General features: G+C 64.9%; 49 protein-coding genes and 1 other RNA gene (1 of these 50 only partly in view). 27 read left to right on the top strand and 23 right to left on the bottom strand.

Features of this window, described 5'->3' with window-relative positions; translation table 11 throughout:
• Window positions 1–131, top strand: partial view of a response regulator gene (locus OH705_RS00250; protein ID WP_023632115.1) — the end only. It extends 1,195 nt beyond the left edge of the window; the window shows 131 of its 1,326 coding nt (coding positions 1,196–1,326); its start codon lies off the left edge, out of view; its stop codon occupies window positions 129–131.
• 43 nt (window positions 132–174) lie between these two features.
• Here OH705_RS00250 and OH705_RS00245 read toward each other — a convergent pair whose 3' ends face one another.
• Both OH705_RS00245 and desA read right to left on the bottom strand, forming a co-directional pair.
• Window positions 175–1,164 (bottom strand): GGDEF domain-containing protein, encoded by a 990-nt coding sequence (locus tag OH705_RS00245; RefSeq protein WP_023632116.1) that lies wholly within the window; start codon window positions 1,162–1,164, stop codon window positions 175–177.
• Between the two features lie 140 nt (window positions 1,165–1,304).
• Window positions 1,305–2,489, bottom strand: coding sequence for a delta-9 fatty acid desaturase DesA (gene desA, locus OH705_RS00240; protein ID WP_023632117.1), 1,185 nt, complete (start codon window positions 2,487–2,489; stop codon window positions 1,305–1,307).
• Window positions 2,490–2,639: 150 nt separating this feature from the next.
• Here desA and dibA point away from each other — a divergent pair, with 150 nt between their 5' ends.
• Entirely contained in the window at window positions 2,640–4,535 is a 1,896-nt protein-coding gene (gene dibA, locus OH705_RS00235) for a phosphodiesterase DibA (RefSeq protein ID WP_031316111.1), read from the top strand.
• Between the two features lie 30 nt (window positions 4,536–4,565).
• Here the strand turns inward: dibA and OH705_RS00230 are convergent, their stop codons facing one another.
• The 7 genes from OH705_RS00230 to OH705_RS00200 all read right to left on the bottom strand — a co-directional run bounded on the left by OH705_RS00230 (window position 4,566) and on the right by OH705_RS00200 (window position 12,231).
• Complete coding sequence (locus OH705_RS00230) at window positions 4,566–5,210, bottom strand: methionine ABC transporter permease (RefSeq protein WP_023632119.1); 645 nt, start codon at window positions 5,208–5,210, stop codon at window positions 4,566–4,568.
• A complete protein-coding gene (locus OH705_RS00225; RefSeq protein WP_267300498.1) occupies window positions 5,200–6,309 on the bottom strand; it encodes a methionine ABC transporter ATP-binding protein in 1,110 nt (369 codons plus the stop codon). The genes OH705_RS00230 and OH705_RS00225 overlap by 11 nt, the downstream gene beginning before the upstream one ends.
• Window position 6,310: 1 nt before the next feature.
• The gene (locus OH705_RS00220) at window positions 6,311–7,111 is read right to left on the bottom strand and encodes a MetQ/NlpA family ABC transporter substrate-binding protein (RefSeq protein WP_267300496.1); all 801 of its coding nucleotides are present in this window, start codon (window positions 7,109–7,111) and stop codon (window positions 6,311–6,313) included.
• Window positions 7,104–8,495 (bottom strand): LLM class flavin-dependent oxidoreductase, encoded by a 1,392-nt coding sequence (locus OH705_RS00215; RefSeq protein ID WP_267300495.1) that lies wholly within the window; start codon window positions 8,493–8,495, stop codon window positions 7,104–7,106. The genes OH705_RS00220 and OH705_RS00215 overlap by 8 nt, the downstream gene beginning before the upstream one ends.
• Window positions 8,495–9,676: an SfnB family sulfur acquisition oxidoreductase gene (locus OH705_RS00210; protein ID WP_263159796.1), complete on the bottom strand. Its 1,182-nt coding sequence runs from the start codon at window positions 9,674–9,676 to the stop codon at window positions 8,495–8,497. Before OH705_RS00210 ends, OH705_RS00215 begins: the two co-directional genes overlap by 1 nt.
• A gap of 82 nt (window positions 9,677–9,758) precedes the next feature.
• Window positions 9,759–11,000 carry an SfnB family sulfur acquisition oxidoreductase gene (locus tag OH705_RS00205; RefSeq protein WP_267300492.1) on the bottom strand — a complete coding sequence of 414 codons (1,242 nt, stop codon included), beginning with the start codon at window positions 10,998–11,000 and terminating at the stop codon, window positions 9,759–9,761.
• Between the two features lie 250 nt (window positions 11,001–11,250).
• On the bottom strand, window positions 11,251–12,231 hold the full coding sequence (locus OH705_RS00200; protein ID WP_038707029.1) for an NADPH:quinone oxidoreductase family protein: 981 nt from the start codon (window positions 12,229–12,231) through the stop codon (window positions 11,251–11,253).
• Between the two features lie 157 nt (window positions 12,232–12,388).
• Between OH705_RS00200 and OH705_RS00195 the strand changes: the two genes are divergently transcribed.
• A complete protein-coding gene (locus tag OH705_RS00195) occupies window positions 12,389–12,790 on the top strand; it encodes a flagellar basal body-associated protein FliL (protein ID WP_094010940.1) in 402 nt (133 codons plus the stop codon).
• On the opposite strand, the gene OH705_RS00190 is transcribed toward OH705_RS00195, so the two are convergent.
• The 4 genes from OH705_RS00190 to OH705_RS00175 all read right to left on the bottom strand — a co-directional run bounded on the left by OH705_RS00190 (window position 12,791) and on the right by OH705_RS00175 (window position 18,124).
• Window positions 12,791–13,900: an ABC transporter permease gene (locus tag OH705_RS00190; RefSeq protein WP_038707028.1), complete on the bottom strand. Its 1,110-nt coding sequence runs from the start codon at window positions 13,898–13,900 to the stop codon at window positions 12,791–12,793.
• Window position 13,901: 1 nt separating this feature from the next.
• Window positions 13,902–16,625 carry a ribosome-associated ATPase/putative transporter RbbA gene (gene rbbA, locus OH705_RS00185; protein ID WP_267300488.1) on the bottom strand — a complete coding sequence of 908 codons (2,724 nt, stop codon included), beginning with the start codon at window positions 16,623–16,625 and terminating at the stop codon, window positions 13,902–13,904.
• Window positions 16,622–17,581, bottom strand: coding sequence for an HlyD family secretion protein (locus OH705_RS00180; RefSeq protein WP_110604137.1), 960 nt, complete (start codon window positions 17,579–17,581; stop codon window positions 16,622–16,624). The genes rbbA and OH705_RS00180 overlap by 4 nt, the downstream gene beginning before the upstream one ends.
• Before the next feature lie 93 nt (window positions 17,582–17,674).
• Window positions 17,675–18,124 (bottom strand): EVE domain-containing protein, encoded by a 450-nt coding sequence (locus OH705_RS00175; protein WP_023631740.1) that lies wholly within the window; start codon window positions 18,122–18,124, stop codon window positions 17,675–17,677.
• 177 nt (window positions 18,125–18,301) lie between these two features.
• On the opposite strand from OH705_RS00175, the gene OH705_RS00170 reads away from it, so the two are divergent.
• The gene (locus tag OH705_RS00170) at window positions 18,302–18,457 is read left to right on the top strand and encodes a hypothetical protein (RefSeq protein WP_011536298.1); all 156 of its coding nucleotides are present in this window, start codon (window positions 18,302–18,304) and stop codon (window positions 18,455–18,457) included.
• 8 nt (window positions 18,458–18,465) lie between these two features.
• Here OH705_RS00170 and OH705_RS00165 read toward each other — a convergent pair whose 3' ends face one another.
• The 4 genes from OH705_RS00165 to OH705_RS00150 form a co-directional block, all read right to left on the bottom strand.
• Window positions 18,466–19,074 (bottom strand): 5-formyltetrahydrofolate cyclo-ligase, encoded by a 609-nt coding sequence (locus OH705_RS00165; RefSeq protein ID WP_038707025.1) that lies wholly within the window; start codon window positions 19,072–19,074, stop codon window positions 18,466–18,468.
• Between the two features lie 61 nt (window positions 19,075–19,135).
• A non-coding RNA gene (gene ssrS / locus OH705_RS00160) (6S RNA) lies at window positions 19,136–19,315 on the bottom strand.
• A gap of 17 nt (window positions 19,316–19,332) precedes the next feature.
• On the bottom strand, window positions 19,333–19,650 hold the full coding sequence (locus tag OH705_RS00155; protein WP_023631617.1) for a cell division protein ZapA: 318 nt from the start codon (window positions 19,648–19,650) through the stop codon (window positions 19,333–19,335).
• Window positions 19,647–19,856 carry a TIGR02449 family protein gene (locus OH705_RS00150; protein ID WP_023631616.1) on the bottom strand — a complete coding sequence of 70 codons (210 nt, stop codon included), beginning with the start codon at window positions 19,854–19,856 and terminating at the stop codon, window positions 19,647–19,649. Before OH705_RS00150 ends, OH705_RS00155 begins: the two co-directional genes overlap by 4 nt.
• A 146-nt stretch (window positions 19,857–20,002) precedes the next feature.
• Here OH705_RS00150 and OH705_RS00145 point away from each other — a divergent pair, with 146 nt between their 5' ends.
• The 10 genes from OH705_RS00145 to gcvP all read left to right on the top strand — a co-directional run bounded on the left by OH705_RS00145 (window position 20,003) and on the right by gcvP (window position 32,353).
• Window positions 20,003–20,557, top strand: a complete 555-nt coding sequence (locus OH705_RS00145; RefSeq protein WP_038707024.1) for a YecA family protein — start codon at window positions 20,003–20,005, stop codon at window positions 20,555–20,557.
• A 21-nt stretch (window positions 20,558–20,578) separates the two neighbouring features.
• Window positions 20,579–21,913 (top strand): Xaa-Pro aminopeptidase, encoded by a 1,335-nt coding sequence (gene pepP / locus OH705_RS00140; protein WP_267300483.1) that lies wholly within the window; start codon window positions 20,579–20,581, stop codon window positions 21,911–21,913.
• On the top strand, window positions 21,910–23,109 hold the full coding sequence (gene ubiH, locus OH705_RS00135) for a 2-octaprenyl-6-methoxyphenyl hydroxylase (protein ID WP_038707023.1): 1,200 nt from the start codon (window positions 21,910–21,912) through the stop codon (window positions 23,107–23,109). Before pepP ends, ubiH begins: the two co-directional genes overlap by 4 nt.
• On the top strand, window positions 23,106–23,588 hold the full coding sequence (locus OH705_RS00130) for a DUF4442 domain-containing protein (protein ID WP_023633020.1): 483 nt from the start codon (window positions 23,106–23,108) through the stop codon (window positions 23,586–23,588). The genes ubiH and OH705_RS00130 overlap by 4 nt, the downstream gene beginning before the upstream one ends.
• A 9-nt stretch (window positions 23,589–23,597) precedes the next feature.
• Entirely contained in the window at window positions 23,598–24,815 is a 1,218-nt protein-coding gene (locus tag OH705_RS00125; RefSeq protein WP_177182900.1) for a 2-octaprenyl-3-methyl-6-methoxy-1,4-benzoquinol hydroxylase, read from the top strand.
• Between the two features lie 116 nt (window positions 24,816–24,931).
• A complete protein-coding gene (locus tag OH705_RS00120; RefSeq protein WP_046853729.1) occupies window positions 24,932–25,933 on the top strand; it encodes an extracellular solute-binding protein in 1,002 nt (333 codons plus the stop codon).
• A 114-nt stretch (window positions 25,934–26,047) separates the two neighbouring features.
• A complete protein-coding gene (locus OH705_RS00115) occupies window positions 26,048–27,670 on the top strand; it encodes an ABC transporter permease (RefSeq protein ID WP_267300482.1) in 1,623 nt (540 codons plus the stop codon).
• Window positions 27,671–27,793: 123 nt separating this feature from the next.
• Window positions 27,794–28,876 (top strand): glycine cleavage system aminomethyltransferase GcvT, encoded by a 1,083-nt coding sequence (gcvT, locus tag OH705_RS00110; RefSeq protein WP_267300481.1) that lies wholly within the window; start codon window positions 27,794–27,796, stop codon window positions 28,874–28,876.
• Between the two features lie 48 nt (window positions 28,877–28,924).
• Complete coding sequence (gene gcvH / locus OH705_RS00105) at window positions 28,925–29,308, top strand: glycine cleavage system protein GcvH (protein WP_267300480.1); 384 nt, start codon at window positions 28,925–28,927, stop codon at window positions 29,306–29,308.
• Between the two features lie 171 nt (window positions 29,309–29,479).
• Complete coding sequence (gene gcvP, locus OH705_RS00100) at window positions 29,480–32,353, top strand: aminomethyl-transferring glycine dehydrogenase (protein ID WP_267300479.1); 2,874 nt, start codon at window positions 29,480–29,482, stop codon at window positions 32,351–32,353.
• Window positions 32,354–32,411: 58 nt separating this feature from the next.
• On the opposite strand, the gene OH705_RS00095 is transcribed toward gcvP, so the two are convergent.
• From OH705_RS00095 to OH705_RS00085, 3 genes are all read right to left on the bottom strand, one after another.
• The gene (locus OH705_RS00095) at window positions 32,412–32,726 is read right to left on the bottom strand and encodes a DUF2388 domain-containing protein (protein ID WP_023631628.1); all 315 of its coding nucleotides are present in this window, start codon (window positions 32,724–32,726) and stop codon (window positions 32,412–32,414) included.
• A gap of 92 nt (window positions 32,727–32,818) precedes the next feature.
• Complete coding sequence (locus tag OH705_RS00090; protein WP_267300474.1) at window positions 32,819–34,477, bottom strand: GspE/PulE family protein; 1,659 nt, start codon at window positions 34,475–34,477, stop codon at window positions 32,819–32,821.
• 97 nt (window positions 34,478–34,574) lie between these two features.
• Window positions 34,575–34,901 carry a hypothetical protein gene (locus OH705_RS00085; protein WP_094010951.1) on the bottom strand — a complete coding sequence of 109 codons (327 nt, stop codon included), beginning with the start codon at window positions 34,899–34,901 and terminating at the stop codon, window positions 34,575–34,577.
• A 125-nt stretch (window positions 34,902–35,026) separates the two neighbouring features.
• Between OH705_RS00085 and OH705_RS00080 the strand changes: the two genes are divergently transcribed.
• Window positions 35,027–35,497, top strand: a complete 471-nt coding sequence (locus OH705_RS00080) for an Lrp/AsnC family transcriptional regulator (protein WP_023631494.1) — start codon at window positions 35,027–35,029, stop codon at window positions 35,495–35,497.
• 53 nt (window positions 35,498–35,550) lie between these two features.
• On the opposite strand, the gene OH705_RS00075 is transcribed toward OH705_RS00080, so the two are convergent.
• Entirely contained in the window at window positions 35,551–36,930 is a 1,380-nt protein-coding gene (locus tag OH705_RS00075; RefSeq protein WP_267300469.1) for an inorganic triphosphatase, read from the bottom strand.
• Window positions 36,931–37,068: 138 nt separating this feature from the next.
• Between OH705_RS00075 and argE the strand changes: the two genes are divergently transcribed.
• Entirely contained in the window at window positions 37,069–38,214 is a 1,146-nt protein-coding gene (gene argE, locus OH705_RS00070) for an acetylornithine deacetylase (protein ID WP_267300468.1), read from the top strand.
• A gap of 108 nt (window positions 38,215–38,322) precedes the next feature.
• Window positions 38,323–39,621, top strand: coding sequence for an amino-acid N-acetyltransferase (gene argA / locus OH705_RS00065; RefSeq protein ID WP_038707016.1), 1,299 nt, complete (start codon window positions 38,323–38,325; stop codon window positions 39,619–39,621).
• 45 nt (window positions 39,622–39,666) lie between these two features.
• On the opposite strand, the gene OH705_RS00060 is transcribed toward argA, so the two are convergent.
• Entirely contained in the window at window positions 39,667–41,043 is a 1,377-nt protein-coding gene (locus OH705_RS00060; protein WP_038707015.1) for a glutamine synthetase family protein, read from the bottom strand.
• A 667-nt stretch (window positions 41,044–41,710) separates the two neighbouring features.
• On the opposite strand from OH705_RS00060, the gene OH705_RS00055 reads away from it, so the two are divergent.
• From OH705_RS00055 to OH705_RS00025, 7 genes are all read left to right on the top strand, one after another.
• A complete protein-coding gene (locus OH705_RS00055; protein ID WP_038707014.1) occupies window positions 41,711–43,069 on the top strand; it encodes a glutamine synthetase family protein in 1,359 nt (452 codons plus the stop codon).
• 48 nt (window positions 43,070–43,117) lie between these two features.
• Window positions 43,118–44,479, top strand: coding sequence for an aspartate aminotransferase family protein (locus tag OH705_RS00050; protein ID WP_094010952.1), 1,362 nt, complete (start codon window positions 43,118–43,120; stop codon window positions 44,477–44,479).
• 169 nt (window positions 44,480–44,648) lie between these two features.
• A complete protein-coding gene (locus tag OH705_RS00045) occupies window positions 44,649–45,746 on the top strand; it encodes a polyamine ABC transporter substrate-binding protein (RefSeq protein ID WP_267300465.1) in 1,098 nt (365 codons plus the stop codon).
• A gap of 161 nt (window positions 45,747–45,907) precedes the next feature.
• A complete protein-coding gene (locus tag OH705_RS00040) occupies window positions 45,908–47,002 on the top strand; it encodes a polyamine ABC transporter substrate-binding protein (RefSeq protein ID WP_023630469.1) in 1,095 nt (364 codons plus the stop codon).
• 57 nt (window positions 47,003–47,059) lie between these two features.
• Window positions 47,060–48,202, top strand: a complete 1,143-nt coding sequence (gene potA, locus OH705_RS00035; protein WP_023630468.1) for a polyamine ABC transporter ATP-binding protein — start codon at window positions 47,060–47,062, stop codon at window positions 48,200–48,202.
• A complete protein-coding gene (locus tag OH705_RS00030) occupies window positions 48,199–49,119 on the top strand; it encodes an ABC transporter permease subunit (protein WP_023630467.1) in 921 nt (306 codons plus the stop codon). Before potA ends, OH705_RS00030 begins: the two co-directional genes overlap by 4 nt.
• Entirely contained in the window at window positions 49,116–50,009 is an 894-nt protein-coding gene (locus OH705_RS00025) for an ABC transporter permease subunit (RefSeq protein WP_038707013.1), read from the top strand. Before OH705_RS00030 ends, OH705_RS00025 begins: the two co-directional genes overlap by 4 nt.
• Before the next feature lie 63 nt (window positions 50,010–50,072).
• On the opposite strand, the gene OH705_RS00020 is transcribed toward OH705_RS00025, so the two are convergent.
• A complete protein-coding gene (locus OH705_RS00020; RefSeq protein WP_038707012.1) occupies window positions 50,073–51,239 on the bottom strand; it encodes an AAA family ATPase in 1,167 nt (388 codons plus the stop codon).
• Between the two features lie 139 nt (window positions 51,240–51,378).
• Between OH705_RS00020 and OH705_RS00015 the strand changes: the two genes are divergently transcribed.
• The 3 genes from OH705_RS00015 to OH705_RS00005 are packed head-to-tail and all read left to right on the top strand — an operon-like array spanning window position 51,379 to window position 56,581.
• On the top strand, window positions 51,379–52,467 hold the full coding sequence (locus OH705_RS00015) for an efflux RND transporter periplasmic adaptor subunit (RefSeq protein ID WP_110604143.1): 1,089 nt from the start codon (window positions 51,379–51,381) through the stop codon (window positions 52,465–52,467).
• Window positions 52,464–53,531, top strand: coding sequence for an efflux RND transporter periplasmic adaptor subunit (locus tag OH705_RS00010; RefSeq protein WP_267300462.1), 1,068 nt, complete (start codon window positions 52,464–52,466; stop codon window positions 53,529–53,531). Before OH705_RS00015 ends, OH705_RS00010 begins: the two co-directional genes overlap by 4 nt.
• On the top strand, window positions 53,528–56,581 hold the full coding sequence (locus tag OH705_RS00005) for an efflux RND transporter permease subunit (RefSeq protein ID WP_094010958.1): 3,054 nt from the start codon (window positions 53,528–53,530) through the stop codon (window positions 56,579–56,581). The genes OH705_RS00010 and OH705_RS00005 overlap by 4 nt, the downstream gene beginning before the upstream one ends.
• The last annotated feature ends 122 nt before the right edge of the window (window positions 56,582–56,703 follow it).

The raw sequence follows: 56,703 nt of genomic DNA, 5'->3' as shown, positions 1-56,703 counted from the left end.
GCAAGGTGGATCAGGAAGCGCTGGCGCGGGAGGAGGCTGAGCGTCTGGTGGCGGAAACTGCCGAAAGCGGACCGGAGGTCGCTCCCATTGCCCCGGCTAGCGGAGGCGATGGCGAGGAAAAGCCGCTCTGAGAGGGCAGGAAACCCAGCATCTTCCAGGTTTCACAGGCAGGGATCATCCGCGAACGATCTGATTCTTGCCCTGGCGCTTGGCTCGGTACATCGCCGCATCGGCGCGGGCGAACAGGCTGTCCAGAGTCTCGTCTTCGTCTGTCAATCCGGTGAGCCCTTGGCTGATGGTCACGCCATAGGTCTGGTCGTCATGGCTGAAACTCAATCGCTGGATTTCCCGCTGCAGCCGCTCGGCAATCTGTTCGGCCACCTGAGCGGTGCAGCCGGGGAACACGGCGGCGAATTCCTCTCCCCCTATGCGCCCGAACTGATCGCCCCGGCGTAGCACGGCCTTGCCGCTGTCGGCGATGCGCTGTAGCACGTGGTCGCCTTCCTGATGACCATAGCTGTCGTTGATGTGCTTGAAATCATCGATGTCCAGCAGCAGGAAGGCCATCGGCGTGCCGTCCGCGCGGGCGCTGTCGAAGGCCTGCTGGGCGCACTCGAAGAAATGCCTGCGGTTGCTGCTCTGGGTGAGCACGTCGGTGGTGGCCAGCCGCTGCAACTCACCTTCGAGCTGCTTCTTCTCGGTGATGTCCTCGGCTATGCCGACGATGATCACCCGCTGGTCGCCCTCGCGCTGCTGGTTGATATAGCACTTGTCGCTAAGCCAGCGCACCTCGCCGGCGGCGTTGAGGATGCGGTACTCGCGGTCCTCGACGGTGCCCTTGACCAGCACCTGGGCCAGGCTGCGCTCGGCGTACTCCAGGTCATCCGGGTAGATGGCGTCGCGCCATTCGTTGTAGTCGGCCAGCACCAGGCTGGCCGGGCGACCGAAGATGCGTTCGTAGGCGGGGCTGACGTAGAGCACCTGGCGGGTTTCCCAGTCGAAGGCCCAGAGGACGGCGTTGACACTGTCGAGCAGCGAGCTGTACAGCTGCTCGCGCTCGCTTAGACGGGCCACTTCGCCTTGAGCGTGCAACAGGGCGAGCAGGGTTTGAGCAGCTTCGGGGCGCGGGGTGCCGGTAGAGGTGGGTGGGAGATCTTTGGCCATGAGCACGGAACGGTTCTCGACGATGGGCGTGCGGCCACGGTCCGGCCCGCCACGCGGGCGATATGCCGGATTTGAGTCGATTGCAGGGGGGTAAGTTCCGGTCGGCACGCCCCATTGCGGGGCATGCCGATCAACGGTGCTCAGGCGCCGTTGGGGCGCAGCGAGTAAGTCTTGAGCTGGGCGGCGAAGTCACGCAGCGACTGGATGCCACTGGCCTCGGCCTCGTGTACCCAATCCTTCATGGCGGCGAGCATGTCGTGGCCGTTGGCGCTGGTGCGCGCCCAGATCTGCTGCAGCGCCAGGCGCTTTTCGTAGATGGTCTTGAGTGCCTGGCTGTGGGCCAGCAGCGACTCGATGCGTACGTGGTGGCGATCCTGCAGCAGGCTGGTTTCCCGCGAGAGCAGGCGCTTGGCACGGCGGAAGCGGCGGCGTACCGAAGTATCGACCTTGTCCAGCTCCTGCTTGACCAGTGGCCCGATCACCAGCTTGCGGTACTGGGCCATGATCTGGAAGCGGTTGTTGAGGATGGCCATGGCAGTGTCCATGTCCAGCGATGCCTTGCCCTCCACTCGGTGGGCAATGGGCGCCACGCGTTGCACCTTGGCCAGGCGCAGCATGCTCAGCAGGCGGATCCACATCCAGCCCATGTCGAATTCCCAGCGGCGGACCGAGAGCTTCGCCGAGTTGGGATAGGTGTGGTGGTTATTGTGCAGCTCCTCGCCGCCAATGATGATGCCCCACGGCACCAGGTTGGTGGCGGCGTCGCGGCATTCGAAGTTGCGATAGCCCACGGCATGGCCCAGGCCGTTGACCACGCCGGCGGCCCAGAACGGGATCCACATCATCTGGATCGCCCAGATGGTGATGCCGATGGTGCCGAACAGCAGCAGGTCGATGACTGCCATCAGCGCGATGCCGCCGAGCTTGTAGCGGGTGTAGAGGTTGCGCTCGATCCAGTCGTCCGGGCAGTTCTTGCCATATATGCGCAGCGTCTCCTCGTTGCGCGCTTCTTCCCGGTACAGCTCGGCGCCCTTGCGCAGCACGGTGCCCAGGCCCTTGTGTACAGGGCTGTGCGGGTCGTCGGGGGTTTCGCACTTGGCGTGGTGCTTGCGGTGGATGGCGGTCCACTCGCGGGTGTTCTGCGCCGTGGTAAGCCACAGCCAGAAACGGAAGAAATGCTTGAGGCCCGCGTTCAGCTCCAGGGCGCGGTGGGCCGAGTAGCGGTGCAGGTAGATGGTGACGCTGACGATGGTCACATGGGTCATCAGCAAGGTGACGGCGACCAGTTGCCAGGCCGACAGGTCGAGCAGACCGTAATACCACATAACGGGAAATACCCTCGGAAAACAGGCGGAACAACGCAGGCATTATCCTTTGATGGGGAAATAAAACCAGTCGCGCTTTTGGATAGGAAGTCACAGGGTGTTTCAGCCCCTATAATGCCCCTTCTTTTACCATGGGCTCATCCACCCGACATGTCTGTTTCCGTTCGCGACGCCTTGCGCATGGCCGGGCTTTACGTGTTGCTTTCGATTCTCTGGCTGGCGCTGTCCGAGCTGGTCCTGCACGGCATGACCGAGGACCCGCTGGCCCTGGCCGTGGGGCGGCAGATCAATGTCGTGCTCTGGGTCTTGCTCAGTGCCGCGCTGATCTTCGTTTCCCGCGCGCGCCTGCTCGATTTCATCGGCATCGGCGCCCGCCTGCGCAGCGAGGACCGCGAACGCCTGCGCATGGCCGCGGCGGTGTTCGACAGCACCCTGGAAGGGGTGCTGGTGACCGATCGCAACGGCCTGATCGTGCACGTCAACCGGGCGTTCATGCGTATCACCGGCTACCAGCAGGAAGAAGTCATCGGTCAGCGTCCGAGCAAGTTCAAGTCCGGGCGGCATGGCGCGCCGTTCTACCAGCAGATCTATGCCGCGCTGGCGGAGCAGGGCGAATGGAGCGGAGAAATCTGGAACCGCCGTAAAAGCGGGGAGATCTACCCCCAATGGCAGACGATCTGTGCCATTCGTGACGACAGTGGTGAACTCAGCCATTACGTCGCGGTGTTCAGCGACATCAGCGTGATCAAGCACACCGAGCAAGAGCTGGCCTACCTTGTCCATCACGACCCGCTGACCGGCCTGCCCAACCGCCTGCTGTTCAATGATCGCGCCATGCAGGCGATGGCCGCGGCGCAGGCCAACAAGCGTGGCTGCGCCTTGCTGCTGCTCGACCTCGACCACTTCCAGAGCATCAACGATGGCCTCGGCCACACCATTGGCGACCAACTGCTCAAGCTGGTTGGCGAACGCCTGCGGGAGGTGCTGGGCAACGGCGTGACCCTGGCGCGCCTGGGGGGCGACGAGTTCGGCGTGCTGGCCGAGAGCTGCCAGCAGGTCGGCCAGGCCGGCAAGTTGGCGCAATCGATCATCGAACGCTTGAAAGAACCGTTCTGCTTCGAGGGTAACCGCCTGTTCATCAGTGCCAGCATCGGCATCAGCCTGTTCCCCAACGATGCCCTGAGCGCCGAGCAACTGCTGCGCAACGCCGATTCGGCGCTGTTCAAGGCCAAGAGCAATGGCCGCGCCTGCTACGCGCTTTACACCGAGGAGCTTACCGCCCATGCCCAGCAGCGGGTCGAGACCGCCGGTGAATTGCGCCGGGCGCTCGAGCAGCAGGAACTGCGGGTGTTCTTCCAGCCGGTGCACGACCTGTTCACCGCGCGGATGATCGGCGTCGAGGCGCTGGTGCGCTGGCAACACCCTGTGCGTGGCCTGGTTCCTCCCGGGGAGTTCATTCCCATCGCCGAGCGTACCGGGATGATTGCCGAAATCGACGCCTGGGTGTTGTGCCAGGCGTGCCGGCAGATGATGCGGTGGCAGGCCGAAGGGCGGCAGCTGGCGTTCGTGGCGGTGAATATCTCCAGTCGCCTGTTCAGCCAGCGTGACCTGTACCGACAGGTGGCCAATGCGCTGCACGATACCGGGCTGGATCCGTCGCTGCTCGAGCTCGAAGTGACAGAGAGCGCGGTGATGGAAGACCCCGAGGTCGCCCTGGAACAGCTGCATCGACTGCGCGAGCTGGGCGTGACCTTGGCCATCGACGATTTCGGCACGGGTTACTCGTCATTGCTGCGACTCAAGCGCATGCCCGTGCAGAAGCTGAAGATCGACCAAGGTTTCGTCGCGGGTTTGCCCCATGACGAAGATGACATCGCCATCGTGCGGGTGATCATCGCACTGGCGCGGAGCATGGGCATGCAGGTGCACGCCGAAGGCGTCGAGCAGGCTGAGCAGGCGCGGTTCCTGCTGGAGCAGCAATGCCAGCTGGGGCAGGGGTACTGGTTCGGGCGGCCGGTGCCGGCGGCGGAGCTGCACTGGGGCTGACAGCATCGCGGGGCAAGCCCCGCGATAGGCTCAACGCTTGTTCAAACCTTTGGCCAAACGGTCCCCGCCCAGCTGGATCACCGCCACCAGCGCCACCAGCATCACGATCACGGTCAGCATGATCTGGCTGTCGAAGCGCTGGTAGCCGTAGCGATAGGCGATATCCCCCAGGCCTCCGGCACCGATCGCCCCGGCCATGGCCGAAGAGTTGATCAGCGTCACCAGGGTGATGGTGAAGCCGCCGACGATCCCCGGCAGCGCCTCGGGCAGCAGCACGTGCCAGACGATGTGCCAGCGTCGGCAGCCCATGGCCTGTGCCGCTTCGATCAGGCCGTGGTCCACCTCGCGCAGGCTGACCTCGGCGATGCGCGCGAAGAACGGCGTGGCGGCGATGGTCAGCGGCACCACGGCGGCCCACACGCCATAGGTGGTGCCGACCACCAGGCGGGTGAAGGGGATCAGCGCGACCATCAGGATCAGGAACGGGATCGAGCGGAACAGGTTGACGATGGCGCCCAGCACCCGGTTCAGCGCGGCGGCCTCGAAGATTCCGCCCTTGTCGCTGGTGACCAGCAGCACTGCCATCGGTACCCCGACGACCAGCGCGACCAGCGAGGACACGCCGACCATCAGCAGGGTGTCGAGCAAGCCTTGCAGCAGGCGATCAATCCACATGGCCAAGTACCTCCACATCTACGGCCCAGCGGCGGGCGCGTTCGAGCAACTGGTGGGTGTCCAGCGGCGAGCCGCGCACGGCCAGGATCAGTTGCCCCAAGGCATGCTCGCCGATGGTCTCGACGCCGCCCTGGAGCAGCCGCACGCGTCCGCCCAGATCGCTGAACAGGGCGCTCAGTTCCGGCTCGCCCACCAGGTCGAGCTTGAGCACCACGGCCGCGTCGCGGCTGACCGGCTGGGCACGCAGGCTGGCTTGCAAGGCGGCCGGCAGCTTGGTCTGCAGCGGTGCGAGCAGGGTGCGGGTGACGTCGTGGCGCGGTGTGCCGAACACTTGCCAGACCTCGCCCTGTTCGACGATTTCGCCCCGTTCGAGCACCACCACGCGCTGGCAGATATCGCGGATCACCGCCATCTCGTGGGTGATCAGCACCACGGTCAGGCCCAGGCGTTGGTTGATGTCGCGCAGCAGCTCGAGGATCGAGGCAGTGGTTTCCGGGTCCAGCGCGGAGGTGGCTTCGTCGCACAGCAGGATCTCGGGGTCATGCACCAGCGCCCGGGCGATGCCGATGCGCTGCTTCTGCCCGCCCGACAGTTGCGCGGGGTAGACATGGTGCTTTTCCGCCAGGCCGACGAGTTCCAGCAGCTCTCGGACCTTGCGCTGGCGTTCGGCCTTGGCCACGCCGGCCACCTTCAACGGTAGCTCGACGTTCTCCCACACGGTCTTGGCCGACATCAGGTTGAAGTGCTGGAAGATCATGCCGATGCGCCGGCGCAAGGCGACCAGGCGGTCCTCGTCGAACGGCGCGATATCCACCTGGTCGATCAGCACCCGGCCCTGGCTGGGCTGTTCCAGGCGGTTGATGGTGCGCAGCAGCGAAGACTTGCCGGCACCGCTGCGGCCGATGATGCCGAATATTTCGCCGCGGCGGATGTTCAGGTCGATGCCCTGCAACGCCGGCTGGACCTGGCCCGGATAGGTCTTGCCCAGGCCGATGAAGCGGATGTGCGCCTGGTTTACTTCAGGGCGCAGGGCCGTTTCCTCGGCCTTGAACGGTTCGGCGGGCGGGATGGGCGCCCTCAGGGCGCTGGCCTGGGCCATGTCAGCCTTCCCAGCCGGCCTGGTAGAGCTTGCCGTGGGCCTTGTCGAGGGCGGCGCGCACGACCGGCGAGTGTTGGTAGATATCGACGAACTTGGCCAGGCGCGGGTCGTTTTTCTCCTGTGGGCGGATAACGAACTGGATCACGTACTCTTTGTTCTCCAGGCCGTCGAACAGCAGCGCCGAGGTGGCATCAAAGGTGTTGGCCAGGCGGATGTACGCCGGGTAGCCCTGCACCAGGTCGGCGTCGTCATAGGCGCGCACCAGCTGCACCGCTTCTACCTGGAGAATTTTGATCTTCTTCGGGTTGGCGATGATGTCGTCCTCGGTGGCCTTGTAGCCCACGCCCTGCTTGAGGGTGATCAGGCCGGCCTTGGCCAGCAGTTGCAGGCCACGGCCGCTGTTGATCGGGTCGTTGGCGATGGCCACGCTGGCGCCTACGGGCAGCTCGGCAAAGCTTTTGTACTTTTTCGAATACAGCCCAACGTTGTTGATGATCCCCGGTGCATAGGGGACCAGGTTGAAACCGGCGGCGGCCTTGGCGTTTTCCAGGAAGGGGATGTGCTGGAAGTAGTTCACGTCGATGTCGCCGCTGTTGAGGCTGACATTCGGCGCGATCCAGTCGCTGAATTCGATCAGCTTCACTTCCAGACCTTGTTTTTGGGCTTCTGCCACCGCAGCTTCCAACGGGATGGCGAAGGCGGCGGTGGTGCCGATCTTCAGTGGCTGCGCGGCGAAGGCGGCGGCGGACAGGCCGAAACCCAGGGCAATGGCCGCGACGGGCCGGAACAGTTTTTCAAGCATGGTGCAGGGCTCCAGTCGGGGCAGGGGTGGGGGTGTTGCGGTAGGAGGATCCGGGATGGTCGGCGGGCAAGTGCGGATGGTCGCTGGCGAACAGCTTCTCGCGCAGGGTGCCTTCGGCGTAGCCAGTCTTGTAGCGGCCACGGCGTTGCAGTTCGGGTACTACCAGGTCGATGAAGGCCTCGAAGCTTTCCGGGGTGACGGTGCGGGTCAGGTTGAAGCCGTCCAGGCCGGTGTCGTCGAGCCAGCCGATCAGTTGCTCGGCCACCTGCCCGGGGTCGCCGACCAGGGTCACGTAGCGGCCGCCCAAGGCGTGCTGCTCCAGCAGGCGGCGGCGGGTCCAGGCGCTGTCCTGCAATTGGCGGGTGGCGGACTGGATGGCATTGCCCTTGGCGAAACCGATGGGTTCGTCCAGTTCGTAGCGTGAGAAATCGATACCGGTGGAGCTGGCGAAATGCGCAACACCTGCCTCGGCGCTGGCGTAATGCAGGTACTCGGCGTGCAGGGCGTGGGCTTGGTCTTCTGTTGCGGCAACGATTACGGTGATGCCCATGAATACCTTGACCGCCTGCGGGTCGCGACCAGCGGCTTGCGCAGCTGCGCGCACCTTGTCGACCTGGGCGCGGGTGGCGGCCTTTTCCTGGCCGCTGATGAACACGCACTCGGCATGGTTGCCGGCAAAGGCCAAACCGCGCGCCGAACTGCCGGCCTGGAACAGTACCGGTGTGCGCTGTGGCGAAGGCTCGCACAGGTGATAGCCTTCGACCTTGTAGAACTCGCCATGGTGCTCGACCTTGCGCACCCTGTCCGGTCGCGCATACACGCGCTGCGCGCGGTTGGCGACCACGGCATCGTCGGCCCAACTGCCTTCGAGCAGCTTGTACAGCACCTGCAGGTACTCGTCGGCCTGGTCGTAGCGGCGATCGTGCTCGGGTTGCTGTTCCAGCCCCATGGCCCGGGCTGCACTGTCGAGGTAGCCGGTGACGATGTTCCAGCCGACCCGGCCGTTGCTCAGGTGATCGAGAGTGGAGAGGCGCCGGGCGAACAGGTAAGGCGCTTCATAGGTCAGGTTGGCGGTGAGGCCAAAGCCCAGATGCCTGGTAACAGCGGCCATGGCCGAGACCAGCAGCAGCGGGTCGTTGACCGGCAGCTGGATCGACTCCTTCAGCGTCACGTCCAGCGACTGGCCATAGACATCGTAGGTGCCGACGATATCGGCGATGAACAGCCCGTCGAACAGCCCCCGCTCCAGCAGGCGGGCGAGGTCGGTCCAGTAGTCGAGGGTCTTGTACTGGGTCGAAGTGTCCCGCGGGTGGGTCCACAAACCGTGGTTGATGTGCCCGATGCAGTTCATGTTGAAGGCATTGAGCAGGATCTGCTTGGCCATCAGATGGTCCCTCGGCGCGGCGGTTTCTCGTCGTTGAGGTAGTAGTTGCCGATGGCGTGGTACTTCCAGCGTACCGGGTCGTGCAGGGTGTGCACCCGGGCGTTGCGCCAGTGGCGGTCGAGGTTGTGCTCGGCCAGGGTGGCCTGGCTGCCGGCCAGCTCGAACAGGGTGGTGCCGGCGGCCAGGGAGATCTCGGTGCTGATCGCCCGGGCCTCGGCGACGGCAATCGAGGCGGCGGCCAGGGTCTCGGCGTTGCTGTCGGCCTGGGCGATGTCGAGGATTTCACCCGCGCGTTCGAGCAGGGCCTCGGTGGCATGCAGGCGGATTGCCAGATGACCGAAGCTCTTCAAGGTGAGCGGGTCGTCGCTGGCCTTGTCGAGGCCGGAGTCGATCCAAGGTCGGCTGCGGGTACGCACGAAGTGCAGGGCGTCCTCGTAGGCGGCGCGGGCGATACCGGTGTCGATCGCGGCATGGAGGATCTGCGCCAGCGGGCCGACCGTGGTCGGGCGCTCGAAGGCGCTCTGGAACGGCACCACGTCTTCGGCGCGGACCGGCACATGGTTGAACACTACCGAGCCGCTGCCGGTGGTGCGCTGGCCAAAGCCACTCCAGTCATCAATCACCTCGATGCCCTGGCTGTCGGCGGGCACGAAGGCCAGGTGCGATACGCCCTGCTCGTCGATCACCAGGGTCGGGATGCGCTGGGCGTAGATCGCGCCGGTGCAGTAGAACTTGCGGCCATCGATGCGGTAATGGTCGCCGTCGCGGCTCAGGCGGGTGGTGCGCTCGTGGGCGTTCTTCGTGCCGAGCTCGGCCAGCGCGTTGCCGAAGCGCCGGCCAGCGAGGACTTCGGCGTAGAGGCGTTGCTGTTGTTCGGGGCCGCCGTTCACCCGCAGCACTTCCAGGGCGTAGAAGTGGTTCTGCGGGATCTGCCCGAGCGAGGCGTCGGCCTGGGCGATGCGGGCGATGACCTTGGCCAGGGTGGCGCTGGACACGCCGGCGCCGCCAAAGGCCTTGGGCACGCTGATGCCCCACAGGCCGGACTGCACGAAACGTTCGAGTTCGGCATGGGGCAGACGGCGCTCGCGGTCGCGCAGGGCGCTGTCTTCGCGCAGGTAGTGGGCGAGTTCGTCGGCGACGGCCAGGGCCTGGGCGTCGGTGGTTATGATGGATGCAGTCATTGTGCTCTCCAGGTCCCATCGCGGAGCACGCCCGCCCTCACGCGAACGCATGGGAGCGGGCTTGCCCCGGGACGGGCCGATATCAGATCCAGGAATGGCGGGCAGGCAGGGTGCCGTTGAGGTGGTAGGCGCCGACGGCGTGGTACTTCCAGCGCACCGGGTCGTGCAGGGTGTGGACCCGGGCGTTGCGCCAGTGCCGGTCGAGGTTGAACTCGGCCAGGCTGGCGCGGCTGCCGGCCAGCTCGAACAGTTTCTCGCTGGCCTGCAGCGAGATCTCGGTGGTGAGCACCTTGGCTTCGGCCACGGCAATCGAGGCACGGGCCGCGGCGGCGGCATCGATCACGCCGGCGTTCACTTCGTCGAGCACCCTGGCGGCCTTGCGCAGCAGGGCCTCGGCGGCGTGCAGTTCGAGCTTCAGGCGGCCGATATCGGCGATCACATAGGGATCGTCGCTGTTGCGTTCGACCTTGGCCTCGATCCAGGGCCGGGACTTCTCCCGCACGAACTGGATCGTGTCCTCGATGGCCGCTTCGGCGATGCCGGCGTCGATGGCCGCCTGGATCAGCTGCGAGGCGGCGCCCTGGATGCTGGGCTCTTCACGCAGGCGCCAGTTGTCCAGCACCAGGTCGGCGTCCACCGGCACCTGGTCGAGCAGCACGGTGCCGCTGGCGGTGGTGCGCTGGCCGAAGCCGGACCAGTCATCGACGATGCGCAGCCCCGGGCTGCCGCGACGGACAAAGGCCAGGCGTTGCCGGCCGTCATCGTCCAGGGCTTTTACCGCTACCCAGTGGGCGTACAGGGCACCGGTGGAATAGAACTTCTCGCCACTGATGCGATAGCCGTCGCCCTCGCGGGTAATGCGCGCCTTGAGTGTCAGGGTGTCCTTGGTCCCGCGCTCGGGGCCGGCATTGCCGATGCGCCAGCCGTCGAGCACGGTGCGGAAGATCGCTTCCTGCTGCGCCTGGGTGGCGGTAAGGCGCACCAGTTGCAGGATGCCGAACTGGTTCTGCGGAATCTGCCCCAGCGCCGGGTCGGCGGCACTGATCAGGCGGAACACTTCGGCGATGGTTTGGAACGACACCTCGGGACCGCCGAAGGCCTTGGGCACGCTGATGCTGCCCAGGCCGCTGCGGGTGAACTGTTCGATCTCGGCCCATGGCAGCTTGCGCTGCTGGTCACGTTTGGCGGCCTGCTGGCGGGCCACCTCGGCCAGTTCGCGGGCGGCCTGCAGGGCCTCTTCGTCGTTGCGCAGCACCTTGGCCGGCAGCAGCAGCGGCGAGCTGTCGTGATCGCTGTGGAATCGGGTAGTTGGTTGGCTGGACATCAGTACCGCTCCTTGGCTGCACTCAATGCCCTGGCGTTATGCACTGGGGTGATTGTGATCCTGACCATTCCTAACCTCACAAAGTTGAAAGCGTCGCCTCAGCTGATGGCGACAGACGTTTGCTGGTCCGGTGGTCCGGTCGATATACCCTATTCGTTTAGAAAAAGTTTATGAACTACCATTTAGGAATATGAATAGAAGAACTGTGGGGTCGGCCCTATCACCGTAAGCCAGTGACAGGGCAGAAAGGTCAGCGCTGAACCGTTACCACCAGCTTGCCCGCTGCCTGGCGTTGCGCCAGACGTTCGATCGCGGTGCCGCCCTCGGCCAGCGCGTAGGTCTGCGATACCAGCGGTTTCAGCTTGCCCTCGGCATGCCAGGCGAACAGTTGGCGGAAGTTGGCGGCGTTGTCCTCCGGCTGGCGCTGGGCAAAGGCGCCCCAGAACACCCCGACCACCGCCGCGCCCTTGAGCAGCGCCAGGTTCACCGGCAACTGCGGGATCGTCCCACTGGCGAACCCCACCACCAGCAACCGGCCGTTCCACGCCAGCCCCCGTACAGCCTGGTCGAACAACTCGCCACCGACCGGATCGTAGATCACATCCACGCCCTGGCCGCCGGTCAGGCGCTTGATCTCGTCCTTGAGGCTGGCCTGGCTGTAGTCGACCAGCTCGTCGGCCCCGGCCGCCTTGGCGATCGCCAGCTTCTCGGCACTGCTGGCCGCCGCAATCACCCGTGCCCCGAGGGCCTTGCCGATTTCCACCGCTGCCAGGCCGACGCCACCTGAGGCACCGAGCACCAGCAGGGTTTCACCGGCCTTGAGTTGGCCGCGTTGGGTGAGGGCGTGCATCGAGGTGCCGTAGGTCATGCCGAACGCGGCGGCAGTGGTGAAGTCCATGCCCGCCGGGATCGGCAGCACGTTGTAGAACGGCACCGCCACTTGCTCGGCGAAAGCGCCCCAGCCGGTCAGGGCCATGACCCGGTCGCCGACCTTGAACGCACCGGCCTTCTCGCCGACCGCGGCCACCACGCCGGCAGCTTCCGCCCCCGGCGAGAACGGCAACGGTGGCTTGAACTGGTACTTGCCCTCGATGATCAGGGTGTCGGGGAAGTTGACCCCTGCGGCGTGCACGTCGAGGAGTATCTCGTTCTTCTTTGGCACGGGGCTGGCGACCTCTTCCAGGACCAGGTCCCGCGCCGGGCCCAGGGCTTTGCACAACAAGGCTTTCATCAGGGCTATTCCTTTGCGTGTGGTGGCCGATAAGTGTAGGAGGGCCACCCCTAGGGTCAACGAGCATGGTCGGCCCTGATGAGCTGGCATAAGCCCGGGCTTGGGTTTGGCCGGCGCGCTGGGTAAGCTGGCGGCAACTGTATTGAGGAGCGAATTCGTGAAAGCGTGGATCTTGATGGTGCTGGCCCTGATGCTGCCGGTGGTGGCCATGGCCGAGGAAAAGGAAGGCGAGCCCAAGGTCGCCTATATCAACCTCAGCCCGCCCTTCGTTGGCAACTACGCCCTCGACGGCGGCCCCAAGCTGCGCGTGTACAAGGCCGACGTCGCCCTGCGCGTGACCGGGGATGCCGCCGCCACGGCGGTCAAGCACCACGAACCGCTGATCCGCAACCAGCTGGTGGCGCTGTTCACCCAGCAGGGCGTGGACAACATGAGCAACGTCGAAGCCAAGGAAAAGCTGCGCCAGGAAGCCTTGAAACAGGTGCAGCAGGTGATGGAGTCCGAAGAGGGCAAGCCGATCGTCGAGGACCTGCTGTTCAACAACCTGATCGTGCAGTGATCAGGCGGCGAGGCTGCGGCGAAAGCGCGCCAGGGCCACCCCGAAGAACACCAGGCCGATCGCGGCCAGCGCCGCGACGTCCGGCCACACCACGCTCAGCCCGGCGTCGCGGAACAGGATCGCCGCGCCGAGGCTGACGAAGTGGGTCGAGGGCGAGCCCTGCATGACCCACTGCAGCCACTGCGGCATGCTGTCCAGCGGTGTGCTGCCCCCCGACAGCAGCAGCATCGGGATGATCACCGGGATCGCCAGCAGGCCGAACTGCGGTGTCGAGCGCGCCAGGGTGGCGAGGAAGATGCCCAGTGCCGTGCTGGCGAACAGGTACAGCGCAGTCACCCCCAGGAACAACCCCATCGAGCCCGCCAGCGGCACGCCCAGGGCGCCCTTGACCACCACTTCCAGCGATATCCAGGTACAGGCCACCACCACCAGGGCGTTGCTGGCGATTTTCGCCAGCATGATTTCCAGTGCCGTCAGCGGCAGCACCAGCAGGTGGTCGAGGGTGCCGTGCTCGCGTTCGCGCAGCAATGCGGTACCGGTTAGGATGATGGCCAGGATGGTGATGTTGTTGACGATCTGGATCACCGCCAGGAACCAGCCGCCTTCGAGGTTGGGGTTGAACAGCGCCTTGGGATTGAGCAGTGCCGGGCTGCTGGTGCTGCGGCCTGCGTATTCGAGCAGCTCGCGTTCGAAGATCCGCCCGATGTAGCCCGCGCCCATGAAGGCCTGGCTCATGGCCGTGGCATCGACGTTGACCTGCAGCTCCGGTGAGCGCCCGGCCAGCAGGTCGGCCTGGAAATTTACCGGCACGTTGATCACGAAGGTGTACTGGCCGCTGTCCATGGCCTGATCCAGGCGATCGGCCGGCAGTGCCACGGCGGGCTGGAATTCGGGCGGTTGCAGCGACTCGGCGAGCTTGCGCGAGATGGCGCCGTGGTCTTCGTCGACCACTGCGACACTGGCGTTGTGCACGCCTATTACCGAACCTGCGGCAGGCATGTAGATCGCCACGCTGAACGCGTACAGCAGGAACAGCAGCAACACGCTGTCATGGCGCAGGCTGGTGAGTTCCTTCAGGCCCAGGCGCAAGGTGTGGGAGAGCCGGCTCATTTCAGGCCTCCTGCTTTTTCAGCATGATCAGGCTCAGCCCGGTGAAGGCGGCGAAGAAGCCCAGCAGCGCCAGGCACTGCGGCCACAGCTCGTGCAGGCCCAGGGCCTTGGTGAAGGTGCCGACGGCGATGTCGAGGAAGTAGCCGGCAGGGAACAGCTGGCCCATCAGCGCCGCCGCGCCCTCCAGCGACGAGCGCGGCACGATCAGCCCGGAGAACTGGATGGTTGGCAGGCTGGTGATGATCAGGGTGCCGAGGATCGCGGCGATCTGCGTGCGGGTGAACGCCGAGATCAGCAGGCCCAGGCTGGTGGTCGCCAGCAGGTAGGCCAGGCCGCCGCAGGCCAGGGCCAGCGGGCTGCCCTTGAGCGGCACGCCGAACAGCCAGCGGTTCATCGCCACCAGCAGCGCCAGGTTGACCAGGCTCACCGCGAGGTACGGCGCCTGCTTGCCGAGCAGGAACTCCAGGCGGGTCAGGGGCGTTGCGTAGAAGTTGGTGATCGAGCCCAGCTCCTTTTCCCGCACGATGCCCAGCGCGGTGAGCATGGCCGGGATGAAGGCCAGGATCAGTGCCATGACGCCGGGGCCGATGGCGTTCACGCTGACCACGTCCTGGTTGTAGCGAAAGCGCGTTTCCAGGCGCACCGGTTGCTGGCGCGAGACTGGGTTCGGGCCGAGGGCCGCGAGCTGTTCAAGGTTGGCCTGGTGCACGGCCTCGACATAGTTGCGGCTGGTCTCGGCGCGAAACGGCATGCCACCGTCAAGCCAGGCCGCAACCACCGGCTGGCGCCCTGCATGCAGGTCGCGGCCAAAGCCCGGAGGGATCTCCAGGGCCAGCTTGATCTCCGAGCGCTGCAAGCGCTGGTGCAGCTGGCGGGCATCGCGGATCGGCGGCCGCTCGGCGAAATAGCGCGAGCCACGGAAGGCCTCCAGGTAGGCGCGGCTCTGCGGGCTCTGGTCCTGGTCATAGACGGCGAAGGCGAGGTTTTCCACATCCAGCGAGATGCCATAGCCGAAGATCACCATCATGAACAATGCCCCTGCCAGGGCGAAGGCCAGGCGCACCTTGTCGCGCAGCAGCTCTTTGCCTTCGCGGCTGGCTACGGCCAGCAGGCGGCGCAGACTGAAGGCCTGGCGCAGAGCGGGCGCTGGGGCAGCGGCCTGCTCCAGCGTGGCGTCGGCTTGGGCCTGGGTGGGCGCGTCCTGGGCCTGTTCGAGGCAACGCACGAAGGCGTCTTCCAGGGTGTCGCCGCCGAACTGGATTTGCAGGGCCTGCGGTGTGTCGCAGGCCAGCACCCGGCCGGCGTGCATCAGCGAGATACGGTCGCAGCGCAGGGCTTCGTTCATGAAGTGGGTGGACAGGAAGATGGTCACGCCCTGCTCGCGGGACAACTCCACCAGCAGCCGCCAGAAGTCGTCGCGGGCCGCCGGGTCGACGCCCGAGGTTGGTTCATCGAGGATCAGCACTTCCGGGCGGTGCAGCACCGCCACGGCCAGCGACAGGCGTTGGCGCAGGCCCAGGGGCAGGGCGCCGGAAGGCTGGTCGGCGATGGCGCCAAGGTCGAAGCGCTCGATGAGTTCGGCGATGCGCGGTGCGCTGTCGGCCTTGGCCAGGTCGAACAGGCGAGCATGCAGCTCGAGGTTCTGCCGGGCGCTCAGCTCGCCGTACAGGGAATAACTCTGGGACATGAAGCCGACCCGCTTGCGCGTGGCCAGGTCGCCGGCATCCACCGGGCGGCCAAGCAGGCTGGCGCTGCCTTCGCTGGCCGGCATCAGCCCGGTGAGCACCTTCATGGTGGTGGTCTTGCCGCAGCCGTTGGAACCGAGGAAGCCGAAAATTTCGCCGCGACCGATGGCGAAGCTGACCTTGTTCACCGCGGTGAAGTCGCCGAAGCGCAAGGTCAGATCGTGGGCCTCGATGGCGATCGGCCCGTCGTCGGCCTGGCGTGGTGGAATGCGCAGCGGCTCGGTTTGCTCTCGGCCGGCGCCCTGGAAGTGGGTGAAGGCATCGTCGAGCTTACCACTGGGCGTGGTCGCAGCCAGCTCACGGCTCAGGCCTGCAGCCAGCAGGCGACCGGCATCAAGCATCAGGCAGTGCTCGAACTGCTCGGCTTCCTCCATGTAGGCGGTGGCCACCAGCAGGGTCAGTTGCGGGCGCTGGGCGCGCACTTGCTCGACCAGTTCCCAGAAACGCCGCCGTGACAGCGGGTCGACGCCGGTGGTCGGCTCGTCAAGAATCAGCAGGTCCGGCTCGTGGATCAGCGCGCAGCACAACCCCAGCTTCTGCTTCATGCCGCCGGACAGCTTGCCGGCCGGCCGCTCGGCGAAACGTTCCAGGTCGGTGGCGCGCAGCAGGCTGGCCATGCGTTGCTCGCACTCAGCGCGGCCGAGGCCGAACAGGGTGGCAAAGAAGCGGATGTTCTCGCGGATTGACAGCTCCGGGTACAGGTTGTTGCCCAGGCCCTGGGGCATGAACGCGACCTTGGGGTACAGCGCGGTGCGGTGGCGACGGTGGCGGATCGAGCCGCCGAGCACATGCAACTCACCCTGTTGCAGGCGCTTGACCCCGGCAATCAGCCCGAGCAGGGTCGACTTGCCGGCGCCATCCGGGCCGATCAGGCCGCAGCGGGTGCCGGCCGGAAGGCAGAACGCGAGAGGGTACAGGGCCTGCAGATCGCCATAGCAGTGGCTGACGCCGTCGGCCTGCAGCGCTGTCGCCGCGTTCATTGCAGACTGGCCGGCCAGCCCACGTCGGCGGTGCGCACATAACCGGCGCCGGGCATGCCCGGCTTGGCCTGGGGCACGGCGCTCGGTTCGGTCAGGCGCAGCTTGACCCGGAACACCAGCTTTTGCCGTTCGTCACGGGTCTCGACCTGTTTCGGGGTGAACTGCGCCTTGGCCGCGACAAAGGCGATCTTCGCCGGTAGGGCCTGCTCGGGCAGGGCGTCGAGCACGATCCGCGCCTGGTCGCCTACGGTCAGCCGGCCGGTGGTGGCGGCGGGCAGGTAGAGATTCATGTACTGGTCGCTGGGGTCGATCAGCATCAGCACCCGGCCACCGGCACCGAGCACCTCGCCAGGCTCGGCCAGGCGCAGCTGGATGATGCCGTCGATGGGGGCACGCAGGCTGCTGTCGTCGATTTCGCTGGTGAGCTGGGCGACCTGGGCTTCGGCCGCGCCGATGGCGGCCTTGATCGCCGCCAGCTGGGCGCGGGCGGCGACCACGGCAGAGGTGGCGGTGTCATAGCGGGCCTGCTGCTGGTCGAGCAGTTGCTGGCTGGCGAACTTGCGCTGGTAGATTTCGCGCACCCGCTTGAGCTCCTGGCTGGCCAGCAGCAGTTCGCTCTGGCGCAGTTGCACGCTGGCCTGGGCGGCGGCGTAGTTCTCGCGGGCGCGCAGCACTTCGGCCTCGGCCTGGCTGCGCTGGGCCTCCATCGTGCGGGTATCGATGCGCGCGAGCAGTTGGCCGCGGGTGACCTTGTCGCCTTCATCGACCAGCACCTCGGCCAGGCGCCCGGGGACCTTGCTGGCGATCTGCACTTCGGTGGATTCGAGGCGCCCGTTACCCATGCTCAGGCCTTCGGGCAGGCGGTCGTGAAGGGACTTCCAGTAACCCAGCCCGCCGGCCGCCAATAGCAGCAACACCAAGGCGGAGGCGAAGATTCTGGGGGCTTTTCGATTCATCGGTCTGCATCCTGCGGCTTGCACGCCTTATCCTGGCGCGACGCGCATCCTGGCGCGTTGATATTGGTCAAACCCCTGACAATAGACGCACAATCAGCTCAGCGCGAGGATCGCCGCCCATTGTTCTGCGGTCACCGGCATCACCGACAGGCGGCTGCCCTTTTGCACCAGTGGCAGTTCCTCCAGTGCCGCCTGCTGCTTGAGCAGGCCCAGGCCGAGTACCTGGCGGAAGGTCTGCACATGCTCGACATCCACCGCGCTCCACGGGTTCTTCTCGGCGCTGGCCTTGGCATCGTGGTAGTGGCTTTGCGGGTCGAGGGCGGTCGGGTCCGGGTAGGCCGCGGCGCTGATCCGGGCAATGCCGGCGATCCCTGGTTGCGGGCAGCTGGAGTGGTAGAAGAAGAACTCGTCGCCTATGCTCATGGCCCGCAGGAAATTGCGCGCCTGGTAGTTGCGTACCCCGTCCCAACGGGCACTGCCCAGGCGTGCCAAGGCTTCGATGGAGAGCTCGTCGGGCTCGGATTTCATCAGCCAGTAGGCCATGGATGCTGCTCCTGAAAGAGTTTGAAATAACTCGTTGCATGAAACCGACAGTCGGTTGGCGTCAACGTTTGCCTAGCGACTCATGTTGTCGGAAAATGCGCCGATTTTAAGCTATACGCTCCGGCAGCCATCAAGAAAGCCGCCGAGCCTGGACAGTTGTTCTTGGGGGGGCAATCAATGAAACAACGTAAACCGGACCTGCTCTGGATCCTGGCCTTCATCTTCGGCCTGGGCGTGGTCACCACCGGTTACGCGCAAGGTTTGTGGGAGCGCAAGCTCGATGCCGCCTATCAGCAGGCGCCCGTCGATCCGGCGCAGCAACAGCACCGCTGATCGTGGGTTCACTTCGCTGCCAAGTACCAACCACGGTCTGACACCGTGCCTTGCAACGGTACATCCCAGCTTGCCTGGTTGAGCCGCTCCACCTTCTGGCATTCATGCGCCAGCCCCAGCAGCAATGGTTTTTTCCAGGCCTTGCGCCGGCCCTGATAGGCCAGGCTGCGGTCATAGAAGCCCCCGCCCATGCCTAGGCGCCCCCCCATCTCATCGAAACCGACCAGCGGCAGCAGGATCAGGTCCAGCGCCCAGATCGGCCTTTGGCGTTTGCGCTCGACTACAGGTTCGGCGATGCCGAAGCGGTTGGGTCGCAGCTTTTCCCCTGGCTCGAAACGCTGGAACACCATGCGTGTGGCGGGCCAGGCGTGCAACACAGGCAGGTAGACGTGCTTGCCGCGCCTGTGCGCCTCGCGCAGCAGCAGGCGCGGGTCGATCTCGCCATCATTGGGCAGGTACAGGGCGATATGCCGGGCGCGGCGGAACAGTGGATGCTGCGCCAACTGGCGATAGAGGCCTTCGGCGGCCTGGCGTTGCTGGGCGGGTGTGAGGGCGCGGCGGGCATTGCGCAGGAGGCGGCGAAGCTGGGGGCGGGTAAGCGGCGCGGTGTCGGTCATGGCACGGGCGATCCCTGAAGAAACGAAAAGCCCGCCGTGGAAGGCGGGCAGTTCTGAAAGCAGGCTCCCCGACAAGACCGCTATCGGTGTAGCCCTTGAACCCGAAAGTTCAAGGTGGAGATTGCAGGGGGCGTTAAGGCTTTCCGTCGGGCGGACATGCACACCTGCCCCAGCGTGCAACCCCCGTGGTTGTGCGTATCGGCTCAGGGACATAACCGACTGGCGCATCCCCCAGGGAGTGGCGCCAGTATACCAATCTCAGTCGCTTTTGCTAACCGGATCGTCGGAGAGGGCCTGGTCGACCCGTTCCAGCAGGTCACGCACCTGTTCGCGGGTGGTGCCGCCGCTGGCCACTTCGGGGCGTTCCTGGCGGTGCAGCAGCTCGTGGGTGATGTTCAGCGCGGCCATCACCGCGATACGGTCGGCGCCGATCACCTTGCCGCTGCTGCGGATCTCGCGCATCTTGCCATCCAGGTAGCGGGCGGCACCGACCAGGTTGTTGCGCTCCTCGGGCGGGCAGATGATCGAGTATTCCTTGTCGAGGATCTGGACGGTGACGCTATTGCTTGAACTCATGAGTCTTGCTCCAGGGCCTTGAGGCGCAGGATCATCGATTCGATCTTGCGTTTGGCGATCTCGTTCTTTTCGATCAGGTGGGCGCGCTCCTCGCGCCAGGATCGTTCCTGAGCTACTAAGAGTGCGTTTTGCCGCTTTAGTTGCTCGACCCGTTCGATCAGCAACTCGAACCGGCTCATCAGCGCTTGCAGGTCGTTCTCTTGCATGGATTGCACTCGATTCCTTGACTCGCCTGGCGATCATGCCTGCCCCAAGGGCGCGACGGCCAGTGCCGATGGTCTTGGCGCGCCTGCCGGTGCTAGGATACAAGGTCTCCATTCTAGTCATTGCGCCGTCTGGCGCCTAGCTGCCCATGCCCAATACCCAATCGCCCTACATTGCCTTCGCCATGTTGCTTTCGAGCAATGGCCACCCAGTCACCCCCGCCGAGCTGCACGGTCTGCTGATCGGCCGCAGCTGCGCCGGCGCCGGTTTCGATGCCGATGCCTGGCTGGCCGACGCCGCCCAACTGCTCGAGACCGAGCCCGGTGACACTGTCCGCAACGCCCTGGTCGGCCTGCAAGAGATGGTCAAGGCCGAGCTGACCGGCGACGACGTCGCCATCGTCCTGCTGCTGCCTTCCGATGATGCCGCACTCAGCGACCGCGCCACCGCGCTGGGCCAGTGGTGCCAGGGCTTCATCACCGGTTTCGGCCTGAACGCCGGTGGCAAGGACTTGTCCACCGATGCCAAGGAAGTGCTCCAGGACCTGGTGGCCATTTCGCAGGTCCAGGAAGCGCTGGAAGAATCCGAGGACGGCGAAAGCGACTACATGGAAGTCATGGAGTACCTGCGCGTCGCCCCGCTGCTGCTGTACACCGAGCTGGCCAAGCCCGAAGCGCCCGCGCCAAAGCCATCGCTGCACTGATCTGATCGGGGTCGTTTGCCCATGAGCCACATACCCAAGGCGGAGTACGCCCGTCGGCGCAAGGCGCTGATGGCGCAGATGGTCCCCAACAGCATCGCCATCCTGCCCGCCGCCGCAGTTGCCATCCGCAATCGCGACGTCGAGCATGTCTATCGTCAGGACAGCGATTTCCAGTACCTGAGCGGTTTCCCCGAGCCGGAGGCTGTGATCGCGCTGATCCCGGGCCGCGAGCATGGCGAGTACGTGCTGTTCTGCCGCGAGCGCAATCCCGAGCGCGAGCAGTGGGATGGCCTGCGGGCCGGCCAGGAAGGCGCGGTGCGTGATTTCGGCGCCGACGACGCCTTCCCCATCAGTGATATCGACGAGATCCTGCCGGGCCTGATCGAGGGCCGCGAGCGGGTCTACAGCAACATGGGCGGCAATGCCGAATTCGACCGCCGGCTGATGGAGTGGATCAATGTGATTCGCTCCAAGGCCCGCCTGGGCGCTCAGCCGCCGAACGAGTTCGTTGCCCTGGATCATCTGCTGCACGACATGCGCCTGTATAAATCGGCGGCGGAAGTGAAGGTCATGCGCGAGGCCGCGGCGATCTCCGCCCGTGCCCATGTGCGCGCCATGCAGGCCTGCCGCGCTGGGCTGTACGAGTACAGCCTGGAAGCCGAGCTGGACTACGAGTTCCGCAAGGGCGGGGCGAAGATGCCGGCCTACGGCTCGATCGTCGCCGCCGGGCGCAATGGCTGCATCCTGCACTACCAGCAGAATGATGCGCCGCTCAAGGACGGTGACCTGGTGCTGATCGACGCCGGTTGCGAGATCGACTGCTACGCCAGCGACATCACTCGCACCTTCCCGGTCAGTGGGCGCTTCTCGCCCGAGCAGAAAGCCATCTACGAGCTGGTGCTCGCGGCCCAAGCTGCGGCGTTCGCCGAGATCGCCCCGGGCAAGCACTGGAACCATGCCCACGAGGCGACCGTGCGGGTGATCACCGAAGGGCTGGTGGCGCTGGGCCTGCTCAAGGGCGAGGTACAGGCGCTGATCGACAGCGAGGCCTACCGTGCCTTCTACATGCACCGCGCCGGGCACTGGCTGGGCATGGACGTGCACGATGTGGGCGAATACAAGGTCGGTGGCCAGTGGCGCGTGCTCGAGCCGGGCATGGCGTTGACGGTCGAACCGGGCATCTATATCGCGCCCGACAACCAGGCCGTGGCGAAGAAATGGCGCGGCATCGGCGTAAGGATCGAGGACGACGTGGTGGTAACCAGACAAGGCTGTGAAATCCTCACTTCGGGTGTGCCACGCACGGTCGCCGAGATCGAGGCGCTGATGCACGAAGCGCGTAAGAACGCCGCATGAACCGGGTCAACCTGGCGATCATCGGTGGCGGCCTGGTGGGCGCCAGCCTGGCCCTCACGCTGCAGGCCGCAGCCAAGGCGCGTGGCTGGACGATCCTGCTGATCGAGCCGTTTGCACCGGGCGACAGCTTCCAGCCCAGCTACGACGCGCGTTCTTCGGCGCTGTCCTACGGCACCCGGCAGATCTATGAGCGGCTGGGGCTGTGGCAGGCCATCAGCCGCCGCGCCGAGCCGATCCGGCAGATCCAGGTGTCCGACCGTGGCCGCTTCGGCGCCACGCGCCTGGATGCGCTGGAGGAAGGCGTGCCGGCGCTCGGCTATGTGGTGGAGAACGCCTGGCTCGGCCAGTGCCTGTGGCAGGCCATCGACAACGAGGTGGTCAGCTGGCGCTGCCCAGCGCAAGTGCAGGCGATGCAGGCCATCGCCGGTGGCTATCGGTTGCAGCTGGACGACGACACCGTGTTGGAGTGCGACCTGGCGGTGCTGGCCGATGGTGGCCGTTCGGGCCTGCGCGAGCAGTTGGGCATCCATGTGCGCCACACGCCGTATGACCAGAGCGCGCTGATCGCCAACATCACCCCAGGCGAGGCCCATGCCGGGCAGGCGTTCGAGCGCTTCACCGAGCAAGGGCCGATGGCCCTGCTGCCGCTGGCAGACAACCGCTGCGCGCTGGTCTGGACCCGCCAGGGCATGGATGCCAAGCGCCTGGCCGAGCTCGACGAGCGCAGCTTCCTGCGCGAACTGCAGGAAGCATTCGGCTACCGCCTCGGCGCCCTGCGCCAGGTCGGTGCCCGTCATCTCTATCCGCTGTCGCTGGTGGAGGCCGAGGAGCAGGTGCGCCCGCACCTGGTGGTGCTGGGCAATGCTGCCCACAGCCTGCACCCGATCGCAGGCCAAGGCTTCAACCTGTCGCTGCGCGATGTGCAGTCGCTGGCGGACGCCTTGCTGGCCGGCCCGGCGCTGCCGGGCGATCTGCCCACGCTACAGGGCTATCACCAGCGCCAGCGCCTCGACCAGGCCTTGACCATCGGCTTCTCCGATCAGGTCACCCGTGTGTTCGGCAGCAGCCAGCCGCTGCTGGCGGCCGGGCGCAACATCGGCCTGCTCGGGTTGGACTTGCTGCCGCCGGCGAAAAGCTGGTTCGCCCGCCAGGCCATGGGCCTCGGTACTCGCCCCGATCCGCGGGGCCGCCCATGAGCGCTGCGCGCCGGCTCGCACGGCGAGCGCGGATGCTGCGCTGGTTGCTGAACTTCTACCCGCCCTACCTGGGCGCCGGCATCCACATCCAGGAAATCAGCCCGGACATGCGCAGCGTCAAGGTGCGCATGAAGCTGACGCGGTGGAATCGCAACTACGTCGGCACCCAGTTCGGTGGCAGCCTGTACGCGATGGTCGACCCGTTCTACATGCTGCTGCTGATCGAGCAGCTGGGGCGCGAGTACATCGTCTGGGACAAAGCTGCCTCCATCGATTTCATATCGCCGGGCAAGGGCCCGGTGTATGCCGAATTCCACGTCGACGACGCGCTGCTGGACGAGATTCGCCAGCAGACCGCCAGCGGCAAGAAGTACCTGCCGCGGTTGCAGGTGGAGATCCGCGATGGCGCCGGCGAGCTGGTGGCGCGGGTCGACAAAACTTTATACGTGCGGCTCAAGCCGCAAGCGAGGCAGGCGTAAGGCATGGAAATGCGCGCAGATCTGTTGATTGTCGGTGCCGGCATGGTCGGCAGCGCCCTGGCCCTGGCCTTGCGCCACAGTGGCCTGGAGGTGCTTCTGCTCGACGGTGGGCCGTTGTCGGTCAAGCCGTTTGACGGCGAGGCGCCTTTCGAACCAAGGGTCAGTGCCCTGTCGGCGGCCAGCCAGCGCATTCTCGAGCGCCTGGGGGCCTGGGAGGGCATCGCCCGGCGCCGTGTCTCGCCGTACTCGGACATGCACGTGTGGGATGGCAGCGGCACCGGCGAGATTCATTTTTCCGCGGCCAGCGTGCATGCCGAGGTGCTGGGGCATATCGTCGAGAACCGTGTGGTCCAGGACGGCCTGCTGGAGCGCCTGCACGACAGCGATGTCGGGCTGCTGGCCAATGCCCGCCTGGAACAGTTGCGCCGCTCCGGTGACGAATGGTTGGTGACCTTGGCCGATGGTCGCAAGCTGCGCGCGCCGCTGGTGGTCGCCGCTGACGGCGCCAATTCGGCTGTACGTCGCCTGGCCGGTTGCCAGACCCGTGAATGGGATTACCTGCATCACGCCATCGTCACCAGTGTGCGTTGCAGTGAGGCGCACCGCGCCACGGCCTGGCAACGCTTCACCGACGAAGGCCCGCTGGCGTTCCTGCCGCTGTCGCGTGATGGCCGCCAGGACTGGTGCTCGATCGTCTGGTCGACCACGCCGGAGCAGGCCGAGCAGGCCATGGCGCTGGACGATACGGCGTTCCGCAAGGCGCTTGAGCGTGCCTTCGAAGGCCGTCTGGGTGACGTGCTCGAGGCTGATCCGCGGGTCTGCGTGCCGCTGCGCCAGCGCCACGCCAAGCGTTATGTCGATGAAGGGTTGGCGCTGATCGGCGATGCCGCCCACACCATCCATCCGCTGGCGGGGCAGGGGGTCAACCTGGGCTTCCTCGATGCCGCCGTGCTGGCCGAAGAGCTGGTACGTGCCAGCGAGCGCGGCGAGCGCCTGGCCGATGTGAAGGTGCTGAGCCGCTTCGAACGGCGGCGCATGCCGCACAACCTGGCGCTGATGGCGGCGATGGAGGGCTTCGAGCGGTTGTTCCAGGCCAACCCGTTGCCGCTGCGCTGGTTGCGCAATAGTGGGTTGAAGTTGGTGGAGCAGATGCCGGAGGCCAAGGCGCTGTTCGTGCGCCAGGCATTGGGGTTGTCCGGGGACCTGCCGGATTTGGCCAAGGCCTGAAGGTTGCTGGGGCTGCGCAGCAGCCCCTTGCAACATCCGGTAACGGCTAAGCAGATGAGTAGGAAAATGGGATTCACTACCATTTGCACCTCTCAACCCAGCGAGGAGTACCCCCGATGTTGCCCCGCAAGCCCCTACTGGCCGCCCTGGCCCTCACTCTGTTCGGCGGCACCGCCCAGGCGGCGGAAGAAGTGGTGGTGTACTCCTCGCGCATCGACGAGCTGATCAAGCCGGTGTTCGATGCCTACACCGCCAAGACCGGCGTCAAGATCAAGTTCATCACCGACAAGGAAGCCCCCTTGATGCAGCGCATCAAGGCCGAGGGCGAGAACGGCGTGGCCGACCTGCTGCTCACCGTCGATGCCGGCAACCTCTGGCAAGCCGAGCAGATGGGCATCCTGCAACCGATCAAGTCGGCCACCATCGACCAGAACATTCCGCCGCAATACCGCGCCTCGTCCCACGACTGGACTGGTCTGAGCCTGCGCGCACGGACCATCGCCTACTCCACCGACCGGGTCAAACCCGCCGAGCTGACCACCTACGAGGCCTTGGCCGACAAGCACTGGGAAGGCCGCCTGTGCCTGCGCACGGCGAAGAAGGTCTATAACCAGTCGCTGACCGCCACCCTGATCGAGAACCACGGCGAGGCCGAGACCGAGAAGCTGATCAAGGGCTGGGTCAACAACCTCTCCACCGACGTGTTCTCCGACGACACCGCAGTGCTTCAGGCCATTGCCGCCGGCCAGTGCGACGTGGGCATCGTCAACACCTATTACTACGGGCGCCTGCACAAGGAAAAGCCTGATCTGCCGGTGAAGCTGTTCTGGCCCAACCAGGGTGACCGCGGTGTGCACGTCAACCTGTCGGGCATCGGCCTGACCAAGCATGCGCCGCATCCCGAAGCGGCAAAGAAACTGGTGGAGTGGATGACCGGCGAAGAGGCGCAGAAGCTGTTTGCCGACATCAACCAGGAGTTCCCGGCCAACCCGAAGGTGAAACCATCGGCGGAAGTGGCGGCCTGGGGTAGCTTCAAGGCCGACAGCATTCCGGTGGAAGTCGCTGGCAAGCGCCAGGCCGAAGCCATTCGCTTGATGGATCGGGCTGGCTGGAACTGAGTACCGCCTTATCCTTGAGAACCGATCGCGGGGCAAGCCCGCTCCCACGAACCATGCGGACGTGGGAGCTGGCTTGCCCCGCGATGCTATCGCACAGCCATCGAGATTTTCGATTTGCCCCATTATCCCCAACGCCGCTGGTACCTGCCGGTCTTCCTGGTCGCTGCCCTGGTCTTGCTGCCGCTCAGTGTCTTGCTGTTGTCATGGCAGTCGGTCGACACCCAGATCTGGTCGCACCTGCTCGACACCCAGATGAGCCGCCTGCTGGGCAATACCCTGACCCTGGTGCTGGGCGTGGGTATCGGCGTGAGCGTGCTGGGGGTTAGCCTGGCGTGGCTCACCAGCCTCTGCGAATTCCCTGGCCGGCGTTGGCTGGATTGGGCGCTGATGCTGCCGTTCGCCATCCCGGCCTATGTGCTGGCTTTCGTCTTCGTCGGCCTGCTCGATTTTGCAGGCCCCGTGCAGACCGCGCTGCGCGAGGTGTTCGGGCCCATGCGCCTGCCCAGGGTGCGCTCCACCGGTGGTGTGATCACGGTATTGGTGCTGGTGTTCTACCCCTACGTCTACCTGCTGGCGCGCACGGCCTTCCTGGCCCAGGGCAAGGGCTTGATGGAGGCGGCGCGGGTGTTGGGGCTGTCACCGCTGCAGGCCTTCTGGCGGGTGGCCTTGCCCATGGCGCGGCCGGCCATCGGCGCCGGCATCGCCCTGGCACTGATGGAGACCCTGGCCGATTTCGGCGCGGTGGCAGTATTCAATTTCGACACCTTTACCACAGCCATCTACAAGACCTGGTACGGCTTCTTCAGCCTCTCCAGCGCGGCGCAACTCGCCAGCCTGCTGCTGCTGGCGGTGATGCTGGTGCTGTATGGCGAGCGCCGGGCCCGAGGCGCCAGCCGCAGTGGCAACGAACGCCCGAGGGCGCAGGCGCTTTATCACTTGCGGGGGATCAAGGCGTTGGCTGCCAGTGGCTGGTGCCTGCTGGTGTTCGCCTGTGCCTTCGTCATTCCGATGCTGCAGTTGCTGGCGTGGTTCTGGCAGCGCGGGCGGCACGACCTCGACGAGCGCTATCTAGGCCTGGTCATGCACACCCTGTACCTGGGGGCCATGGCGGCGCTGATCACGGTCAGCGTGGCCATGCTTCTGGCGTTCGCCAGGCGGCAGGCCCCGACTGCCGGTATCCGCGCCGGGGTTGGATTGGCCAACTTGGGTTACGCCTTGCCCGGCTCGGTGCTGGCCGTGTCGATCATGCTGGCGTTCAGCTACCTGGACAACCAGCTGGTAGTGCCGCTGTCCCAGTGGTTTGGCGGGGTGGGCAAGCCGTTGTTGCTGGGAAGCTTATCGGCATTGTTGCTCGCCTATCTGGTGCGGTTCATCGCCGTGGCCTATGGTCCGCTGGAGAGCAGCCTGGAGCGGATCCGCCCATCGCTTCCGGAAGCGTCGCGCAGCCTCGGGGTCGCTGGCCCAGGATTGTTTTTCAAGGTGTATCTGCCGTTGCTGGTGCCCGGCGCCCTCAGTGCCGCCCTGCTGGTGTTCGTCGATGTACTCAAGGAGATGCCGGCGACTTTGCTGATGCGCCCGTTCGGCTGGGATACCCTGGCCGTGCGCGTGTTCGAGATGACCAGCGAGGGCGAATGGGCGCGTGCTTCGCTGCCAGCGTTGACCCTGGTACTGGTCGGCCTGCTGCCGGTGATCGGCCTGATCCGCCGCTCGGCCCATCGTCCGGGGCATCCGCGCTGAAGGTGTCATGCGGCTCCCTTGCGGCTACAATGCGCGGCATTCGCAGCGACGGGTCTACAAGAACAGGTGATGATTGAAAATCGCCGACCGCCGCCGCCTCGCCACGCCCGGAAGGAGAAACCCATGGGACAGCGTACGCCTCTGTATGACCTGCACCTGGCGCTCGGCGCCAAGACGGTCGATTTCGGCGGATGGGACATGCCCCTGCACTACGGCTCGCAAGTCGAGGAGCACCACCAGGTGCGCAGTGACTGCGGGGTGTTCGATGTTTCCCACATGACGGTCATCGATATCGATGGCTGCGCCGCCACGCCCTGGCTGCAACACCTGCTGGCCAACGACGTGACGCGCCTGGAAAGCCCCGGCAAGGCCCTCTACAGCCCGCTGCTCAATGCCGAGGGCGGGGTCATTGACGATCTCATCGCCTACCGCACCGAAGACGGTTATCGCCTGGTGGCCAATGCCGCCACCCGCGACAAGGTGCTGGCCTGGCTGGAGGCCCGCAGCGAAGGCTTCAAGGTGAATTTCAAGGCACGGCCTGAACTGGCCATTCTCGCCATCCAGGGGCCTCACGCCCGAGAAAAGGTCGCTGCCCTGCTCAGCGCCTCGCGGGCCGCGCTGATCCGCGAGCTGCGCCCCTTCGAAGGCCTCGCCGACGGTGACTGGTTCATCGCTCGCACCGGCTATACCGGGGAAGACGGGCTGGAAATCATTCTTCCGGGCGAACAGGCCCCCGCGTTCTACAACGACCTGGTCGGCGCCGGTATCGCCCCGAGCGGCCTGGGCGCCCGCGATACGCTGCGCCTGGAAGCCGGCATGAACCTGTATGGCCAGGATATCGATGAAGCCCATACTCCTTTGACCTCCAACCTGGGCTGGAGCGTCGCTTGGGAGCCGGTCGGGCGCGAATTTATCGGCCGCAGTGGCTTGCTCGCTGAAATCGAACAGGGCGTGAAGGAAAAACTGGTCGGTCTGGTGCTTGAGGAGCGTGGCGTATTGCGCGCGCATCAGGTGGTCCGTGTATCCGGGATTGGCGAAGGGGAGATCACCAGTGGTAGTTTCTCGCCTACGCTGAGCAAATCCATTGCCTTGGCCCGCGTGCCCATGGCCACCGGTGACCGAGCCGAGGTGGAAATCCGCGGCAAGTGGTACCCGGTGCGAGTGGTAAAGCCGACCTTCGTGCGCCATGGCAAGATCCTGATCTGAACATTAACGGCGGGCCGTCCGCTGACCCATTACGAGGAATACAAGACAATGAGCCAAATCCCCGCCGACCTGCGTTTTGCCGAAAGCCACGAGTGGGCTCGCCTGGAAGCCGATGGCACGGTGACCGTGGGCATCAGTGACCACGCCCAGCAAGCACTGGGCGACGTGGTGTTCGTCGAGCTGGCCGAAGTCGGCAAGGTGTTCGCCGCCGGCGACGCAGCTGGCGTGGTCGAGTCGGTCAAGGCCGCCTCGGATATCTATGCGCCGGTGGGTGGTGAAGTCATCGCGGTCAACGAAGAACTGGCCGACAGCCCGGAGCTGCTCAACGAAGAGCCTTACGAGTCGTGGATCTTCAAGCTGAAGCCGAGCGACAAGTCCGAGCTGGACAAGCTGCTGGATGCAGCAGGCTATGAAGCGCTGATCGGCGAGTAACAGGGCCGCCCTCATCGCGGGGCATGCCCGTTCCCATAGTGTGTTCCTTGTGGGAGCGGGCTTGCCCCGCGATAAGGGCTGCACGGCAAACGCAATAATCCCCGCACATTCGGCAATCCTTCCTAGACTTGTAAGTCTCCATGAGAGCTGGTCCAGGAAGAGATCGTCGCCATGTCCCAGTCGCCATCGCTGAGCCAACTGCAAGAGTCCAACCCTTTCCTGCGTCGCCACCTGGGGCCCGATGCCCAGGAGCAGCAGGCTATGCTCGACGCCCTCGGCGTCGCCAGCCGCAGTGAACTGATCGAGCAGACGGTGCCGCCGGGCATCCGCTTCAATCGCCCACTCGACCTGCCGTCGGCCCTCGATGAGCAGGCCGCACTGGCCAAACTCGCGGGCTACGCTGCGCAGAACCAGCTGTGGACCAGCCTGATCGGCATGGGCTACCACGCCACCATCACCCCCACGGTCATCCTGCGCAACGTGCTGGAGAACCCTGGCTGGTACACCGCCTACACGCCCTACCAACCGGAGATCGCCCAAGGCCGGCTGGAGGCGCTGCTGAACTTCCAGCAAATGGTCATCGACCTTGCCGGCCTGCCCCTGGCCAATGCCTCGCTGCTAGACGAGGCCACCGCCGCGGCCGAGGCGATGGCCCTGGCCAAGCGCGTGGCGCGCAGCAAGAGCAACGCCTTCTTCGCCGACGAGCACTGCCACCCGCAAACCCTGTCGGTGCTCAAGACCCGCGCCGAGGGGTTCGGCTTCGAGCTGATCGTCGATTCGGTGGATAACCTGGGCCGGCACCAAGTGTTCGGCGCGCTGTTGCAATACCCCGATACCCACGGCGAGGTGCGCGACCTGCGCCCGCTGATCGACCAGCTGCATGGCCAGCAGGCCCTGGCCTGCGTCGCCGCCGACATCCTCAGCCTGGTGGTGCTGACGCCGCCCGGCGAACTGGGTGCCGACGTGGTGCTCGGCTCGACCCAGCGCTTTGGCGTGCCCATGGGCTATGGCGGGCCGCACGCGGCCTACTTCGCCTGCCGCGACGACTACAAGCGCGCCATGCCCGGGCGCATCATCGGCGTATCACGTGATGCCCGTGGCAACACCGCGCTGCGCATGGCCCTGCAGACCCGCGAGCAGCACATTCGTCGCGAGAAGGCCAACTCCAACATCTGCACGGCCCAGGTGCTGCTGGCCAACATCGCCGGCTTCTACGCCGTCTACCATGGCCCCGAGGGCTTGCAGCGCATCGCCCAGCGCGTGCATCGGCTGACGTCCATCCTCGCCGCCGGCCTCGAAGCCAAAGGCATCAAGCGCCTCAACCAGCATTTCTTCGACACCCTGACGCTGGACGTCGGCGGCACCCAGGCGGCGATCATCGAAAGCGCCGAGGACGCCCGCGTCAACCTGCGCATTCTCGGTCGCGGGCACCTGGGGCTGAGCCTGGACGAGACCTGCGACGAAGCCACGGTGCTGAAGCTGTTCGATATCTTTCTTGGCGTCGACCACGGCCTGGACATTGCCGCCCTCGACCAGCAGGCCCTGCCCGAAGGCATCCCCGGCGCGCTGGTGCGGCGCACACCGATCCTGCAGCACCCGGTGTTCAACCTGCACCACAGCGAGACCGAGATGCTGCGCTATCTCAAGCAGCTGGAGAACAAGGACCTGGCACTCAACCAGTCGATGATCCCGCTGGGCTCGTGCACCATGAAGCTCAATGCCACCAGCGAGATGATCCCCATCACCTGGCCTGAATTCGCCCAGCCGCATCCGTTCGCCCCGGCGGCGCAGGTGCAAGGATACAAGGCGATGATCGATGAGCTCGAAGCCTGGTTGTGTGCCATCACCGGCTTCGATGCGATCTGCATGCAGCCCAACTCGGGCGCCCAGGGCGAGTACGCCGGGCTGATGGCGATCACTCGTTATCACCAGAGCCGCCACCAGGCCGGGCGCACGATCTGCCTGATCCCGTCCTCGGCCCATGGCACCAACCCGGCGTCGGCGCAGATGGCCGGCATGGAAGTGGTGATCGTCGAGTGCGACGAGGATGGCAACGTTGACCTCGATGATCTCAAGGCCAAGGCGCGCCATGCCGGCGAGCGGCTGTCATGCCTGATGGTGACCTACCCATCTACCCATGGGGTGTACGAAGAGGGCATCCGCGAGATCTGCGAGGTGGTGCACCAGCTTGGCGGGCAGGTTTACATGGACGGCGCCAACCTCAATGCCCAGGTGGGGCTGACGCGGCCGGCGGACATCGGTGCCGATGTCTCGCACATGAACCTGCACAAGACCTTCTGCATCCCCCATGGCGGCGGTGGCCCGGGCATGGGGCCCATTGGCATCCGGGCACACCTCAAGCCGTTCGTGGCCAGCCACCCGGTGGTGCCGGTGCCGGGGCTGGACCCGAACAACAGCGCGGTGAGCGCGGCGCCGTGGGGCAGCGCCAGCATCCTGCCGATCAGCTGGATGTACATCGCCATGATGGGGCCGCAGCTGGCCGATGCCAGCGAGGTGGCGATCCTGTCCGCCAACTACCTGGCCAGCCAGCTGCGCGATGCCTTCCCGGTGTTGTATCGCGGGCGCAACCAGCGCGTGGCCCATGAATGCATCTTCGATCTGCGCCCGCTCAAGGCGTTGACCGGCATTACCGAGGAGGACGTGGCCAAGCGCCTGATGGACTATGGCTTCCATGCCCCGACCATGTCGTTCCCGGTACCGGGCACGTTGATGGTCGAGCCCACCGAGAGCGAGTCGAAGGCCGAGCTGGACCGTTTCGTCGAAGCGATGCTGGCGATCAGGGCGGAGATTGCCGAAGTCGAGGAAGGCAACTGGCCGGCCGAGGACAACCCGCTCAGGCACGCGCCGCATACCCTGGCCGATGTACTGGCGCCGTGGAGCCGGCCATACAGTCTCGAGCAGGGCATCGCCCCCAGCGCTCACGCCCGCCAGCACAAGTACTGGCCGGCGGTGAACCGGGTCGACAATGTGTATGGGGACAGGAATCTGTTCTGCGCGTGCGTGCCGGTGGAGGCGTATCGTTGAGCTAGCGATCCACCTCCACTGGTTGAGCTAGCGATCCACCTCCACTGCAGGAATGGACTTACTCGGCCACGGCGTTCTTGGCCAGGATCGCGTTGGCCAGTTCCATGTCACTGGCCTGCACGCCCGGATTGTCCGCGCGCACCTGGCGGATCGCTGCTTCCAGGAACGGCCCGCGAATGGCGCCCTCACTGGCAACGAAGCTGCCGGCGTCGTCCTGGGCGGCGACGATCAGCTTGTGGTCCTTGAAGGTCAGGTAGGTCGAGGCGGTGGTCGCACCGGAGGAGATGATATTGCGCCAGAACGTGTCGGCCATGGCGGAGCCAAGGGGCAGCGAGAACAGGACGGTGGCTGCGATGGCTGTTTTGAGACGCATGATGAATCACCTCGGTGTATGAGGGCGGTTGAGATGCCGATTTGATCGTTGCCCATGGCCCCAAGTTCCCGGCTACAAAGGAGATTTCTTGGTTATCCACAGACCCGCAGGACCTCTTCGGTACAGGTTCTGCCCTGGGCGACCCGCTCCCCACCGTGCCGTCGAAGGTCACGCAGCCCGTCTACCTTGGCCTGTTGCCGCAGGGCTGCGAGGTCGCTGGCGGGGGTGATCCGTTCGCGCAACGCGGTGCTGACCTGGAGCAGTTCGAACAGCCCGGTACGCCCATGGAAACCCGTGCCCCTGCATTGCCGGCAGGCCTGGCGATCCTGCGGGCGAAGCTCCAGACATGCGCGACATAGCGTGCGCACCAGGCGCTGGGCCATGACCCCGAGCAGAGTCGCCCTGATCAAGTAGTCGGCGACACCCAGCTCCAGCAGGCGGGTGATCGCGCCGCAGGCGTCCTGGGTATGCAGGGTCGACAACACCAGATGCCCGGTGAGGGCCGCCTGCAAGGCCACCTGGGCGGTTTCCCGGTCGCGGATTTCGCCGATCATGATGATGTCCGGGTCCTGGCGAAGCAGGGCGCGGGCACCGCTGGCGAAGTCCAGCTCCAGGCTGGGTTGGACCTGCAACTGGTTGATCATCGGTTCAAGGCGCTCGATCGGGTCCTCGATGCTGCACAGGTTGACCTGGGGGCTGGCCAGGTGCCGGAGGCTGGCGTACAGGGTGCTGGTCTTGCCCGAGCCGGTCGGCCCCGTCACCAGCAGGATGCCCTGACGTTGTTGCAGCAAGGCCAGCCACTGCTCCAGCAACGCGCCCTCCAGGCCCAGGGTTTCGAGGCTGTCGTGCAATTGTTGAGGGTCGGACAGGCGCAGCACCAGCTTCTCGCCGAACGGGGTGGGCAGGGTGGACAGGCGCAGCTCCACCTCGGCGCCGCTGGGCAGGCGGGTTTTCAGGCGGCCGTCCTGTGGCCGGCGCTTCTCGGCGACGTTCATGCGGCCCAGGTGCTTCAGCCGGCTGACCATTGCCAGGGTGACGCTGGCCGGGAAGGCATACACCGCGTGCAGCAGGCCATCGATGCGCAGGCGCAGATGGCCTTGTTCACGGCGGGGCTCCAGGTGGATATCGCTGGCGCGCTGCTCAATGGCGTACTGCAGCATCCAGTCGACGATGTGCACGATATGGGCATCGTCCGCGCTGGCCTGGGTTTGCCTGGCACCTAGTTCGAGCAGTTGCTCCAGCTCGCCGAGGCGGGGCAACTGGCCAAGGCCTGCGCCGCGCACGGAGTGGGCCAGGCCCAGGAAGGTCGGGCGCAGCTGGCGCAGCTGTCGCGGACTGGCCAGCACCCGGCGCACTGCCTTGCCCAGGCTGCGGCTCAGGTCTGCCTCCCATTCGCGTTGATAAGGCTGGGCGCTGGCCACCGTGACACTGTGTTCATCCACGGCCACGGCGAGGATGCCATGGCGCTGGGCGAAGGCGGCGGACATCAACCCGGCCACGCGCACCAGGTCGACCTGCAAGGGGTCGATTGCCAGAAATGGCTGGTCAACCCGGTCTGCCAACCAACGGCACAGGGCATCCAGCCCCAGCGGGTGGCCGATGGCGGCGATCAGCTCCAGGGGATGTTCGCCAGGGTGGGCCTTGGCGCGCTCGAGAGCCGCGAGCGCGGCTTCGGGGGCGATCCGCTGCTCCGCCAGCAAGGCGTCCAGCAGGCGATTGAGGTCGAGATCAAGGTGGTCGTTGGCGAGCATGCAAGCGTCCTTGCCGGGCTTCAGAGGCTTGGGCAAGGCTAGTCGTGCAGGACGCACGGCGTCGGTGCAAAGGGTTTCCGGACATTGCCTGCCGGTTTCAACGGCGGGCGACCTCCGCAAGCTGTGGCAGGTTCGCCAGGCACACTTCGCTAACGCAGACCAGGTTGCGCAGTTTCTGCGCGATCACTTCGGCTCGGTGCCAGCTCAGGCCGCCGACGCCGATCGCCACGTCCAGCAGATCGTCGCACTGGCTCACGTTGACGCTGTGCGGGGTGAGGAACTGCAGGGCGAACAGGTTGAGCACGCGACACAGGCTGTCCGGCTCGGCGTCGGCCTGCAGGCGGTAGTGCACAGTGCAGTGGACAGTGTTGGCGGCCCAGGCGTCGAGGCGGGGCAAGTTGAGGGGCCGTTCGAGTGCGTTCATGCTGGGTCTCCGCGAAAGTGGAGAAATTCTTGCACGTCAGACGGGGCATTTTTTCGCTATGATTCGCCAATATCGCGCTACTGCGAATTTTTTAATTCGCAAAAATGCAAATTGGAGAATTAATAATGCTTGGCGAATTGGACGCTTATGACCGGCGCATTCTTGAACTGCTGCAAGACGACGCCTCGCTGTCCAGCGCGCAGATTGCCGAGCGTGTGGGCCTGTCGCAGTCACCTTGCTGGCGGCGCATTCAGCGCCTGAGAGAGGAGGGGGTGATTCGCGGCCAGGTGACGCTGCTGGACCGCAAGAAGGTAGGGCTGAACACGCAGATCTTCGCCGAAGTGAAGCTCAACGCCCATGGCCGTTCGAACTTCGCCGAGTTCACCGAGGCGATCCGCGGTTTTCCCGAAGTGCTGGAATGTTATGTGCTGATGGGGGCGGTGGACTTCTTGCTGCGTATCGTCACCTCGGATATCGAGGCTTACGAGCGGTTCTTCTTCGAAAAGCTGTCGAACGTGCCGGGTATTCAGGAAGTCAACTCGATCGTGGCGTTGTCGGAGATCAAGTCGACCACGAGCCTGCCGCTGAGGCCCTGAAGAGCCAATCGCGGGGCAAGCCCGCTCCCACGAGTGCAGGAGCGGGCGGCCACTCAGGCCTTGAGCAGGTGCTTCCAGGCGCGGTTCTGCTCGATGGCGCGAGCCTGCTCGATGCGGGCTTCGAGCAGTTCGCCCTTGTCTTCCTCCAGTAGCGGCAGTTCAGCCAGCTCGTGCAGCTTGTTCAGCTCGCCGTAGAGGCGGTCCTGCTGTGGCAGGTCGAGCACCTGGCGGGCGTGGTGCAGCCAGGTCTGCACGGTCTCGATGCGCGGCAGTTGCTCGGCCAGGTCCTCTGGACGCTGCACATACAGCGGCAGCTTCAGGGCGCGGGCTTCCTCGCCCAGCAAGTGCTGCAGCCAGCTGGCCAGCTGCGCCTTGCCCTGGCGCTCGCCACGGCCCTTGCGCTCGACGGCCCAGGCGCGGGCGGTCAGCCAGCGTGCGGTCTCCAGGGAGAACTGGCCCCAGCGCGGATCTTCCAGCTCTTCGGCGAACTGCTCGGGGGCGGCGCGACGGATGTCCTCGTCGTCATTGCCGGCCAATACCAGCGGGCGCCAGTCTTCCAGCAACGCATCGAGGCTGGCGCGCAGGGCGCGGGTGGTCGGGCGCGGTGCCGCCTGGCCGAGGCTGGCGGTTAGGGCGCGCAGTTCGGCCAGACAGCGAACCCAGTCCTGCAGCAGGCGCCAGTGGCCATTGTGGCGATACTGCTCGGCCAGGCGCTGGCTGCTGCCCAGCAGTTGCCAGGCCAGGGCGGCGTAGGCGTCGTCCATCGGCATCTCGGCGTGCAGCTCGGTCACCGGCAGGCCCAGCTCGTAGCTGTCCGGATCGAGCAGGCGGTAGCCGCGCTCGGCCTTGCTGATGTCGCAAGGCATCAGGGCGAGGCTGGCAGACAGCTCGGCGGCCAGTTCCAGCAGCGCCTCTGGGGCACCTTCACGCAGTTCCAGTTCCAGCTCGCAAATTTCTTCCTTGCGCTTGCCGGCGATCACGAAGCCCTGGTCGATGGCCGCTTCGATCACTACCTTGGCCTTGCCGCGGCCCCAGGCGATCTCGGCGTACTCGCGGGTGAAATCGGTGGTGAACAGCGGTTTGATGGCCTTCTTGTCCAGCCCGGCCAGTTGCTCGGGCCAGCAGGTGCCATCGAGTTTCTTCAGGTCGAGCTTGACCTTGTCCAGGTGCCATTCGAACTCGTTGCGCTCGGACAGGCCGGCCACGCTCTGGCCGCGGCATTTGAGGGTCTGGATGATGACCTCGCCGTCGCGGCGCAGGCGCAGGGCGACACGGGCGGCGGACAGGTCGCGCTCCGGGGTGTCGAAGTACTGGTTGAGCAGTTCGCGGGTCTGCCAGCCGGACTTGTTGCGCTTTTTCAGCAGCGGGTGCTCGCGCAGGGCGGCAAGGGTCTCGCGACTGGCGCGGAGTTTGAGTTCGGTTTCTGTGTGCATCGCGGGCTCGGAAGGAGGGGCATCGTGATTGGGCAGTCTACAGCACTTGCGGCTTGAATCCTTGCTTGTGGGCGCGCGCTTGCCTTGCGGGTCTTTTGCATTGTTATGATGCCCCTCACGCCTCCGAGGAATCCGCGCATGCCGTTGCCATCGCTGAAAGACCAGTTTGCCGCCCTGATCGCCGCACCTTCGGTCAGTTGCACACAGGCTGCGCTGGACCAGTCCAACCGAGCCGTCATCGACCTGCTGGCCGGCTGGTTGGGTGACCTGGGTTTCACCTGCGAGATCCAACAGGTCAGCCCTGGCAAGTTCAACCTGCTGGCCAGCCGCGGCACCGGCCCGGGCGGGCTGGTGCTGGCCGGGCACAGCGACACGGTGCCCTTCGACCCGCAACTGTGGAGCAGCGACCCGCTCAGGCTCACCGAAGTCGATGGCCGTTGGGTCGGCCTGGGCAGTTGCGACATGAAGGGCTTCTTCGCCCTCGTCATCGAGGCGGTGATCCCGCTGCTCGAGCACGATTTCAAGCAGCCTCTGCTGATCCTCGCCACCTGCGATGAAGAAAGCTCGATGTCCGGGGCCCGGGCCCTGGCCGAGGCCGGCCAGCCCCTCGGGCGGGCGGCGGTGATCGGCGAGCCCACCGGGCTCAAGCCGATCCGCATGCACAAGGGCATCCTCATGGACCGCATCGACATTCTCGGGCGCAGTGGCCATTCGTCGGATCCGAACCTGGGCCGCAGCTCCCTGGAGGCCATGCATGCGGTGATGGGTGAGCTGATGGCGCTGCGCCGCAGCTGGCAGGAGCAGTACCGCAACCCCCAGTTCACGGTGCCTGCCCCGACCCTGAACTTCGGCTGCATACATGGCGGCGACAACCCCAACCGCATCTGTGGTCAATGCGCCCTGGAGTTCGACCTGCGCCCGTTGCCAGGCATGGATGTGGAGCAGCTGCGCGCAGCGATCCGCGGCAAGCTCACCCCGCTGGCCGAACGTCATGAAGTGCGTATCGACTATGCGCCGCTGTTCCCGGAAGTGCCCCCGTTCGAGCAGGCTGCCGACAGCGAGCTGGTGCGCCTGGCCGAGCGCCTGACCGGCCATCGCGCCGAAGCAGTGGCCTTTGGTACCGAAGCGCCTTATCTTCAGCAGCTCGGTTGCCAGACCATCGTGCTGGGGCCCGGGGACATCGCCTGTGCCCATCAGCCCGGCGAGTACCTTGAAATGTCACGTATCGAGCCTACCGTGCGTCTATTGCGTGACCTGATCCGGCACTATTGCCTGAACCATTGAGCTTTCCTGAGCAGAGGAGACCGCGCGTGACCGCAAGCCTGTTCCGACGATGACTTTCGAACGTTGTGCGCCTTTTCGTTCTCCGTTCACTTATCCACAGGCCTTGTCATGCCCGATTACGTCAACTGGTTGCGCCATGCTTCTCCCTACATCAACGCCCACCGCGATTGCACTTTCGTGGTCATGCTCCCCGGTGATGGCGTCGAGCACCCGAACTTCGGCAACATCGTCCACGATCTGGTGCTGCTGCACAGCCTGGGCGTGCGCCTGGTGCTGGTCCACGGTTCACGTCCGCAGATCGAGAGTCGCCTCGCCGCGCGCGGCCTGACCCCGCACTATCACCATGGCATGCGCATCACCGATGCGGCCACGCTGGACTGCGTGATCGACGCTGTCGGCGCCCTGCGCCTGGCCATTGAAGCGCGCCTGTCGATGGACATGGCGGCCTCGCCCATGCAGGGCTCGCGCCTGCGGGTGGCCTCCGGCAACCTGGTCACGGCACGGCCAATCGGGGTGCTTGAAGGGGTCGACTATCACCATACCGGAGAAGTGCGCCGCGTCGACCGCAAGGGCATCAATCGCCTGCTCGATGAACGTTCCATCGTGTTGCTGTCGCCGCTGGGCTATTCGCCGACCGGCGAGATCTTCAACCTCGCCTGCGAGGATGTGGCCACCCGCGCCGCCATCGAGCTGGGCGCCGACAAGTTGCTGCTGTTCGGGGCCGAGCCGGGTCTGCTGGACGAGCGTGGGCAATTGGTGCGCGAGCTGCGCCCGCAGCATATCGCGCCGCACCTGCAGCGGCTGGGCAGTGACTACCAGGCCGAGCTGCTGGATGCCGCCGCCGAGGCCTGCAAGGGCGGTGTGGCACGCAGTCATATAGTCAGTTATGCCGAGGACGGCGCGCTGCTGACCGAGCTGTTCACCCGTGGGGGCGGTGGCACGCTGGTGTCCCAGGAGCAGTTCGAGGTGGTGCGCGAGGCGACCATCGAGGATGTCGGCGGCCTGCTGGAGCTGATCAGCCCGCTGGAAGAGCAGGGCATCCTGGTGCGCCGTTCACGGGAGGTGCTGGAGCGGGAGATCGAACAGTTCAGCGTGGTCGAGCGCGAGGGCATGATCATCGCCTGCGCGGCGCTTTACCCGATTGCCGATTCCGAGGCGGGGGAGCTGGCGTGCCTGGCGGTAAACCCGGAGTACCGGCATGGCGGGCGTGGTGACGAACTGCTCGAGCGCATCGAGGAGCGGGCGCGCACGCTGGGGCTCAATACCTTGTTCGTGCTGACGACCCGGACCGCACACTGGTTCCGTGAGCGCGGCTTCTCGCCCAGTGGCGTGGAAAGGCTGCCGGCGGCGCGGGCTTCGCTGTACAACTACCAGCGTAATTCGAAGATCTTCGAGAAACCGCTCTGATGCCGAGGCAATGAAAAACGCCGCCCTTGTGGGCGGCGTTTTCGTTTACACGGTGTGCAAGTACCAGTTGTACTCGAGGTCGGAGATCGAGTGCTCGAACTCCTCCAGCTCGCTTTCCTTGCACGCGACGAAGATGTCGATGTACTTCGGATCGATGTACTTGTTGAGGATCTCGCTGTCGTCCAGCTCGCGCAGTGCATCGCGCAGGTTGTTCGGCAGGCTCTGCTCCAGCTGCTCGTACGAGTTGCCTTCGATCGGCTCGCCCGGTTCGACCTTGTTGGTCAGGCCATGGTGCACGCCGGCCAGTACCGCAGCCATCATCAGGTACGGGTTGGCGTCGGCGCCGGCCACGCGGTGCTCGATGCGCACGGCATCCGGCGAGCCGGTCGGCACGCGCAGCGCCACGGTACGGTTGTCCAGGCCCCAGCTCGGTGCGTTCGGCACATAGAACTGCGCGCCGAAACGGCGGTACGAGTTGACGTTCGGGCAAAGGAACGCCATCGAGGCGGGCAGGGTCTCGAGCACACCGCCGACAGCGTGACGTAGCGCGGCGTTCTGCTCGGGATCCTCGCTGGTGAAGATGTTGTTGCCATCTTTGTCCAGCACGGAAATGTGTACATGCAGGCCGTTGCCTGCCTGGCCCGGGTAGGGCTTGGCCATGAAGGTGGTGTCCATTTCATGGTCGTAGGCGATGTTCTTGATCAGGCGCTTGAGCAGCACCGCATAGTCACAGGCCTTGAGCGGGTCGGCGACGTGGTGCAGGTTGACTTCGAACTGCGCCGGGGCGCTTTCCTTGACGATGGCGTCGGCAGGAATGCCTTGCTCCTTCGCACCTTCGAGGATGTCCTGCAGGCAGTCGGCGTATTCGTCGAGGTCGTCGATCAGGTATACCTGGGTCGACTGCGGGCGCTTGCCGGAAATCGGCGAGCGTGGCGGCTGCGGGCGGCCGTTCACGTTCTCCTGGTCGATCAGGTAGAACTCCAGCTCGAACGCGGCGCAGATGGTCAGGCCCAGGTCGGTGAACTTGCTCACCACCTGGCGCAGTACTTCACGGGGGTCTGCGAAGAACGGCTCGCCTTCGATCTCGTGCATGGTCATCAGCAACTGCGCGGTCGGGCGCTTCTGCCAAGGCTCGTTGCAGAGAGTGTCGGGGATCGGGTAGCAGATACGGTCGGCATCGCCGATGTCCAGGCCCAGGCCTGTGCTTTCGACGGTTGAACCGTTGATATCCAGGGCGAAGAGGGAGGCCGGCAGGTTGATGCCTTTCTCGTAAACCTTGTGGAGGCTGGTGCGCTCTATGCGCTTGCCGCGCACCACACCATTCATATCTGCAATCAGAAGGTCAACGTAGAGAACCTCAGGATGTTCCTTAAGGAACGCGTTCGCTTCGTTAAGCTGAACGGCACGCGGGGGTACCGACATGATGCAACACCTTTGTTGTTAAAAATATCAATCAAGGGGGGCTTGCAACCCCAGTCAATCGGAAAGACCAGGTTAAGTCAAGCCAGTACCCTGATGCCCTTAAATGGCACATCTACGGCAGATTTGCTGCATCTCGGGGCGTGCCATTATCCGCTATTTTCGACTTGAAGGGTTATCCCGAGCGGGGCGTGTTTTATTTTTTACGGGGGAGTTGTGTAAAAAAATGAACGAGGCTAAGCTCGGCATCAACCCAGAACACAATAATACGAGGGTCACATGGTCCGCCTGTCGAGACCTGCCAGCGCCGCATGCACGGTGCGTTCAGGTACATCTCCCGGTTGCCGTCCGGTCACTGCACGCCTGCTTCGAAGGGGCGCCGCGCTGGCCGCAATAATTGACGGTTCGCTTGAAAAAGCCATGCCTCGTAACGCTTTAGCGCAACACCTCCTTTCCTTCTGCCCTTCGTTTTCTATCCGGACGCGCGCCCATGGCGTGTATCCATTGTCGTCCTGCGCGAGGGTTTTTGCTTTAGCCATGCACAGCATCCAGAATCAAGGCGCGGGCCTGTCCTGGCCCCTCGGCGCGCTGCGCGCCGACTTTGTCCGACGCTTGGCGTCAGTGGCCGCCGGTTGCCGCCAACCGCGCCACATTACCTCCTGAGGTATTTATGAGTAACAACCTCGACCAGCTCACCGATTGGTTGAAAGAGCACAAGATCACCGAAGTGGAATGCCTGATCAGCGACCTGACCGGTATCACCCGCGGCAAGATCTCGCCCACCAACAAATTCATCGCCGAAAAGGGCATGCGCCTGCCCGAGAGCGTGCTGCTGCAGACCGTGACCGGCGATTACGTCGACGATGACATCTATTACGAACTGCTCGACCCGGCCGATATCGACATGATCTGCCGCCCCGACGAGAACGCGGTGTTTCTCGTGCCATGGGCCATCGAGCCGACCGCCCAGGTGATCCACGACACCTACGACAAGAAGGGCAACCCGGTCGAGCTGTCGCCGCGCAACGTGCTGAAGAAGGTCCTGAAACTCTACGCCGACAAAGGCTGGCAGCCTATCGTCGCCCCCGAGATGGAGTTCTACCTGACCAAGCGTAGCGAAGACCCGGACTTTCCGCTGCAGCCGCCGGTGGGCCGTTCCGGCCGCCCGGAAACCGGCCGACAGTCGTTCTCCATCGAGGCGGCCAACGAATTCGACCCACTGTTCGAGGACGTCTACGACTGGTGCGAGCTGCAGCAGCTGGACCTCGACACGCTGATCCACGAGGACGGCACCGCGCAGATGGAAATCAACTTCCGTCATGGTGACGCCCTGCACCTGGCCGACCAGATCCTGGTGTTCAAACGCACCATGCGCGAGGCGGCGCTCAAGCACAACGTGGCCGCCACCTTCATGGCCAAGCCGATGACCGGCGAGCCGGGCAGCGCCATGCACCTGCACCAGAGCGTGGTAGATGCCGTCACCGGCAAGAACATCTTCTCCAACGCCGACGGCAGCATGAGCGAGTTGTTCCTCAATCACATCGGCGGCCTGCAGAAGTTCATCCCCGAGGCGCTGCCGCTGTTCGCCCCCAACGTCAACTCGTTCCGCCGCTTCCTGCCGGACACCTCCGCGCCGGTGAACGTCGAGTGGGGCGAAGAGAACCGCACCGTCGGCTTGCGCGTACCGGATGCCGGGCCGCAGAACCGCCGGGTCGAGAACCGCCTGCCGGGCGCCGACGCCAACCCGTACCTGGCCATCGCCGCCAGCCTGCTGTGCGGCTATATCGGCATGGTCGAAGGCATCGAGGCCAGCGCGCCAGTCCAGGGCCGCGGCTACGAGCGCCGAAACCTGCGCCTGCCGCTGACCATCGAGGACGCCCTCGAGCGCATGGAAATCAGCCGTGCGCTGGAGCAGTACCTGGGCAAGAAATTCATCACCGGCTACGTCGCCACCAAGCGCGCCGAGCACGAGAACTTCAAGCGCGTCATCAGCTCCTGGGAGCGAGAGTTCCTGCTGTTTGCTGTGTGATCAACCCTGAGGCCGCCAGGGCGCGGCCACCGGACCATGGAGAAGCACATGAGCGTCAACAACCCGCAAACCCGTGAATGGCAAACCCTGAGCGGCGAGCACCACCTTGCACCTTTCAGCGACTACAAACAGCTGAAGGAAAAGGGGCCGCGCATCATCACCAAGGCGCAGGGTGTGCATTTGTGGGACAGCGAGGGGCACAAGATCCTCGACGGCATGGCCGGCCTGTGGTGCGTGGCGGTCGGCTATGGCCGTGAAGAGCTGGTACGGGCGGCGGAGCAGCAGATGCGCGAGCTGCCGTACTACAACCTGTTCTTCCAGACGGCCCACCCGCCGGCGCTGGAGCTGGCCAAGGCGATCACCGACGTAGCGCCTGCCGGCATGACCCATGTGTTCTTCACCGGCTCCGGCTCCGAGGGCAACGACACCGTGCTACGCATGGTCCGCCACTACTGGGCGCTCAAGGGCAAGCCGGGCAAGCAGACGATCATCGGTCGCATCAACGGTTACCACGGTTCCACCGTCGCCGGTGCGAGCCTGGGCGGCATGAGCGGCATGCACGAGCAGGGCGGCCTGCCGATCCCGGGCATCGTGCATATCCCGCAGCCGTACTGGTTCGGCGAGGGTGGCGACATGACCCCGGATGAGTTCGGCGTATGGGCCGCCGAGCAGCTGGAGAAGAAAATTCTCGAAGTCGGCGAGGACAATGTCGCCGCCTTCATCGCCGAGCCGATCCAGGGCGCCGGCGGGGTGATCATTCCGCCAGACACCTACTGGCCGAAGATCAAGGAAATCCTCGCCAAGTACGACATCCTCTTCGTTGCCGACGAAGTGATCTGCGGTTTCGGCCGCACTGGCGAGTGGTTCGGCTCCGACTACTACGGCCTTGAACCCGACCTGATGACCATCGCCAAGGGCCTGACTTCCGGTTACATCCCCATGGGTGGTGTGATCGTGCGTGACACTGTGGCCAAGGTGATCAGCGAAGGCGGCGATTTCAACCATGGCTTCACCTACTCCGGCCACCCTGTGGCGGCAGCGGTGGGCCTGGAAAACCTGCGCATCCTGCGTGACGAGCAGATCGTCGAGAAGGCCCGCGATGAAGTGGCACCCTACTTGCAAAAACGACTGCGTGAGCTGCAGGACCACCCACTGGTGGGCGAGGTGCGCGGCCTGGGCCTGCTCGGCGCGATCGAGCTGGTCAAGGACAAGGCCACCCGCAGCCGTTACGAGGGCAAGGGCGTGGGCATGGTCTGCCGCAACTTCTGCTTCGACAACGGCCTGATCATGCGCGCCGTCGGCGACACCATGATCATCGCGCCGCCGCTGGTGATCAGCCGCGAAGAAGTGGACGAGCTGGTGGAAAAGGCGCGCAAGTGCCTGGATTTGACGTACGAAGCGATTAAATGACGGTCTGCTAGGCTGGCGAGGTGACATTAAGTCCGTTACAGGCGCTGCTTTTGTTGAAACAGCGCCTTGTAACTTGCCAGACTAACGGCTGTTTCAGTCGCCCAGCGCGTGACCCGTGGGACCTGGCTGCTGAACAGATGGCTTGATAATAAATTCTGGAGCATTACGCATGAAGAAATTGGGCAAGACGCTGCTGGCCGCCGCCCTTATGGGTGCCATGGCCACCGCTGTTCAGGCTGACGACAAGGTGCTGCACGTCTACAACTGGTCGGACTATATCGCCCCGGACACCGTGGCCAACTTCGAGAAAGAGACCGGCATCAAGGTCGTCTACGACGTCTTCGACAGCAACGAGACTCTTGAAGCCAAGCTGCTGGCGGGCAAGTCGGGTTACGACATCGTCGTGCCGTCCAACAACTTCCTGGCCAAGCAGATCAAGGCCGGTGTCTATCAGGAGCTGGACCGCTCCAAGCTGCCGAGCTGGAAAAACCTCGACCCGGCCCTGCTCAAGGCGGTCGGCGATGCCAGCGACCCGGGCAACAAGTTCGCCTTCCCCTACATGTGGGGCTCCATCGGCATCGGCTACAACCCGGAGAAGGTCAAGGCCGCGCTGGGCATCGACAAGATCGACTCGTGGGACGTGGTGTTCAAGCCAGAGAACATCGCCAAGCTCAAGAGCTGCGGCGTGAGCTTCCTCGATGCGCCGACAGAGATGATCCCGGCCGCGCTGCACTACCTGGGCAAACCGAGCGACAGCACCAAGAAGGAAGACCTGAAGGCGGCCGAGGACCTGTTCCTGAAAATCCGACCTTCGATCACCTACTTCCACTCTTCCAAGTACATCTCGGACCTGGCCAACGGCAACATCTGTGTGGCCGTGGGCTACTCGGGTGACCTGGAGCAGTCCAAGGCCCGTGCCCACGAGGCCGGCGACAAGGTCAAGCTGAGCTATGTCATTCCGAAGGAAGGTGCCGGCACCTTCTATGACATGGTCGCCATCCCGAAAGATGCCGAGAACGTCGACGCCGCCTACAAGTTCATGGAATACCTGCTGCAGCCGAAAGTGATGGCCGGTATTACCAACGCCGTGCGTTTCCCGAACGGTAACAAGGCAGCCACCGAGTTTGTCGACAAGGACATTACCAGCGATGCGGCAATCTACCCTTCCGACGAAGTGAAGGCGCAGCTCTACGCGATCAAGGCGCCCGAGAAGACCGCCCAGCGCGAGATCACCCGCAGCTGGACCAAGATCAAGTCGGGCAAGTAAGCCCGATGCGGCAACCTCTGGGCCGGGCTTTTCCGGCCCAGAGGCCAGTAACGGCAAATAAGTTTGCGGCATCCACGCCGTGAAGGTAAGTTGCGCGCCGGTTTTGCGTGTGCGGCCGAGGTTTACTGCCCGCAAAGGCACTGATTGTGAGGACCACCCACTTGTCTATTTCTTTTTTTCGCCAGGCCTTGATGGCCGGAGCGGGTCTGACGCTGGCTTGCAGCGTCCAAGCGGCGCCCACGGTGCACATCTACAACTGGTCCGACTATGTCGGCCCCACCACGCTCGCCGATTTCCAGAAGGAAACCGGGATCGAGCCCAAATACGATGTCTTCGACAGCAACGAGACGCTGGAAGGCAAGCTGCTGGCCGGGCGCACCGGCTATGACGTGGTCGTGCCGTCCAACCATTTCCTCGGCAAGCAGATCAAGGCGGGCGCGTTCCAGAAGCTCGACCGCGACCTGCTGCCCAATTATGCGAACCTCGACCCGGCGCTGATGAAGCGCCTGGAGAAGAACGACCCGGGCAACCAGTACGCCGTCCCCTACCTGTGGGGCACCAATGGCATTGGCTACAACGTCGAGAAGGTCAAGGCGGCGCTGGGCACCGACAAGATCGATTCCTGGGCGGTGCTGTTCGAGCCCGAGAACATGAAGAAGCTCAGCAAGTGCGGCGTGGCCTTCCTCGACTCCGCCGATGAGATGCTGCCGGCGGTGCTCAACTACATGGGCCGCGACCCCAACAGCAGCAACCCCAAGGACTACGCCGATGCGGAGAAGAAACTGCTGGCCGTGCGTCCCTACGTGACTTACTTCCATTCTTCGAAGTACATCACCGATCTCGCTAACGGCGACATCTGCGTGGCCGCCGGCTTCTCCGGCGACGTGTTCCAGGCCAAGGCCCGCGCTGAAGAGGCGAAGAAGGGCGTGAAGCTGGCCTACGCCATCCCCAAGGAAGGCGGCAACCTCTGGTTCGATGTGCTGGCGATTCCCAAGGACGCCAGCAACGTCAAGGAGGCCCATGCCTTCATCAACTATTTGCTGAAACCTGAGGTTATCGCCCAGGTCAGTGATTACGTCGGTTACGCCAACCCGAACCCCAAGGCTGGCGACCTGATGGACCAGGCCGTGAGGACTGACGCCGCGGTTTACCCACCGCAGGAAGTGCTGGACAAGATGTTCGTCAACGCCGAGTTGCCACCCAAGGTGCAACGTTTGATGACCCGCAGCTGGACCAAGGTCAAGTCGGGCAAGTAACAATCCAGGCCCGCCAGCGCAGCGGCGGGCACACAAATCTTGTTGGGAGTTTCACTCATGGCAGTTGCCTCCGGTGCCTATAAGAAAGCCCTCGAGGGTGGCCAGCAACCCAAGCAGGTGCTGGTCAAGATCGACCGGGTCACGAAAAAGTTCGACGAAACGGTAGCCGTGGACGATGTGTCCCTGGAAATCCGCAAGGGCGAGATTTTCGCCCTGCTGGGCGGCTCCGGTTCCGGCAAGTCCACCTTGCTGCGCATGCTGGCCGGTTTCGAGCGTCCGACCGAAGGGCGGATCTTCCTCGATGGCGTCGACATCACCGACATGCCGCCCTACGAGCGGCCGATCAACATGATGTTCCAGTCCTACGCGCTGTTCCCGCACATGACCGTGGCGCAGAACATCGCCTTCGGCCTGCAGCAGGACAAGATGCCCAAGGCCGAGATCGAGGCCCGCGTGGCCGAGATGCTCAAGCTGGTGCACATGACCCAGTACGCCAAGCGCAAGCCGCACCAGCTGTCCGGTGGCCAGCGCCAGCGCGTGGCCCTGGCCCGATCGCTGGCCAAGCGTCCCAAGCTGCTGCTGCTCGACGAGCCGATGGGCGCGCTGGACAAGAAACTGCGCTCGCAGATGCAACTGGAGCTGGTGGAGATCATCGAGCGCGTGGGCGTGACCTGCGTGATGGTGACCCACGACCAGGAAGAGGCCATGACCATGGCCCAGCGCATCGCCATCATGCACCTGGGTTGGATCGCCCAGATCGGCAGCCCTATCGACGTCTACGAGACCCCGACCAGCCGCCTGGTCTGCGAGTTCATCGGCAACGTCAACCTGTTCGAGGGAGAGGTGGTCGACGACGCCGAAGGCCACGCGATCATTGCCAGCCCGGAACTGGAGCGCAAGATCTACGTCGGCCACGGTGTCACCACCTCGGTCGAGGACAAGCACATCACCTACGCCTTGCGCCCCGAGAAGCTGCTGGTCACCACCGAGCAGCCGACCTGCGAGCACAATTGGTCGCGCGGCAAGGTCCACGACATCGCCTACCTCGGCGGCCACTCGGTGTTCTACGTCGAGCTGCCCAGCGGCAAGATCGTCCAGTCGTTCGTCGCCAACGCCGAGCGCCAGGGCACCCGCCCGACCTGGGACGACGAAGTCTACGTGTGGTGGGAAGACGACAGCGGCGTGGTACTGCGGTCATGAAAATCCGCAAGCTCAAGCGAGCGTTCCAGCGCCTTGTCCCGGAGGGGCGGCACCTGGTGATCGGCGTGCCGTTCATCTGGCTGTTCCTGTTCTTCATGCTGCCGTTCTTCATCGTCCTGAAGATCAGCTTTGCCGAAGCCGATGTGGCCATCCCGCCGTACACCGAGATCTACACCTACCTGGAAGGCAAGGTCCAGCTGGTGCTGAACCTGGCCAACTATGGCCTGCTGACCGAGGACGAGCTGTACATCGCGGCCTACCTCGGCTCGCTCAAGGTGGCCTTCTTCAGCACCTTGCTCTGCCTGCTGATCGGCTACCCGATGGCCTACGCCATCTCCAAGGCCAGGAAAGAGTCGCAGACCGTCCTGCTGCTGCTGATCATGATGCCGACCTGGACTGCGATCCTGATCCGCGTCTACGCCTGGATGGGCATCCTCAGCAACAACGGCCTGCTCAACAGCTTCCTGCTGTGGCTGGGGCTGATCGACCAACCGCTGCAGATCCTCAACACCAACCTGGCGGTGTATATCGGCGTGGTCTATTCGTACCTGCCGTTCATGATCCTGCCGTTGTACGCCAACCTGGTGAAGCACGACGAGAGCCTGCTGGAAGCTGCATCGGACCTCGGTTCGAGCACCTTCAACAGCTTCTGGAAGATCACCGTGCCGCTGTCGAAAAACGGCATCATCGCCGGCTGCATGCTGGTTTTCATCCCGGTGGTGGGCGAATTCGTGATTCCTGAACTGCTCGGCGGCCCGGAAACCCTGATGATCGGTAAAGTGCTGTGGCAAGAGTTCTTCAACAACCGTGACTGGCCGGTGGCATCCGCGCTGGCGGTAGTGATGCTGGCGATCCTGATCGTACCGATCCTGCTGTTCAACCGCAGCCAGGCCAAAGAGATGGAGGGCCGCGCATGAAACGCTTCAGTTTCTCCAAGCTGATGCTGGTGCTCGGCTTGCTGTTCATCTACCTGCCGATGCTGATTCTGGTGATCTACTCGTTCAACGCCTCCAAGCTGGTGACGGTATGGGGCGGCTGGTCGGTGAAGTGGTACGTCGGCCTGCTCGACAACACCCAGCTGATGGGTTCGGTGATGCGCTCGCTGGAGATCGCCTGCTACACGGCAGTGGCCGCGGTGGCGCTGGGTACCCTGGCGGCCTTCGTGCTGACCCGGGTCACCCGCTTCAAGGGCCGCACGCTGTTCGGTGGCCTGGTCACCGCGCCGTTGGTGATGCCCGAGGTGATCACCGGTCTGTCGCTGTTGCTGCTGTTCGTGGCCATGGCGCAGATGATCGGCTGGCCGCAGGAGCGTGGCATCGTCACCATCTGGATCGCCCACACCACATTCTGCGCCGCCTATGTGGCGGTGGTGGTGTCGGCACGCCTGCGCGAACTGGACCTCTCCATCGAGGAGGCGGCCATGGACCTGGGGGCCAAGCCGTGGAAGGTGTTCTTCCTGATCACCATCCCGATGATCGCGCCGTCGCTGGCAGCGGGCGGCATGATGTCCTTCGCCCTGTCGCTGGATGACCTGGTGCTGGCTAGCTTCGTCTCCGGCCCAGGCTCGACCACCCTGCCGATGGAAGTGTTCTCGGCCGTGCGCCTGGGCGTGAAGCCGGAGATCAACGCCGTGGCCAGCCTGATCCTGCTGTCGGTGTCGCTGGTGACTTTCATGGTCTGGTACTTCAGCCGCCAGGCCGAGGAGCGTCGTCGTCGGGCGATCCAGCAGGCCATCGAGGAGGGCGCCGCGGCGAACGTCTCGCAGCCGCAGGTACGTCGTCCGGCCCAGGCCGCCGCGCAGGCCTGAGCCCTCGCATCGCGGGGCAAGGCGCATCGCCGGTGTGCCGATGCGCCTTGCCCCGCGGTCTTTTCAGCCTTGGTCCGGCCAGTTCCAGGCCGGTTCATCCAGCATCCCCTGCCCGACGATACCGGTCTGCCCCAAGGTCTTCTCCAGGTGGATCGAGTTACAGTCTTCATCCTCCTCCAGGGCCGCCACCAGCCGCGGCGCGTGCGACACCACCCAGACCTGACATTCTCGCGCCGCGCGGCGGATCAGGCGTGCCAGTGCCGGCAACAAGTCCGGATGCAGGCTGGTCTCCGGCTCGTTGAGCACCATCATGCTCGGTGGGCGCGGCGTGAGCAGGGCAGCCACCAGCAACAGGTAGCGCAAGGTCCCGTCGGACAGCTCGGCAGCGCTCAGCGGCCGCAACAGCCCGGCCTGGTGCAAGCGCAGGCCGAACAGGCCGCCGGGCTGGGCGTCGACCGCAAGCCGGGCGCCGGGAAAGGCGTCAGCCACTGCATCCTGCAGGGCCTGCAGGTCGCCGATCTCGTCGATGGTCTGCAGGGCGGCGGCGAGGTCGCGGCCATCGTGATGCAGCACCGGCGTGCGCGTTCCCAGCCGCGATTGTCGGGCGGGCGCTTCGGCATCGGTACGGAAATGGTCGTAGAAGCGCCAGCTGCGGATCTGCTCGCGCAGATGCGGCACCTCGGGGGAGCCCTGGAGACTGCCGACCTGGTCGAACAGGCTGTCGAACTCGGTCATGTGCTGGTGCAGCACCTGCCATTGGCGCCCATCGCGGGCCCTGACCATCCCCGCGTTGCGCTGCACCAGCTGGCTGGCGGGTCGGCACAGGGGGCCGGCCCAGATCGTCTCCTGCTTGATCTGCGGGTCCAGGGCGAACTTCGACCGGCTGGGTTCGGGCAGGCCGAGGCTGATCGCGTAGCCGAAGTCTTCGCCAGCGAAGCCCATCTTCAGCCGCCGGGCTTGCTGGCGTGGCCCGCCTTCCACTGGCACCTCGCCATTGAGCATGCGCCGGGTGAGCTTCTCGGGGCCGGCCCAGAAGGTCGATTCCAGCCCGCCCTCGGCAGCCAGCGCGTTGACCACGCCGCCGCGCGCGGTCTCTGCCAGCAGGCGCAAGGCCTTGTACAGGTTGGACTTGCCACTGCCATTGGCTCCGGTAATCACGTTCAGCCGCCCCAGCGGCAGCACCAGCTGGTTGATCGAGCGGTAGTTGGCAATGGCCAGGGTGGTGAGCATAGGCGGCATCCTTGAGCGGTCGGACGGCAGTATCGCCGATACCGCCTCGCTTTGTTGAACCCTGGCCAATGCCGTTTGTCGATCACTGATCTACGCTTTCAAACGCATCCCTTTTACCTGAGAGAAGCAAGGAGCCTGCATGACGCTAGAGCGTGCGCCGCTGGTCGTTTGCCTGGGGTTGCTTTCCCTGCTATCAGGCTGTGGCAAGGAGGAGGTTGGTCAGGTGCTGCCCCGGGTCGCGGTGCAACAGGTGCAGCCCACCGATTTTGCCGCCCGGGTCACCCTGACCGGTGACGTGCAGGCGCGGGTGCAGACGGATTTGTCGTTCCGCGTGGGCGGCAAGATCATCGCCCGCAGCGTCGATGTCGGTGACCATGTCAAGGCCAACCAGGTACTGGCGCGTCTTGACCCCAAAGACCTGCAGAACAACGTGGATTCGGCGAAGGCCGAGGTGTTCGCCGAACAGGCCCGGGTCGCCCAGACCAGCGCCGCGTTCGCGCGTCAGCAGAAGCTTCTGCCCAAGGGCTACACCAGCCAAAGCGAGTACGACTCCGCCGAGGCCGCGCTGCGTAGTAGCCAGAGCGCGCTCAAGGCCGCTCAGGCGCAATTGGCCAACGCCAACGAGCAATTGGGCTACACGGCATTGGTTGCCGAAGCCGACGGCGTTATCACTGCGCGTCAGGCCGAGGTCGGCCAGGTGGTACAGGCGACCATGCCGATCTTCAGCCTGGCCGTCGATGGCGACCGTGACGCGGTGTTCAATGTCTACGAATCGCTGCTGGTGGCGCCCAGCAGCGAGAGGGACTTGACGGTAAGCATGATCGACAACCCCACCATCACCGCCCAGGGACATGTGCGCGAGATCACCCCGACGGTCTCGGCCCAGAGTGGCACGGTGCAGGTCAAGGTGGCCCTGCGCGATGTGCCCAAGGGCATGGCCCTGGGCGCGCCGGTGACCGTTTCGGCCAGTGCACACGGCAAACCGAGCGTCGAGCTGCCCTGGTCTGCCCTGACCAAGGCGCTGAGCGAGCCCGCCGTGTGGGTGGTTAGCGAGGGTGACAAGGCGCAACTGCGCAAGGTCCAGGTGGCGCGCTACCTGACCGGCAAAGTGGTGATCAGCGAGGGTCTCGAGGCCGGTGAGGTGGTGGTGGTCAGTGGTGGCCAGCTGCTGAACCCAGGTATTCAGGTCGAAAAGGTCGACGCCAAAAGCGGGGGAGTCGCGCCATGAGGCCGTTGCTGCCGATATTGTCTGCCTGTGCGTTGCTGGCTGCCTGTGGCAACGAGGACGTCCAGCCCGAACCCGTGCGCCCGGTGCTGTCGACCGTGGTCGAGCCCCAGATGCAAGCGCAGCTTGGGCGTTTTGCCGGCAACATCCAGGCACGTTTCGAGAGCACCTTGGGTTTCCGCGTGTCTGGCCGCATCGCTCGGCGCTGGCTGGATGTCGGGGCCCAGGTCAAGCCGGGCGACACCCTGGCGACCCTCGATCCGACCGACCAGCAGAACCAGCTGCGTGCCGCCGAAGGCGACCTTGCGCGGGTCCAGGCCCAGTGGATCAATGCCCAGGCCGATGCCCGCCGCCAGCAACAGCTGTATGACCGCGGGGTCGGCGCCCAAGCCCAGCTAGACATTGCCCAGACCAACCTGAAGACCACTGGCGCGTCACTGGAGCAGGCGCGCTCGGCGGTCAGCCAGGCCCGCGACCAGCTCGGCTACAGTACCCTGCGTACCGACCATGCCGCGGTGATCACGGCCTGGCAGGCCGAGGCCGGGCAGACCGTCAGCGCCGGCCAGGCCGTGGTCACACTGGCGCGCCCGGATGTGAAGGAAGCGGTGATCGACCTGCCGATCGCTTTGGCCGAACAATTGCGTCACGACCTCACCTTCACCGTCGCCTCGCAGCTCGACCCTAGCATCAACACCACCGCCACCTTGCGCGAGCTGGAGCCCCAGGCCGATGCCACCACCCGTACCCGCCGCGCCCGCCTGACCCTGGCCAGCACCCCGGACGCCTTCCACTTGGGGACTGCGATCAGCGTCACCTTGACCTCGGCGGTGACGCCGCGCAGCGAGTTGCCACGCTCCGCGCTGCTTGAACGCGATGGCAAAACCCAGGTGTGGGTAGTCGACCCGCAGGGCAAGACCGTGGCCACCCGTGACGTCACCCTGGCGGAGCGTGGTCCTGACAGCATCATCCTGTCCTCCGGTGTACAACCCGGCGAACGCGTCGTCACCGCCGGCGTCAACAGCCTCAAGCCTGGCCAGAAGGTCATATTCGACGAGGACGCACGATGAAAGGAAGCTTCAACCTCTCCGAATGGGCGCTCAAGCACCAGTCTTTCGTCTGGTACCTGATGTTCGTCGGGCTGCTGATGGGGGTGTTTTCCTACTTCAACCTGGGCCGGGAAGAGGATCCGTCCTTCACCATCAAGACCATGGTGATCCAGACACGTTGGCCGGGGGCGACCCAGGCCGAGACACTGAACCAGATCACCGATCGGATCGAGAAGAAACTTGAGGAGCTCGATTCGCTCGACTATGTGAAAAGCTATACCCGTCCCGGCGAATCCACGGTTTACGTGTATCTGCGCGATACCACCAAGGCCAGGGACATTCCAGCTATCTGGTACCAGGTGCGCAAGAAGATCCAGGACATCCGCGGCCAGTTTCCCCAGGGCGTGCAGGGGCCGGGCTTCAATGACGAGTTCGGCGATGTGTTCGGCTCGATCTATGCCTTCACCTCCGATGGCCTGACCTTGCGCCAGCTGCGCGACTATGTGGAGCTGGCCCGCGCCGAGGTGCGCGAGGTGCACAACATCGGCAAGATCGAGCTGATCGGCACCCAGGACGAAGTGCTCTACCTGAATTTCTCCACCCGCAAGCTGGCGGCCCTGGGCATCGACCAGCGGCAAGTCATGGAGGCGCTGAAATCGCAGAACGCGGTGACCCCTGCGGGGGTGATCGAAGCCGGCCCCGAGCGCATCTCGGTGCGCACCACAGGCCAGTTCGCCTCGGAGAAGGACCTGGAGACGGTCAACCTGCGCATCAACGACCGCTTCTTCCGCCTGGCCGATATCGCCGACATAGAGCGCGGCTACGTCGACCCGCCGTCACCGATCTTCCGCTACAACGGCCAGCCGGCCATCGGCCTGGCCATCGGCATGAAGGCCGGCGGCAACATCGAGGTGTTCGGCGCTGCACTGAAGAAGAAGATGGATAGCATCGTCAGCGAACTGCCGGTCGGGGTCGGCGTACACACCGTGTCCGACCAGGCGGTGGTGGTCAAGCAGGCGGTTGGCGGCTTCACCAGTGCCTTGTTCGAAGCCGTGGTGATCGTACTGGTGGTGAGTTTCGTCAGCCTGGGCGTGCGTGCCGGGCTGGTGGTGGCCTGCTCGATTCCGCTGGTGCTGGCCATGGTGTTCGTGTTCATGGAGTACAGCGACATCACCATGCAGCGGATTTCGCTGGGTGCGCTGATCATTGCCCTGGGCCTGCTGGTGGATGACGCGATGATCACCGTGGAGGTGATGGTCACGCGCCTGGAAATGGGTGAGACGAAAGAGCAGGCGGCGACCTTCGCCTACACCTCGACGGCCTTCCCCATGCTGACCGGAACCCTGGTGACCGTGGCCGGTTTCGTGCCGATCGGCCTCAATGCCAGCTCGGCCGGTGAATACACCTATACCTTGTTCGCGGTGATCGCCGTGGCGCTGCTGGTGTCGTGGGTGGTGGCGGTGTTCTTCGCCCCGGTGCTGGGCGTGCATATTCTCAGCAGCGAAAAGCTCAAGCCCCACGAGGCCGAACCTGGGCGGGTGGGCCGGGCGTTCGAGCATGGCCTGCTGTGGTGCATGCGCCACCGCTGGGTGACAGTGATCGGCACCATCGTGCTGTTCGCACTGTCGGTGGTGGGCATGCGCTTCGTACAGAACCAGTTCTTCCCATCCTCGGACCGCCCGGAGATCCTGGTCGATCTCGACCTGCCGCAGAACGCCTCGATCGAGGAAACGCGCAAGGTGGTGGATCGCCTGGAGGCGAAGATCAAGGACGACCCCGACCTGGTGCGCTGGAGCACTTACATCGGCCAGGGGGCGATTCGCTTCTACCTGCCCCTCGACCAGCAATTGCAGAACCCCTATTACGCCCAGCTGGTGATCGTCAGCAAGGGCTTCGAAGAGCGCCAGGGCATGATCGAGCGCCTGCAGAAACTGCTGCGCGAAGACTTCGTAGGCATCGGCAGCAACGTGCAGTCGCTGGAGATGGGCCCGCCGGTTGGCCGGCCGATCCAGTACCGGGTCAGCGGCAAGGACATCGACCAGGTGCGCCGCTATGCCATCGAACTGGCCACGGTGCTCGACAGCAACGAGCATATCGGCGACATGATGTACGACTGGAACGAGCCCGGTAAGGTGCTGCGCATCGAGATCGCCCAGGACAAGGCGCGTCAACTGGGGCTTTCGTCCGAAGACGTGGCCAATGTAATGAACAGCATCGTCAGCGGCGTGCCGGTCACCCAGGTCAACGACAACATCTACCTGGTCGACGTCATTGCCCGGGCCGAGGACAGCGAGCGGGGCTCCCCCGACACCCTGCAGAACCTGCAGATCGTCAGCCCCAGTGGTGTGTCCATCCCTCTGCTGGCGTTCGCCACCGTGCGTTACGAGCTGGAGCAGCCATTGGTGTGGCGGCGCGACCGCAAGCCGACCATCACCATCAAGGCCTCGGTGGTCGGCGATATCCAGCCGACCAACCTGGTGGCGCAACTCAAGCCGAAGATCGACGAATTCGCCGGCAAGCTGCCGCCCGGCTACGGCGTGGCCACCGGCGGTACGGTGGAGGAGAGCGGCAAGGCCCAGGGGCCGATCGCCGATGTCATTCCGTTGATGCTGTTCCTCATGGCGACCTTCCTGATGATCCAGCTGCACAGCGTGCAGAAGCTGTTCCTGGTGGTCAGCGTCGCGCCGCTGGGGCTGATCGGCGTGGTCCTGGCCCTGGTGCCCACGGGCACGCCCATGGGCTTCGTGGCGATCCTCGGCATCCTCGCCCTGGCCGGGATCATCATCCGTAACTCGGTGATCCTGGTGACCCAGATCGACGAATTCGAAGAGCAGGGCTACACCCCCTGGGACGCGGTGGTGGAAGCGACCAACCACCGCCGCCGGCCGATCCTGCTGACGGCGGCGGCGGCAAGCCTGGGCATGATCCCGATTGCCCGGGAAGTGTTCTGGGGGCCGATGGCCTACGCCATGATCGGCGGCATCATCAGTGCAACGCTGCTGACGCTGTTGTTCCTGCCGGCGCTGTACGTGGCCTGGTACAAGATCCGCGAGCCGGAAAAGACTTCCTGAGAACCACGCGCATCCTGTGGGAGCTGGGGTTGGCGCGGGAGGAGCGGGGCACCCACCCCCCCCAAAACACTCAAACAACCGGCCCCCCCGGGGCAGTGTGTGGATGAATGTGTTTTTATAAA

The sequence above is a fragment of the Pseudomonas sp. BJa3 genome (assembly GCF_026343815.1).
Taxonomy (GTDB): Bacteria; Pseudomonadota; Gammaproteobacteria; order Pseudomonadales; family Pseudomonadaceae; genus Aquipseudomonas; species Aquipseudomonas soli.
This window is presented reverse-complemented; position numbering and strand designations above follow the sequence as displayed.

Bases quoted from the DNA above. Each gene is read 5' to 3' on its own strand.
- OH705_RS00120 (WP_046853729.1), top strand. From the start codon at position 24,932: ATGTTGCCCCGCAAGCCCCTACTGGCCGCCCTGGCCCTCACTCTGTTC.
- OH705_RS00010 (WP_267300462.1), top strand. From the start codon at position 52,464: ATGAGGCCGTTGCTGCCGATATTGTCTGCCTGTGCGTTGCTGGCTGCC.
- OH705_RS00245 (WP_023632116.1), bottom strand. From the start codon at position 1,164: ATGGCCAAAGATCTCCCACCCACCTCTACCGGCACCCCGCGCCCCGAA.
- OH705_RS00170 (WP_011536298.1), top strand. From the start codon at position 18,302: ATGAAACAACGTAAACCGGACCTGCTCTGGATCCTGGCCTTCATCTTC.
- OH705_RS00095 (WP_023631628.1), bottom strand. From the start codon at position 32,726: ATGCGTCTCAAAACAGCCATCGCAGCCACCGTCCTGTTCTCGCTGCCC.
- rbbA (WP_267300488.1), bottom strand. From the start codon at position 16,625: ATGAACGCGGCGACAGCGCTGCAGGCCGACGGCGTCAGCCACTGCTAT.
- OH705_RS00130 (WP_023633020.1), top strand. From the start codon at position 23,106: ATGAGCGCTGCGCGCCGGCTCGCACGGCGAGCGCGGATGCTGCGCTGG.
- OH705_RS00165 (WP_038707025.1), bottom strand. From the start codon at position 19,074: ATGACCGACACCGCGCCGCTTACCCGCCCCCAGCTTCGCCGCCTCCTG.
- OH705_RS00180 (WP_110604137.1), bottom strand. From the start codon at position 17,581: ATGAATCGAAAAGCCCCCAGAATCTTCGCCTCCGCCTTGGTGTTGCTG.
- gcvT (WP_267300481.1), top strand. From the start codon at position 27,794: ATGGGACAGCGTACGCCTCTGTATGACCTGCACCTGGCGCTCGGCGCC.
- desA (WP_023632117.1), bottom strand. From the start codon at position 2,489: ATGTGGTATTACGGTCTGCTCGACCTGTCGGCCTGGCAACTGGTCGCC.
- OH705_RS00045 (WP_267300465.1), top strand. From the start codon at position 44,649: ATGAAGAAATTGGGCAAGACGCTGCTGGCCGCCGCCCTTATGGGTGCC.
- OH705_RS00075 (WP_267300469.1), bottom strand. From the start codon at position 36,930: ATGCACACAGAAACCGAACTCAAACTCCGCGCCAGTCGCGAGACCCTT.
- OH705_RS00205 (WP_267300492.1), bottom strand. From the start codon at position 11,000: ATGTCCAGCCAACCAACTACCCGATTCCACAGCGATCACGACAGCTCG.
- OH705_RS00215 (WP_267300495.1), bottom strand. From the start codon at position 8,495: ATGGCCAAGCAGATCCTGCTCAATGCCTTCAACATGAACTGCATCGGG.
- OH705_RS00080 (WP_023631494.1), top strand. From the start codon at position 35,027: ATGCTTGGCGAATTGGACGCTTATGACCGGCGCATTCTTGAACTGCTG.
- OH705_RS00230 (WP_023632119.1), bottom strand. From the start codon at position 5,210: ATGTGGATTGATCGCCTGCTGCAAGGCTTGCTCGACACCCTGCTGATG.
- OH705_RS00225 (WP_267300498.1), bottom strand. From the start codon at position 6,309: ATGGCCCAGGCCAGCGCCCTGAGGGCGCCCATCCCGCCCGCCGAACCG.
- argA (WP_038707016.1), top strand. From the start codon at position 38,323: ATGCCCGATTACGTCAACTGGTTGCGCCATGCTTCTCCCTACATCAAC.
- OH705_RS00145 (WP_038707024.1), top strand. From the start codon at position 20,003: ATGCCCAATACCCAATCGCCCTACATTGCCTTCGCCATGTTGCTTTCG.
- OH705_RS00005 (WP_094010958.1), top strand. From the start codon at position 53,528: ATGAAAGGAAGCTTCAACCTCTCCGAATGGGCGCTCAAGCACCAGTCT.
- OH705_RS00030 (WP_023630467.1), top strand. From the start codon at position 48,199: ATGAAAATCCGCAAGCTCAAGCGAGCGTTCCAGCGCCTTGTCCCGGAG.
- OH705_RS00125 (WP_177182900.1), top strand. From the start codon at position 23,598: ATGCGCGCAGATCTGTTGATTGTCGGTGCCGGCATGGTCGGCAGCGCC.
- pepP (WP_267300483.1), top strand. From the start codon at position 20,579: ATGAGCCACATACCCAAGGCGGAGTACGCCCGTCGGCGCAAGGCGCTG.
- OH705_RS00175 (WP_023631740.1), bottom strand. From the start codon at position 18,124: ATGGCCTACTGGCTGATGAAATCCGAGCCCGACGAGCTCTCCATCGAA.
- gcvH (WP_267300480.1), top strand. From the start codon at position 28,925: ATGAGCCAAATCCCCGCCGACCTGCGTTTTGCCGAAAGCCACGAGTGG.
- OH705_RS00190 (WP_038707028.1), bottom strand. From the start codon at position 13,900: ATGAGCCGGCTCTCCCACACCTTGCGCCTGGGCCTGAAGGAACTCACC.
- OH705_RS00155 (WP_023631617.1), bottom strand. From the start codon at position 19,650: ATGAGTTCAAGCAATAGCGTCACCGTCCAGATCCTCGACAAGGAATAC.
- OH705_RS00015 (WP_110604143.1), top strand. From the start codon at position 51,379: ATGACGCTAGAGCGTGCGCCGCTGGTCGTTTGCCTGGGGTTGCTTTCC.
- argE (WP_267300468.1), top strand. From the start codon at position 37,069: ATGCCGTTGCCATCGCTGAAAGACCAGTTTGCCGCCCTGATCGCCGCA.
- ubiH (WP_038707023.1), top strand. From the start codon at position 21,910: ATGAACCGGGTCAACCTGGCGATCATCGGTGGCGGCCTGGTGGGCGCC.
- gcvP (WP_267300479.1), top strand. From the start codon at position 29,480: ATGTCCCAGTCGCCATCGCTGAGCCAACTGCAAGAGTCCAACCCTTTC.
- OH705_RS00060 (WP_038707015.1), bottom strand. From the start codon at position 41,043: ATGTCGGTACCCCCGCGTGCCGTTCAGCTTAACGAAGCGAACGCGTTC.
- OH705_RS00150 (WP_023631616.1), bottom strand. From the start codon at position 19,856: ATGCAAGAGAACGACCTGCAAGCGCTGATGAGCCGGTTCGAGTTGCTG.
- OH705_RS00085 (WP_094010951.1), bottom strand. From the start codon at position 34,901: ATGAACGCACTCGAACGGCCCCTCAACTTGCCCCGCCTCGACGCCTGG.
- OH705_RS00050 (WP_094010952.1), top strand. From the start codon at position 43,118: ATGAGCGTCAACAACCCGCAAACCCGTGAATGGCAAACCCTGAGCGGC.
- OH705_RS00055 (WP_038707014.1), top strand. From the start codon at position 41,711: ATGAGTAACAACCTCGACCAGCTCACCGATTGGTTGAAAGAGCACAAG.
- OH705_RS00220 (WP_267300496.1), bottom strand. From the start codon at position 7,111: ATGCTTGAAAAACTGTTCCGGCCCGTCGCGGCCATTGCCCTGGGTTTC.
- dibA (WP_031316111.1), top strand. From the start codon at position 2,640: ATGTCTGTTTCCGTTCGCGACGCCTTGCGCATGGCCGGGCTTTACGTG.
- potA (WP_023630468.1), top strand. From the start codon at position 47,060: ATGGCAGTTGCCTCCGGTGCCTATAAGAAAGCCCTCGAGGGTGGCCAG.
- OH705_RS00200 (WP_038707029.1), bottom strand. From the start codon at position 12,231: ATGAAAGCCTTGTTGTGCAAAGCCCTGGGCCCGGCGCGGGACCTGGTC.
- OH705_RS00025 (WP_038707013.1), top strand. From the start codon at position 49,116: ATGAAACGCTTCAGTTTCTCCAAGCTGATGCTGGTGCTCGGCTTGCTG.
- OH705_RS00210 (WP_263159796.1), bottom strand. From the start codon at position 9,676: ATGACTGCATCCATCATAACCACCGACGCCCAGGCCCTGGCCGTCGCC.
- OH705_RS00090 (WP_267300474.1), bottom strand. From the start codon at position 34,477: ATGCTCGCCAACGACCACCTTGATCTCGACCTCAATCGCCTGCTGGAC.
- OH705_RS00020 (WP_038707012.1), bottom strand. From the start codon at position 51,239: ATGCTCACCACCCTGGCCATTGCCAACTACCGCTCGATCAACCAGCTG.